This window comes from Kitasatospora sp. NPDC087271 (genome assembly GCF_044744605.1).
Taxonomy (GTDB): Bacteria; Actinomycetota; Actinomycetes; order Streptomycetales; family Streptomycetaceae; genus Kitasatospora.
Window position 1 is genome coordinate 134860 of the sequence record NZ_JBIUYQ010000018.1, and the last position, 41854, is coordinate 176713.

At 73.3% G+C, this 41854-nt stretch carries 37 protein-coding genes (1 of these 37 cut by a window edge); 15 read left to right on the forward strand and 22 right to left on the reverse strand.

Translation table 11 applies throughout. The features are described 5' to 3' along the window. Together ACIO9K_RS27180 and ACIO9K_RS27185 are read right to left on the reverse strand one after the other, a co-directional pair. Window positions 1-183, reverse strand: the 5' portion of a protein-coding gene (locus ACIO9K_RS27180) for a hypothetical protein (protein WP_363620986.1). Its footprint begins 237 nt before the window's first position; only the first 183 of its 420 coding nucleotides appear in the window; it begins with the start codon at window positions 181-183; the stop codon falls past the left edge of the window. A 237-nt stretch (window positions 184-420) separates the two neighbouring features. Continuing rightward, window positions 421-1803, reverse strand: coding sequence for an amino acid permease (locus ACIO9K_RS27185; RefSeq protein WP_363586029.1), 1383 nt, complete (start codon window positions 1801-1803; stop codon window positions 421-423). Between the two features lie 401 nt (window positions 1804-2204). Here ACIO9K_RS27185 and ACIO9K_RS27190 point away from each other — a divergent pair, with 401 nt between their 5' ends. Beyond that, window positions 2205-2429 (forward strand): hypothetical protein, encoded by a 225-nt coding sequence (locus ACIO9K_RS27190; protein WP_363585984.1) that lies wholly within the window; start codon window positions 2205-2207, stop codon window positions 2427-2429. Window positions 2430-2511: 82 nt separating this feature from the next. On the opposite strand, the gene ACIO9K_RS27195 is transcribed toward ACIO9K_RS27190, so the two are convergent. Next, window positions 2512-3462 carry a deoxyribonuclease IV gene (locus tag ACIO9K_RS27195; RefSeq protein WP_400333837.1) on the reverse strand — a complete coding sequence of 317 codons (951 nt, stop codon included), beginning with the start codon at window positions 3460-3462 and terminating at the stop codon, window positions 2512-2514. Between the two features lie 336 nt (window positions 3463-3798). Here ACIO9K_RS27195 and ACIO9K_RS27200 point away from each other — a divergent pair, with 336 nt between their 5' ends. Together ACIO9K_RS27200 and ACIO9K_RS27205 are read left to right on the forward strand one after the other, a co-directional pair. Further along, complete coding sequence (locus ACIO9K_RS27200; RefSeq protein ID WP_363620990.1) at window positions 3799-4872, forward strand: right-handed parallel beta-helix repeat-containing protein; 1074 nt, start codon at window positions 3799-3801, stop codon at window positions 4870-4872. Window positions 4873-4954: 82 nt separating this feature from the next. Next, window positions 4955-5986: a methyltransferase gene (locus ACIO9K_RS27205; protein ID WP_363585987.1), complete on the forward strand. Its 1032-nt coding sequence runs from the start codon at window positions 4955-4957 to the stop codon at window positions 5984-5986. Between the two features lie 69 nt (window positions 5987-6055). Here ACIO9K_RS27205 and ACIO9K_RS27210 read toward each other — a convergent pair whose 3' ends face one another. The 9 genes from ACIO9K_RS27210 to ACIO9K_RS27250 all read right to left on the reverse strand — a co-directional run bounded on the left by ACIO9K_RS27210 (window position 6056) and on the right by ACIO9K_RS27250 (window position 13233). Continuing rightward, window positions 6056-6754, reverse strand: a complete 699-nt coding sequence (locus tag ACIO9K_RS27210; RefSeq protein WP_363620993.1) for a class F sortase — start codon at window positions 6752-6754, stop codon at window positions 6056-6058. A 168-nt stretch (window positions 6755-6922) separates the two neighbouring features. Next, window positions 6923-7516 carry a hypothetical protein gene (locus ACIO9K_RS27215; RefSeq protein ID WP_363585989.1) on the reverse strand — a complete coding sequence of 198 codons (594 nt, stop codon included), beginning with the start codon at window positions 7514-7516 and terminating at the stop codon, window positions 6923-6925. Window positions 7517-8027: 511 nt separating this feature from the next. Further along, the gene (locus tag ACIO9K_RS27220) at window positions 8028-8348 is read right to left on the reverse strand and encodes a TcmI family type II polyketide cyclase (protein WP_400333899.1); all 321 of its coding nucleotides are present in this window, start codon (window positions 8346-8348) and stop codon (window positions 8028-8030) included. Between the two features lie 5 nt (window positions 8349-8353). Next, window positions 8354-8809: an SRPBCC family protein gene (locus ACIO9K_RS27225; RefSeq protein ID WP_363585990.1), complete on the reverse strand. Its 456-nt coding sequence runs from the start codon at window positions 8807-8809 to the stop codon at window positions 8354-8356. Window position 8810: 1 nt separating this feature from the next. Continuing rightward, entirely contained in the window at window positions 8811-9074 is a 264-nt protein-coding gene (locus ACIO9K_RS27230; RefSeq protein WP_350879137.1) for an acyl carrier protein, read from the reverse strand. 34 nt (window positions 9075-9108) lie between these two features. Further along, on the reverse strand, window positions 9109-10350 hold the full coding sequence (locus ACIO9K_RS27235; protein WP_400333844.1) for a beta-ketoacyl synthase N-terminal-like domain-containing protein: 1242 nt from the start codon (window positions 10348-10350) through the stop codon (window positions 9109-9111). Between the two features lie 5 nt (window positions 10351-10355). Then, window positions 10356-11612 (reverse strand): beta-ketoacyl-[acyl-carrier-protein] synthase family protein, encoded by a 1257-nt coding sequence (locus ACIO9K_RS27240; RefSeq protein WP_363620996.1) that lies wholly within the window; start codon window positions 11610-11612, stop codon window positions 10356-10358. Further along, window positions 11609-12034, reverse strand: a complete 426-nt coding sequence (locus tag ACIO9K_RS27245; RefSeq protein WP_350879141.1) for a cupin domain-containing protein — start codon at window positions 12032-12034, stop codon at window positions 11609-11611. The genes ACIO9K_RS27240 and ACIO9K_RS27245 overlap by 4 nt, the downstream gene beginning before the upstream one ends. Window positions 12035-12066: 32 nt before the next feature. Beyond that, window positions 12067-13233, reverse strand: a complete 1167-nt coding sequence (locus ACIO9K_RS27250; protein ID WP_400333849.1) for a SchA/CurD-like domain-containing protein — start codon at window positions 13231-13233, stop codon at window positions 12067-12069. Between the two features lie 302 nt (window positions 13234-13535). Here ACIO9K_RS27250 and ACIO9K_RS27255 point away from each other — a divergent pair, with 302 nt between their 5' ends. Next, on the forward strand, window positions 13536-15161 hold the full coding sequence (locus ACIO9K_RS27255; protein ID WP_363620999.1) for an FAD-dependent monooxygenase: 1626 nt from the start codon (window positions 13536-13538) through the stop codon (window positions 15159-15161). Window positions 15162-15264: 103 nt separating this feature from the next. On the opposite strand, the gene ACIO9K_RS27260 is transcribed toward ACIO9K_RS27255, so the two are convergent. The 3 genes from ACIO9K_RS27260 to ACIO9K_RS27270 all read right to left on the reverse strand — a co-directional run bounded on the left by ACIO9K_RS27260 (window position 15265) and on the right by ACIO9K_RS27270 (window position 16956). Then, window positions 15265-16188, reverse strand: a complete 924-nt coding sequence (locus tag ACIO9K_RS27260) for a serine/threonine dehydratase (protein ID WP_363585996.1) — start codon at window positions 16186-16188, stop codon at window positions 15265-15267. A 139-nt stretch (window positions 16189-16327) separates the two neighbouring features. Continuing rightward, window positions 16328-16654: a hypothetical protein gene (locus ACIO9K_RS27265; RefSeq protein ID WP_363585997.1), complete on the reverse strand. Its 327-nt coding sequence runs from the start codon at window positions 16652-16654 to the stop codon at window positions 16328-16330. Further along, window positions 16651-16956, reverse strand: coding sequence for an SAV_915 family protein (locus ACIO9K_RS27270; protein WP_363585998.1), 306 nt, complete (start codon window positions 16954-16956; stop codon window positions 16651-16653). Before ACIO9K_RS27270 ends, ACIO9K_RS27265 begins: the two co-directional genes overlap by 4 nt. 236 nt (window positions 16957-17192) lie before the next feature. Here ACIO9K_RS27270 and ACIO9K_RS27275 point away from each other — a divergent pair, with 236 nt between their 5' ends. From ACIO9K_RS27275 to ACIO9K_RS27290, 4 genes are all read left to right on the forward strand, one after another. Beyond that, a complete protein-coding gene (locus ACIO9K_RS27275; protein WP_400333854.1) occupies window positions 17193-17621 on the forward strand; it encodes a helix-turn-helix domain-containing protein in 429 nt (142 codons plus the stop codon). A gap of 94 nt (window positions 17622-17715) precedes the next feature. Then, window positions 17716-18072 carry a DUF4180 domain-containing protein gene (locus tag ACIO9K_RS27280; protein ID WP_363586000.1) on the forward strand — a complete coding sequence of 119 codons (357 nt, stop codon included), beginning with the start codon at window positions 17716-17718 and terminating at the stop codon, window positions 18070-18072. A 165-nt stretch (window positions 18073-18237) separates the two neighbouring features. After that, window positions 18238-20460: an NADP-dependent isocitrate dehydrogenase gene (locus ACIO9K_RS27285; protein ID WP_363586001.1), complete on the forward strand. Its 2223-nt coding sequence runs from the start codon at window positions 18238-18240 to the stop codon at window positions 20458-20460. 253 nt (window positions 20461-20713) lie between these two features. Further along, complete coding sequence (locus ACIO9K_RS27290) at window positions 20714-21940, forward strand: RICIN domain-containing protein (protein ID WP_400333858.1); 1227 nt, start codon at window positions 20714-20716, stop codon at window positions 21938-21940. Window positions 21941-21969: 29 nt separating this feature from the next. Here ACIO9K_RS27290 and ACIO9K_RS27295 read toward each other — a convergent pair whose 3' ends face one another. Both ACIO9K_RS27295 and ACIO9K_RS27300 read right to left on the reverse strand, forming a co-directional pair. Then, on the reverse strand, window positions 21970-22602 hold the full coding sequence (locus ACIO9K_RS27295; RefSeq protein ID WP_363621003.1) for a YdcF family protein: 633 nt from the start codon (window positions 22600-22602) through the stop codon (window positions 21970-21972). 73 nt (window positions 22603-22675) lie between these two features. Further along, a complete protein-coding gene (locus tag ACIO9K_RS27300) occupies window positions 22676-23698 on the reverse strand; it encodes a cytochrome c oxidase assembly protein (protein ID WP_400333861.1) in 1023 nt (340 codons plus the stop codon). A 248-nt stretch (window positions 23699-23946) separates the two neighbouring features. Here ACIO9K_RS27300 and ACIO9K_RS27305 point away from each other — a divergent pair, with 248 nt between their 5' ends. Further along, a complete protein-coding gene (locus ACIO9K_RS27305) occupies window positions 23947-24948 on the forward strand; it encodes an NAD-dependent epimerase/dehydratase family protein (protein ID WP_400333864.1) in 1002 nt (333 codons plus the stop codon). An 83-nt stretch (window positions 24949-25031) separates the two neighbouring features. Here ACIO9K_RS27305 and ACIO9K_RS27310 read toward each other — a convergent pair whose 3' ends face one another. Further along, window positions 25032-27143: a phosphocholine-specific phospholipase C gene (locus ACIO9K_RS27310; RefSeq protein WP_400333867.1), complete on the reverse strand. Its 2112-nt coding sequence runs from the start codon at window positions 27141-27143 to the stop codon at window positions 25032-25034. 201 nt (window positions 27144-27344) lie between these two features. On the opposite strand from ACIO9K_RS27310, the gene ACIO9K_RS27315 reads away from it, so the two are divergent. Together ACIO9K_RS27315 and ACIO9K_RS27320 are read left to right on the forward strand one after the other, a co-directional pair. Beyond that, window positions 27345-29525, forward strand: a complete 2181-nt coding sequence (locus ACIO9K_RS27315) for a hypothetical protein (protein WP_400333870.1) — start codon at window positions 27345-27347, stop codon at window positions 29523-29525. Between the two features lie 302 nt (window positions 29526-29827). Next, window positions 29828-31846 (forward strand): transglycosylase domain-containing protein, encoded by a 2019-nt coding sequence (locus tag ACIO9K_RS27320; RefSeq protein WP_400333873.1) that lies wholly within the window; start codon window positions 29828-29830, stop codon window positions 31844-31846. 53 nt (window positions 31847-31899) lie between these two features. Here the strand turns inward: ACIO9K_RS27320 and ACIO9K_RS27325 are convergent, their stop codons facing one another. After that, on the reverse strand, window positions 31900-33156 hold the full coding sequence (locus ACIO9K_RS27325) for a hypothetical protein (protein WP_400333876.1): 1257 nt from the start codon (window positions 33154-33156) through the stop codon (window positions 31900-31902). 204 nt (window positions 33157-33360) lie between these two features. Then, window positions 33361-36705 (reverse strand): cytochrome P450, encoded by a 3345-nt coding sequence (locus tag ACIO9K_RS27330; protein ID WP_363621014.1) that lies wholly within the window; start codon window positions 36703-36705, stop codon window positions 33361-33363. 174 nt (window positions 36706-36879) lie between these two features. Between ACIO9K_RS27330 and ACIO9K_RS27335 the strand changes: the two genes are divergently transcribed. The 3 genes from ACIO9K_RS27335 to ACIO9K_RS27345 all read left to right on the forward strand — a co-directional run bounded on the left by ACIO9K_RS27335 (window position 36880) and on the right by ACIO9K_RS27345 (window position 39683). Further along, entirely contained in the window at window positions 36880-37545 is a 666-nt protein-coding gene (locus ACIO9K_RS27335) for a LuxR C-terminal-related transcriptional regulator (RefSeq protein ID WP_363621015.1), read from the forward strand. A gap of 180 nt (window positions 37546-37725) precedes the next feature. Further along, window positions 37726-39231: an MFS transporter gene (locus tag ACIO9K_RS27340; RefSeq protein ID WP_400333880.1), complete on the forward strand. Its 1506-nt coding sequence runs from the start codon at window positions 37726-37728 to the stop codon at window positions 39229-39231. Next, window positions 39231-39683: a MarR family transcriptional regulator gene (locus ACIO9K_RS27345; RefSeq protein ID WP_363621019.1), complete on the forward strand. Its 453-nt coding sequence runs from the start codon at window positions 39231-39233 to the stop codon at window positions 39681-39683. The genes ACIO9K_RS27340 and ACIO9K_RS27345 overlap by 1 nt, the downstream gene beginning before the upstream one ends. Window positions 39684-39730: 47 nt before the next feature. On the opposite strand, the gene ACIO9K_RS27350 is transcribed toward ACIO9K_RS27345, so the two are convergent. Beyond that, window positions 39731-40843 carry an alkene reductase gene (locus ACIO9K_RS27350; protein WP_400333883.1) on the reverse strand — a complete coding sequence of 371 codons (1113 nt, stop codon included), beginning with the start codon at window positions 40841-40843 and terminating at the stop codon, window positions 39731-39733. Between the two features lie 120 nt (window positions 40844-40963). Here ACIO9K_RS27350 and ACIO9K_RS27355 point away from each other — a divergent pair, with 120 nt between their 5' ends. Further along, on the forward strand, window positions 40964-41365 hold the full coding sequence (locus tag ACIO9K_RS27355; RefSeq protein WP_400333886.1) for a MerR family transcriptional regulator: 402 nt from the start codon (window positions 40964-40966) through the stop codon (window positions 41363-41365). Here the strand turns inward: ACIO9K_RS27355 and ACIO9K_RS27360 are convergent. Beyond that, window positions 41337-41854 (reverse strand): hypothetical protein (locus ACIO9K_RS27360; RefSeq protein ID WP_400333889.1); only part of this gene is annotated, 518 nt, incomplete at its 5' end. The two genes, ACIO9K_RS27355 and ACIO9K_RS27360, sit on opposite strands and share 29 nt — an antisense overlap.

Below are 41854 nucleotides of genomic sequence, written 5' to 3' on the forward strand. Positions count from 1 at the left end.
AGGCAGGTCGATCTGGACCACGTCGCCCGGGTGAACCTGCACGGTCTGGCCGTTGGCGGCGGGGCCGAGGACCACGACGTCGGCCAGGGCCGGCCGCGCCGGGGCCGCCGCGGCGGTGGTGACGGTGCCGGCGGTCAGGGCGAGGACGGCGGCGGGGGCTGTCAACAGCCTCAGGATCTTCATGGCACTCCCGGTACTCGAAGGTTCACGGAAACGGAGGTTCGCGCAGAACGGCGGTGCAGGGTGCGGAGGTTCCGGCCTCCCGTCTATCCGGCGCGGGCGGGCCGGCCGATGGCGCGGAGCCGCCCGGGAGGGAAACCTCCGGCCAAGGATGTCCACATCCGCCGCTCCGGGCAAGGTGCGTGACGATCCGTCAGGAACCCGTCACTCCGAGCCGCCGCGGCCCCGGCCTCCGGGCCGTCAGTCCCGGCGGCGGGCCGCCATCCAGACGTAGACCAGGATCCCGGCGAACAGGAACAGCACGCCCTGGTAGACGGCCGCGTAACCGGCGCCGGCCACCAGCCACAGGGAGAAGCCGAAGGCGCCCAGGCCCAGCACCGCGTCCCGGGCGAGCCGACCCCCGGAGACCTTGTCGGGCATGCCGCGCACCAGCCAGTACAGCTGCGCGGCGGTGGAGAGCAGGTACGGGACGGTCGCGGTGAAGGTGGTGACCAGCACCAGGATGTCGAACGCGCCCTTGGCGCCGGTGGCGAAGTTGAGGATGGTCAGCACCGAGGCCAGTGCGACGCTGGTCACGACGCCGAACACCGGGACGCCGCGCCGCTCCTTGGCGAAGGCGGCCGGGAACAGCCCGTCCTTGGCGGCCGCGTACGGCGCCTGGGCGGCCAGCAGCGTCCAGCCGTTGAGCGCGCCGGTCATCGAGACGAGTGCGGCGACGGCGATGGCCGTGCCGCCCCACGTGCCGCCGAACATGGCGTCCACGGCGTCCGAGAACGGCGCGGTGGAGTGGATCAGCCGGTCGTGGGCGACGGTGCCGAAGACCGCGAGCGTGCCCAGCAGGTAGACCACCGCCGCACCGGCCGTGCCGAGCACGCTGGCCCGCCCGACGTTGCGCTCCGGATCGCGGACCTGGCCGGCGCTCATCGCGGCCGACTCCACGCCCAGGTAGCTGAAGAGCAGGATGGCCGCGGCCGCCGTCATCCCGCCGGCCCAGCCGTGCCCGGTGGCGTCGAAGGGGCCCAGGTTGCGCGCGTCGAAGAAGCCCAGGCCGCCCACCGCGACCAGCAGTAGCGGGATGAACTTGAGGACGGTGGAGACGAGTTGGACGGCGCCGACGTAGCGGGTGCCGGCCAGGTTCGCCAGCGCGGGCAGCCACTGGAAGGCCATCGCGGCGGCGATGCTGAGCCCGATGGAGTGGCCGACGGGCAGCAGCACGTCGAGGTAGCCGACGGCGGCGACCGCGAGCGCGGCGTTGCTGACCCAGGTGGTGATCCAGTACGACCAGGCCGACAGGAACCCGGCGAAGTCCCCGAAGGCCTCCCGGGCGTAGACGTACGGCCCGCCGGTGCGCGGGTTGCGGCGCGCGAGCTGCCCGAAGACGAGCGCGAGTGCGATCGCGCCCACGGTCAGGACGACGAAGGAGACCAGGCTGACCGTCCCGTAGGGGGCCACGGCGGCGGGGATCATGAAGATGCCGCCGCCGATGATGTTGCCCATCACCAGGGCGGTGGCGGTCGGCAGGCCGAAGCGGCCGCCCTTGCGGGGCGTCGCGGTGACCGCTTCCGGGGTCTCCGGCGGGCTCGGTCGGGTCGCCTGCCGGGGTGCGGCCGGGCTGGTCTGCATGAGGGTGGTGCGCCTTTCGTGGTCCTGCGCGTGCTCGGTGGAGCCACCGTTCATGCTCGAACCGGGTGGCGTCCTGTACCAAATCGATGGGATTTGTTCAGTCGGCCTGGCATGTCACCGCAAGACTTGCGGTCCCGCGCCGGTCGGACGGGCACTCGTCCTGCGCCGGTCCGGACCGGCCGTTCGGTGTGCGGCCGGGTGTCCGAGGGCGTTCACCCGGGGGAGGGAAGTCGTCACCCGAATGCCTCAGCCGGTTTGCGGCGTGCCGCGGCGCGTGCGCGTTCGTGTGCAAACGTTGGCCCGGCGCTTCCCCCGGTGGGGCGCCGTCCGCCCCGTCCGGTGGCCGCACCGGCCGTTCCGGGAGGCGGATCGAGGACCAGAATCGAACCAGAGGACATCAGATGTCGCTTCGTGGGAAGATCCGCAAGCTCGCCGTGATCGCGGCCGTGGCGGGCGCCGCTGCCTTCGCGGCGCCGGCGCCGGCGATGGCGGCCTGGCACGGGTCGCACTCGTCGACCGGGCAGAGCCTGGAGTCGGGTTCGGCTGGTGTCGGCCTGTTCGGCCCGCACGCCAACTGGCTGAACGTCCACGAGCACACCGAGGACGACTGCATCGGCGACTGCTGACCGACCGGTGAGCCCGGGGGCCGCTGTGGGCCCCCGGGCTCACGGCTGTCCGAGCGGCGGCCCGAGCGGCGGCCCGAGCAGGTCAGGCCGGCCGGGCGGGGGCGGCGGCCCGCTGGCGCAGTTCCTTCAGTACGGCGATGTCCATCGCGTGCCCGGTGCCGTCCCCGCCGTGCTTGCGGTCCGGGGTCTCCACCAGCAGCGGGACACCGGCCGTCTCCGGGTGCTCGAACAGCTCGCGGAACGGTTCCGCGCCGATCATCCCGGCGCCGATGTTGGCGTGCCGGTCCTTGCGCGCGCCGACGACGTCCTCGGAGTCGTTGGCGTGGATCAGCCGCAGCCGGCCCGGCCCGGCCGCCGACGCCAGGGCGTCCAGCGCGGCCGTCACCCCGCCGGGTACGGCCAGGTCGTGCCCGGCGGCGAAGGCGTGGCAGGTGTCCAGGCAGACGCCGACCTTCGGGTGCCCGTCCAGCGCCTCGACGTACTCGGCGAGCTCCTCCAGCCGGGAGCAGAGCGAGCTGCCCTGGCCCGCCGTCGGCTCCAGCAGCAGCCAGGGCGCGTCCTCGCCGAGGGCGTCCAGTTCGTCCAGCAGCGGCCGCACGTCGGCCCGGACCTGTGCCATCGCCTCGGCCCGCCGGGAGCCGCCGCCGGGCGCCGTGCCGACCGCCGACCCGGTGTGCAGGACGACGCCCAGCGCGCCGATCGCGTGGCCGCGGCGCAGCGAGTGCCGCAGCGAGTCGGCCGAGCGCTCGCGGGTGGCCGGGTTGTCCGAGCCGAAGTTGATCAGGTACGGGGCGTGCACCCAGGCGGGGAGTGCCTGCTCGGCGCAGGCCGCCCGGAACTCCTCGTCCTGCGCGGGGTTGCCCGGCGGGGTGGCCCAGCCGCGCGGGTTGGCCACGAACACCTGCACGGTCTCGGCGCCGACCCGGCGCGCGTACGCCAGCCCCGTTCCGGCCAGCCCGCGGGCGGCCACCGGGACGTGGGCGCCGACCGGGTTGCGGAGGGTGCCGAAGGGCGCTGCGGGTGCGGTGGTCATGGCCCCGAGGATGTCACGCCGCCGGCCGGCGGTGGCACGCGGCCCGGCCGGCGGTGCCGGGGCGGTCCGAGGGCGTGCCGTGCGGCGCGGCCCGGAGCGCGCCGCGCCGTACGCGCCACGCCGGGCCGTCCCACCACCGGCCGACGCCCCGTCAGTCCCGCAGCCCAGCCCTGGTGGCGGGCCCACCCGGCGGCCCATAGCGTCGAGTCGGCCGCACCCACCGGCCGTCACCGCCCACGCACACCGCGTAAGAACAGACACCGCGTACCTAGCGCGCCGCCCGGCAGGCTCCGGCCGCACACCGGCGAGCGCGCCGGAAAGAACAGGTCACCACTCATGCCCACGCGACGGGTCCACCACTTCGCCGCGGCCACCGCCGCCGCCACCGCCCTGACCACCGTCCTCGCCGGCCTGGCCGCCGTGCCCGCGGCCCACGCCGCCGACGGCCTGCACGTCGTCCAGCCGGGCGAATCGATTCAGCAGGCCGTCGACGCCGCCCTTCCCGGCGACACCGTCCAACTGCTCGCCGGCACCTACCCCGGCAGCGTCCGCATCACCACCCCGGGCCTCACCCTGCGCGGCGCCGGCGCGGACAGCGTGATCACCCCCGGGGACGGTACCGAGAACGCCTGCGCCACCGCCGGACACGGCCTGTGCGTCGACGGCACCGAGGCGGCCCCGCTGCCGGACGTCACCATCGAGACCCTCGCCGTCACCGGCTTCCGCAAGAACGGCATCGACGCCAGCGGCACCACCGGCCTGACCGTGCGCGACACCTACGTCCACGACAACGCCCAGCAGGGCATTAGCCAGGAGATCTCCACCCGGGCCCGGATCGTCGGCAACCGCGCGACCCACAACGGCCAGTCCGGTGTCTTCCTCGCCAACTACGCCTACCGCGAGGGCGGCGCGCCCGACACCGGGGGCACCGTCGTGGAGGGCAACGAGCTGACCGAGAACCGGGTCGGCGTCACCGTCCGCCGACTGCGCGGGCTGGCCGTCCAGGACAACGAGCTCCGCGGCAACTGCGCCGGGGTCTTCGTGGTCGGCGACGAGGGCGTGCCCCGGGCCGGGGACCTCGACGTGCGCCGCAACGAGGTCGTCGCCAACAACATGTTCTGCCCGGCCAACCCGCGGCTGGGCGCCATCCAGGGCGCGGGCATCGTGCTCACCGGGGTCGAGGACGCCCGGGTCACCGACAACGAGGTCCACGACAACGTCGGCAGCTCGGACTTCTCCGGCGGGATCGTCCTCTTCAAGAGCGTCGTCGGCGTCGCCAACGCCCGCAACACCGTCGCCGACAACCACCTGAGCGGCAACAGCCCGGCCGACATCGCCGACCGCGACACCGGCGAGAACGCGTTCGCCCGAAACACCTGCGCGCGGTCCGAGCCGTTCGGCCGCTGCTGAGCCGCGGCACCCACTCCCGGTACGACCCGCCCCCGGCACGCGCCCCCGGCACCCCCGCCCCCGTCGACAAGGAAGACCTCCCATGACGATCGCACCGCCCCCGACTCCCCAGGCCGCGATGCGCCTGCGCGAGCTCGTCTTCGGCGCCGCCTGCGCCGCCGCCGTCCGCGCGGCCGCCCGGCTCGGTGTCGCCGACGTGCTCGGCGACACCCCGACCAGCCTCACCGATCTCGCCGCCGCCCTCGACACCGAGCCCTTGCCGCTGCGCCGCCTGCTGCGCGCGCTCACCTGCTACGGCATCTTCTCCGAGACCTCCGACGACCGCTTCGAGCACACCGAGATGTCCCGCCTGCTGCGCGAGGACGCCCCCAACTCGCTGCGCTACATCTCCCTCTGGTGCACCGAGCCGTGGACCTGGGAGGCCTGGCCCAAGCTGGACGAGGCGGTCCGCTCCGGCCGCAACGTCTTCCCCGAGCTGTTCGGCAAGGAGTTCTTCGACTACCTGCACAGCGACGCGGGCGACTCCGCGAAGGTCTTCGACAAGGCGATGACCACCTCCAGCCGGCAGTCCGCCCACGACCTCGCCGAGTACCTGGACCTCACCGGCGTCGACTCGGTGGCGGACATCGGCGGCGGCCAGGGGCACGTGCTGGCCAGCCTGCTGGAGAAGCACCCGGCGCTGCACGGCACCCTGCTCGACCTGCCCAAGGTGGTCGCCGGCGCCGAACCCCGGCTCCAGGACGGCGGCGCCTTCTCGGCCCGCGCCCGGCTGGTGCCCGGTGACTGCCGGGTGGAGATCCCGGTCCGCGCCGACCTCTACATCATCAAGAACATCCTGGAGTGGGACGACGAGAGCACCCGCCGCACCCTCGCCAACGTGGTCGCCGCGGCCCGGCCCGGCGCCCGCGTCGTGGTGGTGGAGAACCTGGTCGACGACAGCCCGTCGATGCGCTTCACCACCGCGATGGACCTGATGCTGCTGCTCAACGTCGGCGGCGCCAAGCACTCCAAGGAGAGCATGGTGCGGCTGATGGAGGACGCCGGACTGGACGTCGCGGACGTCCACCCGGTCAACCCCTACCTGCACGCCTTCGAGGCCACCGTGCGCGGCTGAGCACCGGCCCCCACGCGAACGACCGCCGTCCCCCCGGGAGTTGGGGGCGGCGGTCGTTCGCGTTGCCGGTCAGGCCGGGTGCGAGGAGTCCAGGTGCGCGAAGACCACCACGTTGTCCGTGTAGTCCTTCTGGCCCTTGTCGTACGCACCGCCGCAGGTGATCAGCCGCAGCTGGGCGTCGGGCGTCTGGCCGTACACCTTGTCGTCCGGGAAGGCGTTCTTGGGGAAGGCCTCCACCGAGTCCACCGAGAACACCGCGACCGTGCCGTCCGCGCGCTCCACCTCGATCTGCTGGTCCGGTTGCATCTGGCTCAGCATCACGAACACCGCCGGGCCCGTGGTGGTGTCCACGTGCCCGGCGACCACCGAGCTGCCGAGCTCGCCCGGGGAGACGCCGTCCCGGTACCAGCCGACCAGGTTGTCGTCGTCCGGCGGCGGCGCGGTGAGCTGGCCCTCCGGATCGAGCGTCAGCTCGGTGAACGGGGCGTCGACGCCGATCTGCGGGATCCGCAGCCGGGTCGGATTGGCGCGGCCCAGCGACGGTGGCGCGGGGGCCGGGTCCTCGGCGGCCTCCGCAGGGGCCTCCGCGGGGGCCTCTGCGGGGGTGGTGGCCGGTGCGGACGGGCGGGGGGTGGCCGGCGCGACGATCGCCGGGGGACGGGTCATGCGGGACGCCGAGTTGGCTCTCGGCGTGGTGTCGACCGAGTTGTACATCAGCAGCAGGCCGACCGCCGCCGCACCGATGCCGGTGCGCAGCAGTCGGGACATTCCAGGGACGGGACCGCCCATCGCTCCTCTTTCTCCATTCCCATGCGCAGCCGGGCCGGTGGCGGCCCGAAAAAGTCCGAAAGGTCCAGAAGGTCCAAAACGACCCGCCGCCCCCGTGCGCGCCGCCCTGGTGGGGAGGCGCGTGGGGGCGGCGTCAGATGCCGGACGTCAGATGGTGGCGCCGGTGTTGCGGCGGTTGCGGCGCAGCGCGTACGCGCCGGCCCCGAGGCCGCCGATCAGCAGGACGGCACCGGAGGCGAGGCCGCCACCGGACAGCGTGGTGCCGGTCTCGGCCACGGCCAGGCCGCCACCGCCGGCGTGCACGCCGCCGTGCGGGCCCTTGCGGCCGTGCTCGCCACCGCGGCCGTGCTCGCCGCCCCGGCCCTCGCCGCCCTTGTCGCCGCCGCGGCCCTCGCCGCCCTTGTCGCCGCCGCGGCCGTGCTCGTCGCCACGGCCTTCGCCACGGCCGTGCTCGTCGCCGCGACCCTCGCCACGGCCGTGCTCGTCGCCACGGCCTTCGCCACGGCCGTGCTCGTCGCCACGGCCTTCGCCACGGCCGTGCTCGTCGCCGCGACCCTCGCCACGGCCGTGCTCGTCGCCACGGTCGTCGCCACGGCCGTGCTCGTCGCCGCGGTCGGACTGGTCCTGCGAGGTGAGGCTCTTCGCCTGGTCGGCGGAGCCGTCGGCGAAGGCCATGGGGGTGCCGACGGTGAGAACGGCGGCGACAGCCGCCCCGGCGAGCAGAGTGCGTGCAGAACGCATGAGGTTGATCCTTCCGATACACAGGCCCGCGATCGCCGGCACGGCGCCGGACAAGGGAATTCGTGGGAACTGCGTCTGATTCACCGTCAACCACCGCGACGTCCGCCGCCACCGGAGAGTGGCGACTTGGGTACGGACTGTGCTCGATTCGAGTGGAGTCCCGGCCCGGTTCACCCGGGTGCCCCAGTGAGACGGGTGAAAAGGATTCGCGGCGGTCCGGGCCGAGCCGGTCCTGTGCTGACGGCGTGTCGGGCCCGTTCAGAAGGCACTGACGCCGCGTCGGGCGGGCTCGGATGGTGCTGACGCGACGTCGGGCAGGCCCGGGATGGCACTGACGCCGCGTCGGGCGGCCCGGATGGTGCTGACGTGCCGTCCGGCGGGCGTGGGTGGCACTGACGCCGCGTCGGGCCGGCTCGGGCGGCGCTGACGCCACGTCCGGTCGAGCCGGACGCGCACGTGGGCCCGCCCCCGGCGGATGGCCGGGGGCGGGCCCAGGACGAGCGGGACGGGGTCAGCGGTCCCAGCGGTAGAACTCGTACGCCATGGCGTCCTTCGGCTCGCGCCAGGTGGCCGGGTCGTAGGCCTGGACGAAGGCGGTCAACTGGTCACTGACGGACCGGAACTCCGGGTGGCCGATGACCTTGGCGACGGCCGGGCCCGGCGGGCGTTCGGCCTCGATGAGGTGCAGGTAGACGTCGCCGAACTGGAACAGGCTGCGGCCGGTGACGCCGATCAGGTGCGGCAGTTCGCCCTGGTCGGACGTGGCGAACACCTCGGCGATGTCCGGTGCGGCCTCGGGCTTCATCCGGGCGACGATCAGGGCGCGGTGCATTCCGGTCACCGCTCCGCCGCCCGCTTCTCGACCTTCTCGCGGATCAGCTCCAGCTGGATCCGGGAGTTGCGGTTGATGTGGTTGACCATGCCGTGGTCGTCGACCGGGGCGGTGGGCTTCATCGCGAAGTCCTGGATCCAGCGCATCCTCGTCCCGGCCGGGACCTCGGCGTACTCCCAGCGGATGTCCATAAACTCGAACGGGCCGGGCTCGACCCGGCGGGCGCGCACCGCGAGCGAGGACTTGTCGGTGGTGCGCTCGGAGACCCAGCTCCACACCTGGCCGTTCTCGTCCGGGTGCATGGTGAGCCGGAAGCGGACGCTGTCGCCGTCGCGCTCCAGCACGTCCACCGAGGCGTACTCGCTGAAGAGGTCCGGCCAGTTCTCCAGGTCGTTGGTGATCTCCCAGACCAGGTCGAGGGGCGCGGCGATGACGATCTCGTTGTCGGTGTGTCCGGGCATCTCAGGCACCAGCTTTCGGGGAGAGGAGGGAGGTGTTGACGAGCTGCAGGAACTCGGCCGGGGTCTTGGCGGACTCGGCGCCCGAGGTGACCTTGAGGCCGTGCCGGTTCTCCAGTTCGCCGACGACGCCGAGCAGGCCGAGCGAGTCGACGCCGAACTCGTCGAACTGCGCGCCCGGGCGCTCCAGGTGCAGCGGGTCGACGGTGACGCCGGCCCGGGCCTGGATCAGGGCGGCCAGCTCGTGATAGCTGAGGGTGTTGCTCACGGGATGTCCCTTCGGTGGAGTTGCGGGTGCGGATTCAGGGCCGGTCTCCGCACCGGAGCACCAGTGCGGAGTTGGAACCCATCAGCCCGCGGCTGAGCACCAGTGCGGTGCGCAGTTCGGCCGGACGGGCGCGGCCGGTCACCAGGGCGAGGTCGTGGCTGACCTCGGTGACGTTCGGGGTGGGCGGCAGCACGCCGTCCTCCATGGCCAGGACGGCGGCCGCCACGTCCAGCATCGGCGCGCCGCAGTAGGCCCGTCCGGTGCCGGACTTGGGGGCGGTGACCGGGACGCGTTCGGCCGCCGGACCGAGCGCGTCGGCCAGTGCGAGCGCCTCGGCCCGGTCGGCGGCCGGAACGCCGAGCGCGTCCGCGAAGACCACGTCGATCTCCTCGGGCGCGATCCTGGCCTCGTCCAGGGCGATGCGGATCGCGGCGGCCAGCCCCTCGCGGGACTCCTCCCAGCGGGAGGCCCCGGTGAAGGTGGAGCCGTGTCCGGCCAGGTGGGCCCGGACGGCGGCGCCGCGCCGCCGGGCCGCCTGCTCGTCCTCCAGCAGCAGCATCGCGCCGCCCTCGGCGGGGGCGAAGCCGCAGGCCTGCGCGGTGAACGGCAGATAGGCCCGGTCGGGCTGCCCGGCGAGGCTGACCTCCGGGTAGCCGAGCTGGCAGACCATCGAGTACGGCGCCAGCGGTGCCTCGGCGGCGCCCGCCACCACCGCGTCGGTGCCGCGCTCGATCGTGCGGGCCGCGTGCGCGAGCGCGTCCAGGCCGCCGGCCTCGTCGCTGGCGACCACCCCGCACGGACCCTTGTAGCCGCCGCGGATCGAGATCTGGCCGGTGCTGGCGGCGTAGAACCAGGCGATGGACTGGTACGGGCCGACGAACTGCGGCCCCTTGCCCCAGAGCTGCTGGAGCTCGCGCTGGCCGAACTCGCCGCCGCCGGAGCCGGCCGCGGTCACCACCCCGACCGCGAAGGGATGCTCGGGGTCGGGGCGGAATCCGGCGTCCGCCACCGCCAGGTCGGCGGCGGCCATCGCGTAGTGCGTGAACCGGTCGGTCTGCACCAGGTACCGGCTGTCGATCGCGGCCCGCGGGTCGAAGTCCCGCACCTGGCCGGCGACGCGCAGCGGCAGCCCGTCGCAGCCCTCGCGGGTGATCCGGTCGAGGACGCTCACGCCCTGCCTGGTGGCCTTCCAGAAGGCGTCGGCCCCAACGCCGTTCGGCGCCACCACGCCGAGGCCGGTGACCACCGCCCGGCGGCCCTGCTGACGTGACGTCATGACACTCACCCCGTTCTGTTGAGCACGACGGCGGACTGGAATCCGCCGAATCCGCTGCCGACCGAGAGGATGTGGCTCAGCGGCAGCTCGCGCGCGGTGCGCGGCACGTAGTCGAGGTCGCACTCCGGGTCCGGAGTCTCGTAGTTGGCGGTCGGCGGCACCACGCCGTGGGCCAGCGCCAGGGTGCAGGCGACCACCTCGATGGCGCCGATCGCGCCGAGCGAGTGCCCGACCATCGACTTGATGGAGCTCATCGGCGTCCGGTAGGCGTGGGCGCCGAGCGAGCGCTTGACGGCGGCGGTCTCGTGCCGGTCGTTCTGCTTGGTGCCCGAACCGTGCGCGTTGACGTAGCCGACGTCGGTGCGGTCCACCCGGGCGTGGGCGAGCGCGTCGTCGATCGCCCGGGACATCTCCAGCCCCTCCTGGGTGAGGCCGGTCATGTGGTAGGCGTTGCCGAAGGTGGCGAAGCCGCCGATCTCGCCGTAGATCCGGGCGCCGCGGCGGCGGGCGTGTTCCAGTTCCTCCAGCACCAGGACGGCGCCGCCCTCGCCGAGGACGAAGCCGTCCCGGTGGGCGTCGAAGGGCCGGGAGGCGTGCTCCGGGTCGTCGTTGCGCTCGCTGGTGGCCTTGATGGCGTCGAAGCAGGCGACGGTGATCGGCGAGATCGGCGAGTCGGAGGCGCCGGCGATGCAGATGTCGGCGCGCCCCTCCTCGACGGCCTGGAAGCCGTAGCCGATCGCGTCGAGGCCGGAGGTGCAGCCGGTGGAGACGGTCTGCACCGGGCCGTGCGCGCCTGTGCGCTCGGCGACCGTGGAGGCCAGCGTGCTGGGCGCGAAGGCCCGGTGCAGCTGCGGATCGGCCCGCTGGTGGTCGACGTCCCAGCGGGCGCCGCCGGAGCTGACCAGGGCGTAGTCGTGCTCCAGCCGGGTGGTGCCGCCGACGGCGGTGCCGAGCGAGACGGCGATCCGCCACGGGTCCTCGGCGGCCAGGTCCAGGCCCGCGTCGGCGATCGCCTCGTCCGCCGCGACCATCGCGAACTGCACGTAGCGGTCCGCTCGCTGGACGTCCGCCGGGCCCAGCCCGTGGGCCGCCGGGTCGAAGTCGACCTCGGCGGCGATCCGGGAGCGGAACCCGGTGGGGTCGAAGAGCGTGATGCCCCGGGTGGCGGTGCGGCCGGCGGTGAGGAGCTCCCAGAACGCCGGGACCCCGACCCCGCCGGGCGCGACGACGCCGATCCCGGTGACGGCGACGCGCCGGGTCACGAGGCCACCTTGGCGTGTTCCGGCGGCCCGGCGGCGCCGGTCTCCTCGGTGTCCACGTGGCCGAGTTCGGGGCGGGGGGCGAGCGGGCCGAGGTGGAACACCATCCGGGCCTCGGTGTCGCCGACGTTGCGGAAGCGGTGGCGCATGTTGATCGGGATCATCAGGCCCTGGTTGGGCCTGATCGGACGGCTCTCGCCGTCCAGGTCCACCTCCAGGTCGCCGCTGACCACGAACACGAACTCCTCGGAGTACGGGTGGTAGTGCTCGCCGATCCGCTCGCCGGGCTGGACGATCGCCAGCCCCATGAACCCGCTGGTCGCCCCGCAGGTGGTCGGGGTGAGCATGGCGCGCAGGTCGCCGCCGCGCCGACGGTTCTCCGGTGCCTCGTCGACGTGCACGATCCGTGGGTACTGCGTGGTCATGGTGTTTTCCTCCGAGAGATGCGGCTGGTTCTTCAGTTGTCCTGCGAGCTGCGGTCGGTGACCGGGTTCATGGCGCGGGCCGCGAGGGCGGCGGCGAGTCCGGTGGAGGTGCGCAGGTCGCCCTGCGGGCCGAGGTCGAGCAGTCGGCCGAGTGCGGCGGCCTCCTGGTCGCCCGCCACGCCGAAGGCGGCCGCCGGGTCGGCCTCGGCCGGCACCCGCAGGTCGACCAGGCGCACCACCACGTCCGCCCGGTGGAACACGGTGCTGGCCGCGACCGGGCCGGTCGGGTCGGCGGTGGCGAGGTTGTCGTAGTCGGCGAGCAGCTCGGCGACGGCCTGCCCCTCGCCCGGGCGGACGGGGTACAGCACGGCGTGCCGGTGCAGCCGGGCGGAGGTCGGGGAGCTGGCGATCGCCTGGTGCTTCGCCGGCAGCGCGGCCCGGGCGAAGAAGGCGCGCGCGGCCTGCGGGTCACCCAGCTGGCGGGCCTCCTCCAGGTACGGGTTGATCGCCTCCTCGACGGCCCGCACCTCCGGCTGCATCGCCACGTGGCGCAGCGCGTCGCCGAGGTTGCCGACCACCTCGACGGCCCGGACCACCCGGTTGCCGTGCATGAACAGCGAGGTGCGGTGCAGCCGGGTGTGCTCGTCCACCTCGGCGCGGGGCGAGGCGTAGCCGGACAGGATCCGGGCCACCTCGTGCTCGCTGCCGGGCTTGACCGTGAAGGTGAGCGCGTGCCGGACCACGCCGTCCGGGCCGGGCTCGGCCTTCGGCGGGCCGACGTGCCCGGCGGGCTCGGTGCGCGGCAGGCCGGGCGGCACCTCCAGGGGGGCCCGGGTGCCGGTGGAGCCGGCCGCCGAGGTCTCGCGCAGGATGCCGTAGCGCAGCGAGCGGAAGTTGTCGCTGACGCAGCCGTGCATCGGCTTGACCATCTCTCGGTGGGCGGGGCTGTCCACCCACTCCAGGAAGGTGTCCTGGTCCTCCCACTCGCTGGTGATCAGCCACTGGCGGGGGTCGTTGATCGACTGGCACAGCTGGTCGCTGACATGGCCGGGCACCGAGGCGACCTGGTGGCGCAGCTGCTCGTAGACGTCGAGGAAGCGCTGCTGGGCGCCGTCCTGGATCTCCAGCATCAGTACCACCCGGAGCCGGGTGTCGGAGTCGGCCTGCTGCTTCCGCTGCGGTTCGGACAGAGTTGTCATGATCCACTTTCTGCTCTGGGCCGCACGTTGCGGGCCGCGGTGGGCCGCGTCCGGGGGGTGCTCCCGGCTTGGGAGGGCGGTGCGACGGCGATCGGCCCGGTCGGTCGGCGCCAGGCCTGAAGTCGATCGTGAGCGGCGTACCGGGGTGCCGCGATATTTGCGGGCCATCCGGGGGAAGAGGCGGCACAAGCACCCTCGGGCGGGGGATGGAAGAGCGGGGCCCCCGGCCGTGCGGCCCCCTCGACGGCGGCCCCGATCCCAGGCGCCGGTCCGCTGAATCCCCTGACAGGGTGGAGCAATTGATGAATCCGAAGGTTGACGACCGGGTGCCGGTCCTGATCGTGGGAGGGTCGCTGGTCGGGCTGTCGGCCTCGCTCTTCCTCGGCCGACTGGGTGTCAGGCACCTGCTGGTCGAGAAGCACGCCGACACCTCGCATCACCCGCGTGGCCGAGGCAACAACGTCCGCACGATGGAGCTGTACCGGGTGGCCGGGATCGAGCCGGCGATCCGCGAGGCGGCGTCGGTCCTCGCCCCGAACCACGGCATCCTCCAGGCGCCCTCGCTGACCGGCACCGAGCAGGAGTGGCTGTTCCGGGAGATCGACCCCGGCGGGCGGCTCGCCCGGTTCAGCCCCAGCTCGTGGTGCCTGTGCAGCCAGAACGACCTGGAGCCGGTGCTGCTGCGCGCCACCCGCGACCTCGGCGGCGACGTCCGCTTCAACACCGAGCTGGTCTCCTTCGAGCAGGACGCCGAGGGCGTCACCTCGGTGCTGCGCAGCCGGGAGACCGGCGAGGAGCGCCGGGTGCGCTCGGACTACCTGATCGCCGCGGACGGCCCGCGCAGCCCGGCCCGCGAGCGCCTGGGCATCGGCCAGAGCGGCCAGGGCGAGCTGTTCCACAACGTCAGCATCACCTTCCGCGCCAAGCGGCTGGCCGACGTGGTCGGGGACCGGCACTTCATCGCCTGCTACCTGACCAACCCGGAGGCGGACGGCGCGCTGCTGCCGGTGGACAACCAGGAGGAGTGGGTCTTCCACGCGCCCTGGCACCCCGAGCACGGTGAGCCGCTGGAGGCGTTCACCGACGAGCGCTGCGAGCGGCACATCCGCACCGCCGTCGGCCTGCCGGAGCTCGACGTCGAGGTGACCGGCCGGGCGCCCTGGCACGCCGCCGAGCGGGTGGCCGAGCGGTACGGCGCCGGGCGGGTCTTCCTCGCCGGGGACTCCGCGCACGAGATGTCGCCGACCGGCGCGTTCGGCTCCAACACCGGCATCCAGGACGCGCACAACCTGGCCTGGAAGCTCGCCGCGGTGCTCTGCGGGTGGGCCGGGCCGGAGCTGCTGGAGACGTACGGGCAGGAGCGCCGCCCGGTCGCGCAGGTGACCAGCGAGCGCGCCTCGGCCCGCTCGGCCGAGCACAGCCACCCCGGGTACGCGGTGGTGCCGGGTGCCGGGCGGCAGACCGGGGTGCTCGGGGTGGCGCTCGGCTACCGCTACCCGGTGGGCGCGGTGATCGGGACGGACCCGGCGGGCGCGGTCGTCCCCGAGAAGTTCGAGTCGGCCGGGGAGCCGGGCAGCCGGGCCCCGCACCAGTGGCTGCTGCGGGCGGGCGTGCGCCTGTCCACGCTGGACCTGTACGAGCAGGCGATGGTGCTGCTCACCGGCCCCGAGGGCGCGGCCTGGCAGGCCGGGGCGCGGCGGGCGGCCGACCGGCTGGCCGTCCCGTTGGACGCCTACCGGATCGGCGGCGGCGCCGAGGACGACCTGGCGCCGGAGCCGGGCGCGGACTTCGCGGAGCTGCACGGGATCGGCCCGGCGGGCGCCGTGCTGGTCCGGCCGGACGGCTTCGTCGCCTGGCGCTCGACGGGCGCGGCGGACGACCCGGAGGCGGAGGTCGCCGGGGCCCTGCGGGCGGTGCTGAGCCTGTAGCGCCCGGCCGACAACGGGACCTGCCCGCCGGTTTCCCAACCGGCGGGCAGGTCTTCGTGCTTGACGACGGATCCGGCCGGAGCCGCCGTCCGGGGGCCGTCGGTCAGGGGGTGGCGAGGTCGGACGGGTCGGTGTTGGCGCCGCACAGGAGGACGGCGACCCGCTCGCCCTCCGCGTGGTCGAGGGCCGCCAGGGCGGTGGAGGCCGCGTACTCGACGGCGATGCGGCGGTCCTCCCAGAGCCGGCGGCGGGCACGCACGATGGCCTCGTCGTCGACCAGGACGGACCGGACGCCCTCGTGGCGGGCGGCGTGGACGGCGAGGGCGGTGGCGCGGCGGGCGCCGAGGGCGTCCTGGGCCACGGAGGACACCGGGACGTCGACGGGGTGGCCGGCGGCGAGGGCGGCGTGCAGGGCCCGGCTGCCCTCCGGCTCCACCGCGACCACCCGGACGCCGTGCTCGCGGGCCGCGACGGCCACCCCGGCGAACAGCCCGCCGCCGCCGACCGACACCACCACCGTGTCCAGCCCGGGGACCCGGGCGCGGATCTCCTCCAGCACGGTGCCCGCGCCGGCGGCGATCAGCGGGTGGTCGTAGGCGTGCGAGGCCAGCGCCCCGCTGCCCGCCGCGAACTCCTCGCAGGCCGCCAGTGCCTCCGCGTACTCCCGGCCGACCAGCCGCACGTCGGCGCCGTACGAGCGCAGCCGCGCCAGCTTCACCGGGGAGGCCGTCTCGGGCAGGAACACCGTGGCGCGCACGCCGAGCTCGCGCGCGGCCCAGGCGCAGGCCAGCCCGGCGTTGCCGCCCGAGGCGATGGTGACCCCGGCCTCCGGCAGGGTGCCCGCCTCGGCGTGCGCGAGCAGGAAGTTCTGCGCACCGCGCGCCTTGAAGCTGCCGGTGTGCTGGAGGAACTCCAGCGCCAGCCAGGTCCGCCCGCGGTCGTCCCCGGGGGCGACCGCGACCGGCCGCACCCTCCCGGCGATCCGCTCGCCGGCGGCCTTGACCTCGTCGTACGTCAATCGGTCCATCGTGCCTGCTCCTCAAGCCGGGTGCGTCGCCTCTGGGCTTGACGGTACGTCGCGGGCGCGGGACGAGGAAATGATCACGGTCGGACGGCACCGGGGCGGGGCCCTGGCGCCGGCCGACCGGGGCGCGAGGAGGAGGCCGCTAGGGGACCGGGCGGAGGGTGACGGGTCTGGGGGTGAGGGCGCGCAGCACCAGGTCGATCCTGACCTTGGCGGCCCCGGCGCGCTGGAGGGCGGTGGCGACCGCCCGCAGTTCCTCGGGGCCGGTGCAGGCGAGGCGGAGCTCCAGGTCGGCGTCGCCGGCGAGGGAGAGCCCGCCCTGGACGGCCGGGTGCTCGGCGGCCAGCCGGTCGAAGTCGAGCGGGACCGGCCCGTAGCTGACCCGGGCGAGCGCATGCAGCGCCCGGGCCGGCTCAGGTGGTTCCGGTTCGGGGTCCGGGTCCTCGGGGACCAGCTGGAGGGCGGTCACCGGTGCTGGAGCTGTGCGGTCGGGACGGGGGCGAGCGGGGCGGCGGGTGCGGTGACGGGCGGGGCGACCAGGCGCGGGTCGAGGACGAGGGTGTCGATGCCGAGCGGGGCGGTGAGCGCGCGCAGGGCGGGTTCACCGAGTTCGGTGAAGGCCTGGTCCGGCCCGAAGAGGGCGGCGAGCGACTCGGGGCTGGAGAAGCCGACGGCGCAGCGGCGGCCGTCGCGCAGGCGGAAGAGGCGGAGGGCGGTGGTGGTGCCGGTACCGGAGACGGTGACCGGAACGTGCCAGACGACGCGGGCCATGCGAGTGCTCCCGGGTGGGGTGGTGGTGCCTGCCGGAACTGCTGCTTCGACGCTAGGCCGGGTTCCGCCGGGCGTCGCCGGTCCTGACGCGGCGTTGACCGAATGGGTGGGTGCGTTGACGCACCCCTGACGGTCGGTTCACCCGAGTGGACTAAACCACTCCCTATCATTACGTAAACATCCCTATCGGATGGTATGTTTCCTGCGGATGAGGGTGTTCGAGAGGATGGTCGCAGGTGGCGCAGTACTACTCGGTGGAACAGGTGGCCGAACTTCTCGGCCTGCACGTGCGCACCGTCCGCGGTTACATCCGCGACGGCCGGCTCGCCGCGGCCAGGATCGGCAAGCAGTACCGGATCGCCCGTGCGGACCTGGAGGCCTTCACCGGCGCCCCGGCCGCCCCGCCCGCGCCCGGCGCCGGCGCGCGGCGGGCCGAGGTGTCCGCCGTCGTCCGGATCGAGAACGTCGACCGGGCCGCCGCCGACCGGCTGTCCACCGCCGTTATGGCCGCGATCGCCGGCCCGCGCGAGGGCGGCCGGCCGCTGCACGTCGAGACCGTCCACGACGAGGAGCGGGAGACCCTGCGGCTCGTCGTCCTCGGCGATCCGGCCGATACCGCCGCGCTGCTCGGCATCGTCCACACGATGACCGCGTCCATGCACTGACGCCGGCCGCGTCGGATGGCGTCGGTCACACCGAATCCGCATCGGGATCCGCATCGGGTCCATATCGGATCCACATCGACCAGGGAGAACGGCAATGTCCGAGCAGTACGGCACGACGGTCCTGCGGCTGCCCGCCGAGGGCGCGCCGATCCGCGAGGAGCAGGACGCCATGGACGTGATCGGCGACGCGTTCGGCCGCGGTGCCTCCTGGGTGGTCGTCCCCGTCGCCCGGCTGCACCCGGACTTCTTCACGCTGCGCACCCGGGTCGCCGGCGGCATCGTGCAGAAGTTCGTCAACTACCGCGTCGGCCTCGTGGTCCTCGGCGACATCGCCGACCACGTCGCGGCGAGCGACCCGCTGCGCGACTTCGTCCGGGAGAGCAACCGCGGCCGGCAGCTCTGGTTCCTCGCCGACGAGACGGAGCTGGCGGCCCGGTTCACCGAGGTCTGAGCGTTCTCCGCTTGCCCCGCACCCGCCCCGGGACCACGGTGGAGCTGACCGTCGGCGCGCCCCCGGGGCGCCCGGCGCGCGCTCCGGGGCGGGGGGAGGTGGAGCTAGGGGGTCGTGACGAGATATCTTGACGTCAAGACGTTGGAGACGTGAAGCGGAGTACCGATGACTGACTCGACCATCATCTATACGCACACCGACGAGGCTCCGGCCCTGGCGACCTACTCGTTCCTGCCGGTTGTCCAGGCATACGCCTCGACGGCGGGTGTGCGCGTGGAGACCCGCGACATCTCCCTGGCCGGGCGGATCATCGCGAGCTTCCCGGAGCGTCTCGCCGAGGGCCAGCGGATCGAGGACGCCCTCGCCGAGCTGGGCGACCTCGCCAAGACCCCGGGCGCCAACATCATCAAGCTGCCGAACATCTCGGCGTCCATCCCGCAGCTGAAGGCCGCCGTCGCCGAGCTGCAGGCACAGGGCTACGCGCTCCCGGACTACCCGGACGACCCGCAGACCGACGAGGACAAGGACGTCCGCGCCCGTTACGACAAGGTCAAGGGCAGCGCCGTCAACCCCGTCCTGCGCGAGGGCAACTCGGACCGCCGCGCCCCGGGCTCGGTGAAGAACTACGCCAAGACCCACCCGCACCGCATGGGCGCCTGGTCGGCCGACTCCGAGACCAACGTCGCCACCATGGGCCAGAACGACTTCCGCTCCACCGAGAAGTCCGCCGTGATCGCCGCCGACGGCGCGCTGCGGATCGAGCTGGTCGCCGAGGACGGCAGCGCCACCGTGCTGCGCGAGCGCGTCCCGGTGCTGGCCGGCGAGGTCGTCGACGCCTCGGTGATGCGCGTCGCCGCCCTGCGCGAGTTCCTGACCGCCCAGGTCGAGCGCGCCAAGGCCGAGGGCGTGCTGTTCTCGGTCCACCTCAAGGCCACCATGATGAAGGTCTCCGACCCGATCATCTTCGGCCACGTGGTCCGCGCCTTCTTCCCGAAGACCTTCGCCAAGTACGGCGAGGTGCTGGTCGCCGCCGGTCTGGACCCGAACAACGGCCTCGGCGGCATCCTCAACGGCCTGGACGGCGTGCCGCACCTGGGCGCGGAGATCAAGGCCTCGTTCGAGGCCGAGCTCGCCGAGGGCCCGGCCCTGGCGATGGTCGACTCGGACAAGGGCATCACCAACCTGCACGTCCCGAGCGACGTCATCGTCGACGCCTCGATGCCGGCCATGATCCGCACCTCCGGCCACATGTGGGGCCCGGACGGCCAGGAGGCCGACACCCTCGCCGTGCTGCCCGACAGCAGCTACTCCGGCGTGTACCAGGCCGTCATCGACGACTGCCGCGCCCACGGCGCCCTGGACCCGGCCACCATCGGCTCCGTGCCGAACGTCGGTCTGATGGCCCAGAAGGCCGAGGAGTACGGCAGCCACGACAAGACCTTCGAGATCGCCGCGGCCGGCACCGTCCGCCTCGTCGACGCCGAGGGCAACGTGGTGCTGGAGCAGGCCGTCCAGCCGGGCGACATCTTCCGCGCCTGCCAGACCAAGGACCTGCCGATCCAGGACTGGGTCAAGCTGGCCGTCACCCGCGCCCGCGCCACCGGCGACCCGGCGGTGTTCTGGCTGGACGAGAACCGCGCCCACGACGCCGTCCTGATCGAGAAGGTCAAGAAGTACCTGCCGGAGCACGACACCACCGGCCTGCAGATCGAGATCAAGTCCCCGGTCGAGGCCACCACGTTCTCGCTGGAGCGCATCCGCCGCGGCGAGAACACCATCTCGGTGACCGGCAACGTGCTGCGCGACTACCTGACCGACCTGTTCCCGATCCTGGAGCTGGGCACCAGCGCCAAGATGCTGTCGGTCGTCCCGCTGATGGCGGGCGGCGGCCTGTTCGAGACCGGCGCCGGCGGCTCCGCCCCGAAGCACGTCCAGCAGCTGGTCAAGGAGAACTACCTGCGCTGGGACAGCCTCGGCGAGTTCTTCGCCCTGGCCGCCAGCTTCGAGCACCTGGCCACCAGCACCGGCAACGCCCGCGCCCAGGTGCTGGCCGACACCCTGGACCGCGCCACCGGCACCTTCCTCAACGAGGACAAGTCGCCGAGCCGCCGCCTCGGCGGCATCGACAACCGCGGCAGCCACTTCTACCTGGCCCTGTACTGGGCCCAGGAGCTGGCCCAGCAGACCGCCGACGCCGAGCTGGCCCAGGCGTTCGAGGGCCTGGCCAAGGCGCTCGGCGAGCAGGAGACGACCATCGTCGACGAGCTGATCGCCGTGCAGGGCTCGCCGGTCGACCTCGGCGGCTACTACCAGCCGGACCCGGCCAAGGCCGCGGCGGTGATGCGCCCGTCCAAGACCTTCAACGAGGCGCTCGCCAACCTCGCCTGATCCCAGGGGAGTCGAAGCACCGGGAGGCTCCCGGGTCCGGTACCGGACCCGGGAGCCTCCGGGCTTTCCGGGCTTTCCGGGCGGCCTCCGCGGCCGCCGCGGGGCCAGCGCGGAGGAAGATCATCAACGGTTCGTCAGAGTGCCGTCAAGATCGCGGGTGGTGCCGGTGAGCGGCCCTAGCATCCGGAGGACCGCTCTCCGCTGCGGATCCGCAGACGGACGCCACCTCGCCGAACGATCGGGGCACTTCAGCATGCGCGCTTCCTCCCGCCGGACGACCAGGGTCACCCAACGGGCCGTCGCCGGCACCCTGTTGGCGGCCCTGGCCTCGACCGGCCTGATGGCCGTGCCGCAGCAGGCCTCGGCGGCGACCGACTGCCCGGGCATCGAGCCGGGCGTCGGCGGGCCCGCCAACATCGGCAACGGCAACTGCTACAGCGCGCTGATCAGTTCCATCGGCGCCATGATCGGGGGCTTCCGCAGCGCGGCCCTCACCGCGCAGGCCGACAACGCGGCGTTCACCCAGGGGATGGCCGGCCAACTGAGCGCCGCCGCACCGGGGTTCAACGTGATGGTGTTCAAGTACGACGGCACCGACCTGTACGACACCCTCTGGTTCCGCAACGTCTACGAGGCGGACATGCGCGGGGTGCTGATCGACCAGACCGTCAAGCTGGAGCACCACGACAGCGAGGGCGGCCCGACCGGCTACGACGACTTCCGGATCTGGGTCTTCGCGGGCGAGTCGACCTTCACCAACAAGGGCGACGGCGGCTACGGGAACTGGGCCTTCGTCGGCAGCGACTCGGACCGGACCGTGACCACCTCCCGGTCCTGCGTGCTGATCCGGTGCTACGACAGCAAGCGGATCATCCACTTCCCGGCCCGCGAGATCCCGGCCGACATCGCGGGGACCCCCGGCACCCCGGGCGTCCCCGTCACCCCCGGCATCCCCGGCACGGTGCCGGGTGTCAGCACGGGTGGTACCGCCACCCCGGGTGTCCCGGCCAAGCCCGGTACGGTGCCGGGCGTCAGCACCGGTGGTACCGCCACTCCCGGCGTGCCCGCGCACCAGGGCGGCGGTGGCGGCGGTGACGCCGTGACCGGGCTGCTGTACCCCACGGTGAAGACCGGCCGGGGCCCGGTGGCCACCGGGGCTGCCTCCGGCCCCTCGATCCTCGCCGGCACCAGCGGCCCCAAGAACACCGGCTGGCAGTTCACCGCACTGGGCAACGGCCGCTACAAGATCACCAGCGCCGTGTCCGGCCTCGCGCTGACCGAGAACACCAAGGGCTACGTCGCCGACGCCAAGCCGTGGACCGGCGCCGACGAGCAGAAGTGGCAGCTCGTCGCGCAGGGCGACGGCCAGTACCAGATCCGGATCACCGACCAGGACTGCCTGACCTACGACGAGGACGCCAAGGCCCTGGGCGTCTGGACCTGCAACAGCGGCTGGAACCAGCAGTGGAGGCTCCAGTAGCAGCCGCCGGGCCCGGGGCATAGGTCCGCCTAGCCGAGGAGGGCCCCGGTGCCCGCGAGGAGCAGGAGGGCGGCGGCGTTGGCGCGCGGGTAGGCGAGTGCCGTGCCGACCGCCTCCCGCAGCAGTGCGTACGGGCCGTGGGCGAGCAGTCCGTCCGCGGCGACCACCCGGCCGGGGGCGCCGGCCCGGCGGGCGGCGAGCGCGGTGCGGGCGGTGTGGAAGCCGCTGGTGACGACCGTGCACCGGTAGCCGGGCCGTTCGGCGGCCATCAGCGCCGCGCTGAAACGCAGGTTCTCGACGGTGTTCACGGCCCGTTCCTCGCGCCGGATCCGGTCGGCCGGGACGCCCCGGGCGGTCAGGTAGCGGGCCATCGCGGCGGCCTCGGTGCACTCCTCGTGCGGGCCCTTCCCGCCGGTGACCAGAAGCAGCGGCGTGTGCCCGGCGGCCTCCTCGGCGGCGAAACGTTCCAGCGCGGCGTCCAACCGGGCCGCCAGCGGCGGGGCGGGCTCGCAGCCGTCCAGGGCGGCGCCGAGGACGACCAGGTAGTCCGCCCCGACGGGGGCGGGGCGGCGCCCCTGCCGCAGCGCGCAGCCGAGGAAGCCGAGCAGCCAGAGCAGGACGTACCCGCCGAGCAGGACGGCGACGATCAGCAGAGCGTGCATACCGTCCGAACGTATACGGCGGAACCCCCGTTCCACCGGGGACGGGGGTTCCGTGGTGCAGGCGGCGGTGGGCTCAGCCGGCGTCGGCCGCCGGGGTGACGGGGGTGACGGGGGTGACAGCGGCGGCCGGGGCGGCCGGGGCCGCCGGGCGCGGGCCGCGCTTGTGCAGTGAGGCCAGATAGGCGTTGTACGCCTCCAGCTCGGCGTCGCCGCTGCGCTCCTCGGCGCGGTCGGAGCGGCGGGCCTGCCGCTGTTCGGAGCGCATCCACTGGTACACCAGCGCGATCAGCACGATCGCGGTCGGGATCTCGCCGAACGCCCAGGTGATGCCGCCGGCCAGCTTCTGGTCCTCCAGGAGGTCGGTGCCCGGTGGCGCGCCCTCCACGGTGAAGGTGGTGACCAGCGGGTGGCTGGCCATCATCACGGCCACGCCGAAGAAGGCGTGGAACGGCATGCCCATGAACAGCTCGATGATCCGCATCACATGGCCGGGGCGGTGCGGGCCCGGGTCCACGCCCATGATCGGCCAGAAGAAGGCCAGACCGGTGAGGAGGAAGTGCACCATCATGAAGATGTGCCCGGCGCGGTACTGCATCAGGAAGTCGAACAACGGGGTGAAGTAGACCCCGTACAGGCTCGCGATGAACATCGGGATGGTGAAGGCCGGGTGCGAGATCACCCGGACGTACCGGCTGTGCAGCAGCGCCACCAGCAGTTCGCGCGGCCCGCGCGGGCGCCCCTTGCCGGCCGGCCGCAGCGCGCGCAGCGCCAGCGTGATCGGCGCGCCCAGCAGCAGCAGGATCGGCGTCAGCATGGACAGCACCATGTGCTGGATCATGTGCGCGCTGAACAGCACCATGCCGTAGTCGTTCAGCCCGGTGCAGGTGACCAGGATCAAGCTGCCGACACCGGCCGCCCAGCCGACCATCCGGCCGATCGGCCAGCGGTCGCCGCGCCGGTGGAGCCGGACCACGCCAGCCGCGTACAGCGCCAGGGCGGCCAGGCCTCCCAGCAGGAACACCCAGTCGGGGGACCAGGTCCAGACGTTGGACAAGGTGAACGGGCCTAGCTGGGTCATCCCGCCGTGGTGGTGCATGCCTGACATTCCGTCGCCCATCGGGGGGCCCTGCTTTCCGTCCTCGTGGCCCCTGGAGGGGGTCCGGTTCGCCCGTTTTGCTTGGCCTACAGCCTAGGTGGGCCTTACCTCGGGCCGTGCCCCGCCCCCTCCGTACGGGTGGCCGCCGGGCGGGTGGCGGCTGGATAGACTGACCGGCCGGTCGACGGCGACACGCCGGGACGGCGACACGGGACACGCCGGGACGGCGGGACGGCGAGGGGTGCGGCATGGCGGCGGGACGGCGGCACCCGGAGCGCACCACGGTCGCGCTGACCGGGGCGACCGGCTTCATAGGCTCCGCGGTGCTGGCCGCCCTGACCGCCCGCGGCGCGCGGGTGCGCGCGCTGGCCCGCGAAGTGCCGGCCGGGCGCGGCCCGGCCGCCTGGGTGCCGGGAGATCTCGCCGACGGGGCGGCGCTGGCCGCGCTCTGCGAGGGTGCCGACGTCCTGCTCCACCTGGCCTCCCGGGTCTCCGGCGGCGCCGAGGAGTGCGCGGCGGTGAACGTGCGCGGCACCGAGGCGGTGACGGCCGCCGCGACCGGGGCCGGGGTGCGCCGGATCGTCCACCTGTCGACGACCGCGGTGTACGGCGAGGGGCCGCACTCCGGCATCGGGGTCGACGAGGTGCCGGCCGCCCCGGTCTCCGAGGCCAGCCGGACCAGGCTGCTCGGCGAACGCGTCGCGCTGGCGGCCGGTGCCGTCGTGCTGCGGCCCGGCCTGGTGACCGGGACGGGCGACCGCTGGGTGGTGCCCGCGCTGGCCGAACTGGTCCGCCGGGTGCCGGTGCCCTGGGCGGGCGGGAACGCCAGGCTCTCCGTGGTGGACCGCGCCGACCTGGCCCGGCTGATCACCGCGCTCGCCCTGGACGACCACGCCGTCCCGCCCGGCGTCCAGCACGCGAGCCACCCCGACCCGGTCCGGGCCGGCGACCTGCTCGCCGCCCTGGCCGGCCTCGGCCTGCTGCCCGCCCTGCCCGGCGCGGACGGCGCGGACGGCGTGGACGGGCCGGACGGCCCGGAGGCCTCGTGGGACGAATGCCGGCGTCTGCTCGCCGCCACCCCGGGCCGCGTCTCCGAGCGGCAGTTCTCGCTGATCGCCCGCGACCACTGGTACCGGGGGGACGACGTCTGGCGCCTCGCCGCCTGCCCGCCCGGCCCCGGCCCGCTGGCCCGGCTGCCCGCCGCCGCCCCCTGGTACCGCCAGGCGCTGGGGCTCGCCGCACCGGCGTAGGACGAAACGCCGGTGCGGCGGGCCGGTTCAGGCGCTGCGCCGCCGGTCGGGCACCGTGCCGACGGTCAGGGCCGCGCCGTCGGTCAGCGGGGGCCGGGGTCGCTGGTGCCGGGGCGGCCGTTCTCCAGGTGGCCGGCCCAGCGGCGGCGGAAGGTCGGGCCGTCGGTGGCGGCGACCGTGATGTCGTACCAGCGGCTGTCGGGGCGTATGTCGAAGGTGAACTGGGCCGAGGCGCCGCGCCGGAGGCTGCGGCTCTGCTGCGACCCCTTGGCGTAGGCGTTGGCGACGGTCACCGTCCGGGTGACCGGCCCGTTGTTGGTGACCTTGACGCGCACCTTGGACTTCTGCGGGTCGAACAGCGCGACCAGCTCGGTCCGGGCGCTGCCCTCGAACTCGTACACCGACCCGTTCGGGCCGTGGGCGGCGAGGTGGTAGTCGCCGGAGGCGGAGTGCGGCCAGAAGTCGCCGAGGGTGTCGCCGCCCGAGATGGTGTAGCGGCGGGGAGCGGCCTTCGGCGCGGTCCGGTCGTAGACGTAGAGCCAGGCGCCGGCTTCGCCCCGGTTCTCCAGATCCAGCTGGAACCGCCCGGGGGTGTCCGTCTCCTCCTCGTTGACCACCAGGTCGTACGGGAGGGCGCGGGCCGGCCGGACGCCGGGCTCCTGGGTGGGCATCCGCTGGGGCAGCGGCACCTGGTACGGCTTGCCCTGCGAGGCGATCGGCGCGGGCACCGGGATCGAGACCGGCCGCGGGTCGGTGCCGGAGAAGTCGAGCGCCGAGGTGAGGTCGCCGCAGACCGACCGGCGCCAGGCGCTGATGTTGGGCTCCTCGATGCCGAACCGGGCCTCCAGGAACCGCAGGACGGAGGTGTGGTCGAAGGTCTCCGAGCAGACCCAGCCGCCGCGCGACCACGGGGAGATGACCAGCATCGGCACGCGCGGGCCGAGGCCGATCGGCTGGAGGCCGCCCGGGTCGGCGCCGGGGACCAGCGGGCTCATCTCGCCCGGGTGCTTGCCGAGGTCGAGCAGTTCGTCGCGCAGGCTCGCCCTCAGGTCGGCGGAGACGATGCCCTGGCCGCCCGGGCCGCTGACGACCGGCGGCATCGGCGGGACGACGTGGTCGAACAGGCCGTCGTTCTCGTCGTAGTTGATGAGGAAGACCGTCCTGCCCCAGACCTCGGGGTTGGAGGTGAGCGCGTCCAGCACGAGGTTGATGTAGTACGCGCCGTCGGTGGGCGTTGCGGACGGGTGCTCGCTGTACTTGTACGGCGGGACGATCCAGGAGACCTGCGGCAGCCGGCCCTGCTGGACGTCGGCGCGGAACTCCTTCAGCGTGTGGTCGGTGGCGCCCTTGTCGACCAGGGGGCCCGACGCGCCCTCGGCGACCTGGTACCGCTCGAAGAACATCAGCGAGTTGTCGGTGTAGTTGTCCGTGGGGGTGCCCGGCTCGCCGGAGCCGCCCTGGTACAGCTTCCAGCTGACGCCGGCCTTCTCCAGGCGCTCGGGGTAGGTGGTCCAGGTGTAGCCGTTGGTGTTGTTGCGCTCCTCCAGGCCGGGGCCGTTGGGCTTGCGGCCGTACACGTTGCGCGGGTCGCTGGTGCCGGTCCACAGGTAGATGCGGTTGGGCGCGGTGTCGGCGTGGACGGAGCAGAAGTACGAGTCGCAGAGGGTGAAGGCGTCGGCCAGGGCGAAGTGGTACGCCAGGTCCTGGCGCTTGAGGTGGCCCATCGTCATGACGTCCTGCTTCTGGTTCACCCACTGGTCGTGGCGCCCCTCGTTCCAGGCGAGGTGGCCGCTGCTCCAGCCGTGGTCGGTGCCGGCCTGGTACTCGGTGGTGTTCCGGGGGTCGATGTACCAGGGCAGCACCTCCTGCTCGGAGGCGGGCAGGCCGCGGTCGTGGTAGCGGTCGGTCTTCACGGCGGCGGCGGGCTGGTGCCAGTTCGGCCGGCCGTCGGGCAGCAGCGTGGGGCGCGGGTCGTCGAACCCGCGCACGCCGCGCAGGGTGCCGAAGTAGTGGTCGAAGGAACGGTTCTCCTGCATCAGGACGACGACGTGTTCGACGTCCTCGATCGAGCGGGTCCGGCCGATCGCGGGCAGTGCCAGGGCCTTGCTGACCGCGGGCGGGAACGCGCCGAGGCCTGCGGCGGCTGCGGACGCGCCGCTCAGCTGGAGGAATCGGCGCCGGTCGATGGAGGCCACGTGGTGTCCTTCCTTCTCGGGGTAAGGGGGGGTGCCAAGAAGGTTCGAACATAGGTGCCGCAGCCGGGCCGTACGAGGTCCTCCAGCGAACGCCGCATGAGTTTTCAGCCAATTCCTGTCTAGCCAACTTCCCGGGACCTACCGGTGGCGGGCCCGGAAACCCGCATGCGTCGCCCCGCGCCGTTCTGCGAGCATGACCGCATGGTCCACCGTCTCGAACCCATCGTCGTCCGGCACACCCACCACCTCCCCGCCTCCTCCTGGCCGGGCGGTCCGGCGGGGCAAGGCGCCGTCGCGGCGCGGCAGTTCGACGCCGCACTGATGTCCGTGGGTTTCAAGCTCTCGGCGGGCCTGCTGGAGCACCTGTCGGGGCTGCCCGGGGCGACGGTCGTCGACACCGCCGCCCGCACCCTGGGCACCGTCCGGGAGCTGGTGGGCGACCACGTCGGGCACAACGCCTACTTCATCGACTTCCCGCTCAACGTGCCGGACACCTTCGAGTTCTGGACGCACTGCATCGCCGGGGCGCTCGCCGACGACGCGTCACGGGACGGCGCGCTCGCCCAACTGCGCACCGGCGTGGTCGACCTGCTGACCCTCCCGGCCTACGGCAGCTACCAGCACAGCTACGCCGAACTGCTCGCCGCCCACGACGAGCTGATCGCCGCCGCGGGCGACCGCATGACGGTCCTGCACCTGGGCGGCGCCCTGGAGGAGGAGGTGACGGCCCTCTACCTGACCCTGGCCGGCAGCACCACCCCGCTGGGCGAGGAGGGCCTGCGCGACCTCGGCGTGCTCGCCGGGCACTGCGCCGCCGGTCCGCAGCCCGAGGCGATCCCGGTCCGGGAGAACCGCGCCGTCGTCAACCTCGCCCGCCTCCGGGCCGGTGCCGACCTCCTCCTGGACACCGTCACCGACGTGCTCCGGCTGGCCTGCGCGCTGTCCGACGGCGACGTGACCCTGGCGGAACCGACCCGGTTCCGGGCGCTGCCACGGCCGGCCCGTCGCGCCCTGCTGGCCGGCCTCGACGCGGTCGTCGCCGCCAGCCCCGCCAAGCTCGCCGACGTCACCGCGCACCGCGAGGCGTTCAAGCGCCTCGGTGAGCGCCTCCACCCGCACGAGTACCCGCGCTGGCCGCACGCCGCCGAGGTGTTCGCCGTCGCCCGCGGCGAGTTGGCGGCCCGCTCCCTCACCAGCCGCGTCGAGGAACTCCTCGGCGCCGACGACGTCACCGGCGCGGTACGGCTGCTGGCCGCCGCCCCGGGCATGCTGTTCCGGTCCCTGGACCGGCTGCTGCGCGCGGGCCGCACCCCGGAGGAGCGCGACACCGTCGTGGCCGCCGTCGAGCAGGCCGCCCCGCAGGTCTCCGGTCGGGTCCTGCTGTCGGTCCGCGAACACCTCCACAACCGCACCGGGGAAGCGGACGGGCGCCGCCTCTTCGTCAACCGCCTCGGCCGCGCCTGGGTCACCGGCGACACCCGCCCGCCCCTGCCGGCAGCCGAACGCGACCGCCTGCTCGCCGCCCTGGACGCCGAGACGAGCCGCCGCCTCCCCGACCCCGGGCACCTGCTGATCGACCCCGACGTGCTCGACGTCGCACTCCCGCTCAGCGGCAGGGCCACCGCCGCCGGACTCGGCGTGCTGCCCCGCGGCTCCCTCACCCCGGTCGACGGCGAACTGCTGCGCTTCTTCGTCTACTGGAAGCAGACCAGCCACAGCACCGACTTCGACCTGTCCGCCCTGCTGCTCGACGACTCCTACGAGACGCTCGGCTGGCTCTCCTACACCTCGCTCACCCAGCTCGAGGGCGAGCACTCCGGCGACGTCACCGACGCCACCGACGGCGGCTCCGAGTTCATCAACCTGCGCCTGGGCGCCGTACGCGGCAGTTCCATCGTCCCGCAGGTCAACATCTTCTCCGGCGAGGGCTTCGAGGAGGTCGAGGAGTCCTTCTTCGGCTTCATGCTGCGCGATGCCGAACAGCAGGGCCGCCCCTTCGAACCGCGCACCGTCCGCATGAAGTCGGACCTGCGCGGCCCGGGCCGGGTCGCCCTGCCACTGGCCTTCCTGCGCGGGGACGACGGCCGCTGGCACGCCAAGTGGCTGCACCTGTACCTGAAGGGCAACCCGAACTCCAACCGGGTCGAGGGGAACCGGGTGTCGGTCGCCACGCTGCTGCGCGGCATCGTCGAGCGCGACCACCTGACGGTCCGCCACCTGACCGGGCTGATGGGCGAGCGCGCCACCGCCACCACGCTGTGGGACGGCGCGGCGCTCCCGGCCGGCCCGGTCACGTACATCGGCCTGGAGCGCCCGGAGGGCCTGCACCCGGACTCCGTCGTCATCACCCCGGAAAACCTGCGCGACCTGATCCCCGCCTGACTGCTACCGTTGGCCCCGGCGAGGCCATGAACGGGCTTCCTTCTCACTCCACCTGACATAGCCCGTTCGCTTTCCTCGCCCTCGACCACCCGCCGGGGTGCCACAAGGCACCCCGGCGTCGTCGTTTCCCGTGGTCCACCTCCTCGGCCGGCGCTGTGAAACCCCAGGCCGGGCAGGTCTGCGCCGCCCCGCCGGTCCGCGCGGTATGACCGTGATCACATCAATTCCGTTGTGCCGTGGTCCGACCCTCATCGCGTCTGAGTTCGGGGGTCTGTGCCCACGAGCGAATCGGAGACCGGACTGTGCGTGCTCACCAAGGTGGCGGGGCCGAGAAGGAGAAGCCCGGAGGGGAGAAGCCCGAAGGGCGGCGGTGGATCGACTACCCGCGCAGAGGGCGGCGCGGAGTCCGTCGCTGGCTCCCGTCCTGGCGGCAGCTGCTCCTGGTGGCCGGGTCCGGGTCGGCGGTGCTGACGGGTTGGCTGATCTGGTTCTACGTCACCACCCAGGTCCCGGAGGACCTGAACGCCTTCGCCACCCAGCAGAACAACGTGTACTTCTGGGCGGACGGCACCGAGATGGCGCGGATCGGTGAGACCAACCGGCAGGAGGTGCCGCTCGACCGGGTGCCGGAGTCGGTGCAGTGGGCCGTGCTGGCCGCCGAGAACGAGACCTTCTACTCGGACCCGGGGATCTCCTTCACGGGCATCGGCCGCGCGGTCTACCAGATGGCCACGGGCGGTGAGACCCAGGGCGGCTCGACCATCACCCAGCAGTACGTCAAGAACAGCTACCTGAACCAGCGTCAGGACGTCTCGCGCAAGCTCAGCGAGATCGTCATCGCGATCAAACTGGACCGGCGGATGAGCAAATCGGACATCCTGGCCGGCTATCTGAACACCAGTTGGTTCGGGCGCGGCAGCTACGGCATCGAACGGGCCGCGGCGGCGTACTACGGCAAGGACGTCTCGCAGCTCAACCCGAGCGAAGGGGCCTTCCTCGCCGCCCTGTTGAAGGGGGCCGGACAGTTCGATCCGGGGATCAGCGCGAACAACCACCGGCGGGCCGAGGAGCGGTGGTCCTGGATCCTGGACCGGATGGTGAAGGTCGGCAAGCTCTCCGCCGCCGAGCGCGCCAGGTACACGGTGTTCCCCGAACCCAGGACCCAGCCGAAGGCGGCGGGGCTGAGCGGCCAGGTCGGGTACCTGGTGGACATGGCCAGGACCTACGTGGAGGGCCACAGCGACATCACGCAGGCCCAGTTCGACCTCGGCGGCCACCAGATCTTCACCACCTTCGAGAAGCCGAAGGTCACCGCGCTGGCCACCGCGGTGCGGGACGCCACCAAGGGGATCGACCCCGACAGCCGCGAGGCCGACCGGTTACTGAAGGTCGGCGCCGCCTCGGTGGCCCCGGACGGGAGGATCGTCGCGCTCTACGGCGGAACCGACTACCTGAAACAGGGCTTCGACAACGCCAACACCTCCACGGTGCCGGTCGGTTCGGCCTTCACCCCGCTGGTCTACGCCTCGGGCCTGAGCGAGGGCGTCCAGCGCCAGCGGGGCGGCAGCCGCACCCCGGTGACGCCCACCACCACCTACGACGGCGACGACGGCGTGAACGTGATGACCCCGGAGGGGCCGTACTGGGGGCGCAACGGGCGGATAGCGAAGACCGCCAACGACGGCAAGCGGAGCTGGGGGACGGTCACCCTGAGGAGCGCGGTGGAGCAGTCCGTCAACGGGCCGATGATGCAGCTCGCCATGGACGTCGGCCTGGACCGGGTGCAGAAGACCGCCGCCGACCTGGGCCTGCTCCCGGGCAGCATGGGGGAGTTGGTGCCGGCCTTCGGTGTCGGGAACTCCACGCCGAGCGCGATCAGGACCGCCGACGCCTACGCCGCCTTCGCCGCGGGAGGCAGCCACACGGACCCGTACTCCGTCCTGAGGATCACCCGGAACGGCGAGCCGCTCGCGCTGCGCCTGCCGACCGCCGTACAGGCGCTGACCCCGCAGGTCGCGGGGGAGGTGGACGCGGCGCTGAAGAGCGCGGTCCGCACCGGGAGCGCCAAGGCGGCGGCGGAGGCCGGGCCCGACCTGGCGGGGAAGCCGGGGACGACCCCGGACCGTACGGCGGGGTGGTTCGTCGGCTACGACGCGCGGATGTCCACGGCCGTCACGGTCTTCCGGGCGGACCTGAAGGACATGAAGCTGCTCTCACTGGAGGGGCTGGGCGGCGCCGCCCCGGACACCCCGGACTCCGCGCTGCCCACCCGGATCTGGACCTCGTACATGAAGGCGGCGGGTGGCCCGGGAGGCCGGTAGGGCCGGGCGGCCGCGGGGCGCGGTGTCACGGCCCCGCGGCCGCCCGGGCCGGGTCACTTGACCAGACGGGACCAGTCGGCCGGCTGCCCGGGGTCCAGCGCGCGCAACTGGTCGAGGACCTTGGGGTCCTGGGCGTCAAGCCAGTCGGCGACCTGGCGGAAGGACACGCAGCGGACGCCCTCCCGGGTGCAGACGCTCTTCATCACGTCCTCGATGGCCTGCATGTAGATGCCGCCGTTCCAGCTCTCGAAGTGGTTCCCGATGAAGAGCGGCGCCCGGCTGCCGTTGTAGACCCGTTCGAAGCCGTTGAGGTAGCCGTTCCGGGTCTCCTTCTCCCACGCGTCGTACTTCTTCGGATCGCCCTTGGTGGTGTCCCCGGACTGGTTGGCGAGGAAGTTGTAGTCCATCGAGAGGACCTGGGTCGATTTGCCCGGGTAGGGCAGCAGTTGGAGCGGGAAGTTCCAGATGCCGTCCTTCTTGCCGGGCCAGACCTGGAACTCGCCCGGTGAGCTGGCGTCGTACCGGAAGCCGGCCGCCTTCTCGGCCGCGAGCAGGTTCTTCTGGCCCTGCAGGCAGGGGGCGCGGCCGCCGACCGCCTCCTTGGTGTAGTCGAAGGGCAGCGGCGGGAGGTTCTTGAAGCCGGTGTTGGTCTTCCAGTTGGTGACGAAGGAGATCGCCTGGTCGAGCTCGCTCTTCCACTCCTCGGTGCTCCAGTCGTCGCCGCCCTTGGAGTCGCAGAAGTGCCCGTTGAAGTGGGTGCCGATCTCGTTCCCGTCCTGCCAGGCCAGGCGCAGCTGTTCCAGGGTGTCCTTGATGTGGGCGTCGGTGGCGAAGTCGATGGCGGAGGCGCCGGCGTCGTGCTGCGGCGGGTGGTAGAGCGTGCGTTTGGACTTGGGCAGGGTGTAGATGCCGCTCAGGAAGAACGTCATCTGGGCGTTGTTCTCCGTGCCCAGCTTGCGGAAGCGCGAGAACTGTTCGTCGTCGCCCTCCAGCGCGCCGTCCCAGGAGAACACCACGAACTGCGGCGGTTTCTCGCCGGGCTTCAGCTTCTCGGGCCGGGGTTGTTTGGGCTGCGGCCCGGTGTCGGAGGTGGAGCCGTCGCCGAGCACCTTGACCTGGCCGTCCCAGCTCGGCGTGGCGCTGGGGGTCGGGGTGGCGGCGAGGCTGCCGGGGCCGTCGGAGGGTGTGCCGCTCGGGTCGGGTGTGCTCTCCGGGGCGGCGTCGGCGGTGGCCGGTCTGCCCTTCGAGTCGGGGCCTCCCGTGCCCAGGCCGAGGGCCACGACGACCCCCGTTGCCAGCAGGACAGCCACGCCACGAGCAGGACGCACCGTTCCTCCGCTTCTCCGACCTACCGTCAGGTATTGGTCGGATAGTCATACGTATGGTGCGAACATCAGAACACCTTGATCGACAATGTGTCGAGGCTTGCATGGAAGGGGAGTTGGGAGACATGTGTGCGACGGGAGGCCGGTCGCACCCCGGGCGGGTGCGGCCGGCCTCCCGGTCGGGCGGGCTCAGCGGCCCGCGTAGACGTCCTCGACGTAGCGGCGCTCGTCGATCAGGCCCTGGAGCCAGGCCTGGGCCTGGCCCTCGTCGGCGCCGGGGGTCCGGCTCAGGTACAGCTCGCGGAAGGCGGCGCGGACGCCCGGGGCCATCCGGGCGCCGTCGCCGCACACGTAGACCTCGGCGCCGGCGGTGAGCAGGCTCCAGACCTCCGCGCCCTCGGCGGCGATGCGGTCCTGGACGAAGCGCCGGCCGTCGACGGGCTGTTCGCTGAAGACCGGGCGCATCGAGACGGCGCCGGCCTGCTCGGCGGCGAGCAGTTCGTCGCGGTGCAGGTAGTCGGCGTCGGGCGCGTCGCAGCCGAAGTAGAGCAGGGCCGGGGCGAGTTCGGTGTCCCTGGCGGTGGCCTCGGCGGCGGCGGTGGCCTCGTCAGTGGCGGTGTCCTCGCCGGTGGCGGCGGCGAGCAGGGCGCGGCGGTCGGCGACCGCGCCGCGGAACGGCGCCAGGCCGGTGCCGGCCGCGATCATGATCACCGGGGCGCGGTGGCCGATCCGGAACGTCTCGCGGCACGGCTGGAGGCGCGCCAGCACGGTGTCCCCGACGGCCACCCGGTCGAGGTAGCCGGAGCCGACGCCCCGGAAGGAGCCCCGGCCGGAGCGGGCCGGGGCGTCGAGCACGGAGACCATCAGGTCCACGTGGCGCGGGGCGCTGGTCGGCGACGTGGAGATGGAGTACATCCGGGGCCGGATCGGCGGCAGCAGTTCCAGCAGCACCGGCCAGGTCAGGACCTCCCGCAGGGCCGGGTGGTCCTCGACCAGGTCCAGCAGCGTCCGGGGGTCGTCCTCGGGCAGCGCCCGCAGCGCGGCCCGCTCGGGCGGGCAGGGGTTGAGGTCGGCCAGCGTCGCGCGCTGGGCGGCGCTCGGTCGGTCCTGCAACTCGACGTGGTGGGTGAGCAGTTCGCGAACCGTCAGCGGCCGGTCCACGGCCAGGATGGTGCGCCGGTTCGCCACGATGGCGAGCAGGGTGTCCGGGTCGGCGCCGAACACCTTGGCGGCGCGCTCGACCAGGGCCGGGTCGTTGGCCGGCAGCACCGAGACGTGGTCCGCGGTGCGGTAGTCGACGCCCTCCGGCAGGGCCAGCCGGACCAGGCGCTTGACCCGGGGGTAGGCGGGGTCGGTGAGGCTGCCGACCGCCGTGACGGTCAGCCCGATCACGCGGCGCTTCGCGGCCAGGGCGTCCAGCGGACCGCCGGCCAGCTCCGTCACGGTGTACGTCTCCAGGGGGGCGGCCTCGGCGGAAACGGGAGCGGGCGCGGTGCCGGAGCCGGGGGCGACGACGGGGGCGGCGGCGTCGCCGTACCGTTCCAGCAGGGCCCGGCTCAGCGCCGTGGTGAACTCCGCCACCTTCCCGGCCAGATCGCCGGAGGCGTCGGCCGCACCCCGGGCGAGCAGCCGGGTGCCGCCCAGGGCGGCGAGGCCCTCGTCGATCAGCGTCGGCACGCGCTGGTACGTGGCGGCGTACGTCCGGTCGCCGATGCCGAGCACCGCGTACCGGACGTCCTTCGCGAACCCGGCGGCGCCCTCGGCGGCTTCGCCGCCCTCGGCCTGTTCGGCCTGTTCGGTCGCCACCCGGAGCCGGCGGACGAACTCCGCCGCGTCGTCCGTCGGCTGGCCGTTGTACGAGGCGGCGGTGATCACCACCGGCCGGTCGGTGGGCAGCCCGTCCGCGTAGGCGTCCAGCGGGGCGACGGCGGTGTCGCAGCCGAGTGCGGCCGCCACGTCGGCCAGCTGCCGGGTGAACTCGCGGCAGGCGCCGTAGTTGGAGCCGTGCAGGAGCAGCAGGCCGGTGCCCTGGCGGACCCGCCCGGGCAGGTCGGCGGCGCGGACCGGCGCGTCGACCACCGCCGGGGGCGTGGGCGTGCGCGGGGCGAGGGCGAGGGTGAAGTCGTCGGGCTTGATGGTGAGCGTCTGCTTGATGGTCAGCCGGTAGTCGGCGTGGTCGATCAGCCGGTAGCGGTGGACCAGCATGCCGAGCAGCATGGTCGCCTCGTGCAGCGCGAACTGCCGGCCGATGCAGGCGCGTTCGCCGGTGCCGAAGGGCTTGAAGGCGTGCGGTGAGCGGGCCGCCTCCGGCTCGGGGTCGAAGCGGGAGGGGTCGAACAGCTCGGGGTTGTCGCCCCAGACGGGGTCGCGGTGCAGCATCATCGTGGCCACCAGGACCGGCTCCCCGGCGCGGACCGGGATCCGGCCGCCGAGCAGGGTGTCCGCGCGGGGCTCCCGGCTGAACGCGGGGGCCGTCGGCCACAGCCGTAGCGCTTCGTTGAGCACCTGCCGGGTGTACCGGAGCCGGCCGATGTCCTCGTACGAGGGCTCCGGGTCGGCCTGGTCGCCCCAGAGCGCGTCCACCTCGCGCTGGACCTCGCGGAGCACGCCGGGGTGCTTGACGAGGTAGTACAGGGCGAAGGAGAGCGCGCCCGAGGTGGTCTCGTGGCCGGCGATCAGGAAGGTGATCACCTGGTTGCGGATGTTCTCGGCGTCCAGTCTGCCGCCGTCGGCGGGGTGCACGGCGTCGAGCATCAGGCCGAGCAGGTCCTCGGCCGGGCCCTGCTCGGGGCTGCCGGCGCGGGCGGCGATCACCTCGTCCACCACCGAGGCCAGGTACCGGGCGTCGCCCTGGGCGGCCTCGTCGCGCTCGCTGTGGTCGAGTTCCGGGTCGCGCAGGAGCTTGTTCATCGCCCAGTCCAGGGAGCGGACCATCGCCTCGACGAAGGGGTGCGGCTCCTCCCGGTCGAAGGAGCCGAAGTCGAAGCCGAAACCGGCCAGCCCGATGGTGTCCAGGGTCATCCGGGTCATGTCGCCGGGCACGTCCACGACCAGTCCGGCGGCCGACCGGCCGTCCCAGGACTCGATCAGGCGGCGGGCCACCCGCAGCATCACCGGGTGGTAGGTGCGCATCGAGCCGAGCGCGAAGGCGGGCATCAGGATGTCGTGCGCCCTGGCCCAGTTCGGCTCCGCGTTGTACGCCGTGAACAGGCCGTCCCCGGTGAACGCGCGGACGTTCTCCAGGGCCGGTCCGATCGACTTGGTGAACCGCTCCTCGTCGGCCAGCTCCTCGACCAGGTCCAGGCCGGTGACGATCAGGCTGTCCCGCCCGTGCAGTCGCTGGACGAAGGCCGGGGCGTGCCGCCGGGCCAGCTCCATGGTGCGCAGCACGGGGGCGGCGATCGGCGGCGCCGACGAGATGTCGACCAGCGGCACCCCGGCGGTGCTCTGCCGGGGCACCAGGGTCTCGGGCGGGAGCCCGGCCCCGGCCGGATTCGCAGCCTCGGCTGCCGCCGGGGTCATCGTCTCGGTCATGGGTTGTCGCCTTCCGTGGCAGGAGAAACCTCGTCGTCCTCCACTCTCGCCCGAGCGGGGCGGGAACCCGGGCCCGGGGACTACATGTTTGTGCAGTAGCGGCGGTCGCGGAAGACTTGTCAACGGACCGTCAGGTCTGCAGCACGCGGGAGCCGTACACGGGAGGGGCCGGGCATGAGACTGACCGACTGCGAGTCGACCGCGGAGAGCTGGCAGGACCTCGCCGTCATCTGGCGCAACCGGACGCTGCGCTTGCTCGACCACGTGCCGGTGGCGCTGGCGGTGTGCGAGTTCAGCGGCCGGATCATGATCGTCAACCGGGCGATGGCCGCCGAATTCGGCCTGCTGCCCGGGCAGTTGCGCAACCGGAAGATCCTGGAGTTCTTCACCCTCCGGGACAGTGCCACCATCCCGGCGCTCGCCGAGGCCGTCCGCCTGCACCGGCGCTCGCAGTACCCGGCGCCGGTCTCCTGGTCGGCCGCCGACGGCACCGAGCGGAGCGGCGAGATGACCGTCGCCCTGGTCGGCGACACCCCGGAGGAGGCCCCGAACCTGTTGCTCTCGCTGCCCGTCCGTACCGGGCCGGCCGCCCCGCCGGCCGCCCCCCGCCCCGAGGTGAGCCCGATCGAGGCCCGGATCCTCGCCGCCGCCGCCCGCGGCGCCACCACCGCCCAGATCGGCCGGGAGATCGGCCTCACCCCGGACGGCGTCAACTACCACCTCGCCCGGCTCACCCGCCGCTGGCAGCTGCCCAACCGCACCGCGCTGGTCGCCCGCGCCTACGCCACCGGCGTCCTGGCCGCCGGCGCCTGGCCGCCGGAGCCGGCCCCCCGCCCGTGACGGGGCGGGCGGGGGGCGGCTCGCGGGCCGGGCCGGGCTGCGCGGGGCCGGGGCTGCGCGGGCCGGGGCTGTTCGGGGCTGGGCTGTTCGGGGCTGGGCTGTTCGGGGCTGGGCTGTTCGGCGATTTAGTTATATGCTCACAATGATTTCAACAATACAAATACTTGTGGAGCTCCCACCATGCCGGACGCCGCCCTACGACGGCCCTGGCTCGTGCTCGCCATCTGCTGCATGAGCCTGCTGATCGTCAGCCTCGACAACACGATCCTGAACGTCGCCCTGCCCGCCATCCAGCGCGACCTGCACACCTCGGTGTCCGGGCTGCAATGGACGGTCGATGCCTACACGCTGGTGCTGGCCAGCCTGTTGATGCTCTCCGGCTCCACCGCCGACCGGGTGGGCCGCCGCCGGGTCTTCCAGATCGGGCTGGTGGTCTTCACCGGGGCCTCGCTGCTGTGCAGCCTGGCCCCCGGGCTCGGCTGGCTCGTCGTCGCACGGATGCTCCAGGCGGTCGGCGGATCGATGCTGAACCCCGTCGCCATGTCGATCATCAGCAACACCTTCACCGACTCCCGGCAGCGCGCCCGCGCCATCGGCGTGTGGAGCGGCGTCGTGGGCATCAGCATGGCCGCCGGGCCGATCGTCGGCGGCGCCCTGGTCGAGTCGGCCGGCTGGCGGGCCGTCTTCTGGATCAACGTGCCGATCGGCCTGGCCGCGCTGTTCCTGACCCGCAGGTACGTGCCGGAATCGCGGGCGCCGCGGCCCCGCCGGGTGGACCCGTTCGGCCAGGTGCTCGTCATCGTCCTGCTCACCACGCTCACGTACGCGATCATCGAGTCGCCGGAGCGCGGCTGGACCTCGCCGCTCGTCGTCGGCTGCGCGGCGGCGGCGCTGGGCGCGCTGCTGGGCCTGCTGTGGTACGAGCCCAGGCGCACCGACCCGCTCATCGAGCTGCGCTTCTTCCGCTCCGCGCCGTTCGCGGGCGCCACCGTGATCGCGGTCGCCGCCTTCGCCTCCCTGGGCGGGTTCCTGTTCGTCAGCTCCCTGTACCTGCAGAACGTGCGCGGGCTCACCCCGCTGCACGCCGGACTGTTCATGCTGCCGATGGCGGTGATGGCGCTGCTGACCGCACCGGTGTCCGGCCGCATGGTCGCCTCCCGGGGGCCGCGCGTCCCCCTGCTCCTCGCCGGGGCGGCCCTGTGCGCGAGCGCCGTGCTCCAGGCGCTCACCTACTCCGACCACCTTCCGACGGCCGTGCTGGTCGTCGCGTACCTGCTCTTCGGCACCGGCTTCGGTCTGGTCAACGCGCCCATCACCAACACCGCCGTTTCGGGCATGCCCCGTTCGCAGGCCGGCGTCGCGGCCGCGGTGGCCTCCACCAGCCGGCAGATCGGCCAGTCCCTCGGCGTGGCCGTCGTCGGCGCCCTGATGGCGGGCGGCGCGTACGCGCACACGGCGGCCTTCACCGACGCCGGGCGGACGGCGTGGTGGATCATCGCCGGCTGCGGCGCCGCCGTGCTGGTCACGGGTACGCTCACTTCCGGCCGCTGGGCCCGGGAGACGGCCCTGCGCACGGCGGAGCGGCTCGCCGCCGAGGAGACGCCGGAGACGCCGGAGACGCCGGAGACGCCGGGGACGAGGGAGACGAAGGAGACGAAGGAGACGAAGGAGACGGTGAACACCTGATGGACCGCCCGCACACCGGTGAGCACCACGAGGGGGACGAGGCCGCCACCAGGACGGCGACCAGGGTCTGGCAGGGGCTGAACGCGCTCGTCCTGGAGCGCTACGACCGCCGCAAGACCGTCGCCGAAGCCCTCGGCATGAGCTTCAGCCGGGTCAGGGCGCTGCGCCGCCTCGGCGCCGACCCGATCACCCTGCGGGACCTGGCCGAGCGGCTGGGCAGCGACCCGCCCTACACCACCGTCATCGTCGACGACCTGGTGCGGCGCGGCCTCGCCGAACGCGTCACCAATCCCGCCGATCGCCGGTCCAAGCTGGTCCATCTGACCGAGGAGGGCCAGGCGAAGGCCGCCCTCGCCGTCAGGATCCTCACCACCCCGCCCGACGACCTGCTCGCCCTGCCCCCGGAGGACATCCAGGCGCTCGACCGCGTCCTGGCGAAGCTCCTGGACTGAACCTCCCGGGGCGGGGCGCCGCCGCGGCGGCCTCGGGCGGGTGGCGGCTACGGCCGCTGGTCGACCGTGTGCTGGTAGGCCGAGTAGGTCAGGTAACCCCGGTCCCCGCCCTGGTAGTAGGTGGCTTCGTCGGCCGGGGCGATCGGGGCGCCGGTGCGCAGCCGTTCGACGAGGTCGGGATTGGCGAGGTAGGCGCGGCCGAAGCTGATCAGCTCGGCGCCGAGGCCGAGCCAGTGGTCCGCCGCCTCGCGGTCGACCTGCTTCGGGCCCAGCGGAAGCACCGGATTCATGATGAGCGTGCCCGGCCAGGCGCGGCGCAGGGCGAGCAGGGACGGCTCGTCCGTCGTCGCCTCCAGGTGGACGTAGGCGAGTCCGAGGCCGGCGAGTTCGCCGAGCAGGGCGGTGTAGAGCTCCAGGACGTCCTCCTCCGCCACGCCCCAGAAGGTGCCGCCGGGGGAGAGGCGGATCCCGGTCCTGGCGGCGCCGACGGCCTCGACGGTGGCGGTGGCGGCTTCGACGGCGAAACGGATCCGGTTGCGCACCGGGCCGCCGTAGCGGTCGGTGCGCCGGTTGGCGTTGGAGGAGAGGAACTGCGAGATCAGGTAGCCGTTCGCGCCGTGCAGTTCCACCCCGTCGAAGCCCGCGTCGACGGCGCGGCGGGCGGCCTCGGCGTAGGAGCGGGCGTGTTCGGGGACCTCGCCGGTCTCCAGGGCCCGGGGGACCGGAGCGGGCTGCGGACCGGTCGGGGTGAACACGTCGCCGGTGGCGGGGACGGCCGAGGGGCCGACCGGTCGCAGCCCCGTGGTGTCCGGGTGCGAGACCCGGCCGCCGTGCATCAGTTGGGCGAAGATCCGGCCGCCGTTGGCGTGCACGGCAGCGGTCACCTGGCGCCACGAGGCCGTCTGCTCGTCGGTGTACAGGCCGGGCGTGCCCGGGTTCGACTGGCCGATCAGGCTCGGCTGGACGCCTCCGGTCACGATCAGCCCGGCGGTGGCCCGCTGGGCGTAGTAGGTGGCCATCGAAGCGGTGGCCAGGCCGTCGGCGGTGGCGCGCCCCCGGGTCATCGGTGCCATCACCACCCGGTTGGGCAGCGCGAGTTCGCCGAGCCGGTAGCCGGTGAGCAGGGCGCTCGACGTGGCGGACGTGGCGGACGTCGTCATGCGGAAGTCCTTCGTTCGAAGTCACGGACCCGGTGCCCGGGCCCGTCCTCCGTTACGCTAAAACCTGACATTGACGTCAGAGGCAAGCCCTGTGACGGGGATCACGACCCGGAGGTGCCCGTGCGGATCGGAGAGCTCGCCGAACGCGCCGGAGTGAGCGTCAGATCCCTGCGCTACTACGAGGGGCAGGGCCTGCTGGCCAGCACCCGCAGCGCCAGCGGGCAGCGCCACTACGCCGACGGCGCGGTGGCGCGGGTGCTGTTCATCCAGCGCCTCTACGCGGCGGGGCTGTCCAGCCGCGCCATCGCCGAACTGCTGCCGTGCGTGGACGCGCCCAGCGAGGAGCACTCGGTGGCCGCGCTGGAGCGGATGGGGCAGGAGCGGGCGAAGCTCGACGCGCACATCGCGGACATGGCCAGGACCCGTGACGCGCTCGACGAACTGATGGACACAGCCCGCGCAGCACTAGACCCGGACTTCGCGGGTCGTTGTTTCAGGTCTGTGGCCAGCGGGTTTGTGTGATGTCGGTGTCGAGGAGGTCGAGGAGGTGGAGTTGGACGCCACGGTTGATCTGGACGGTTGGCGGGTCGGTGACGTTGCCGATCCGCAGGGTGAGTTCGCCGAGGTGGTAGAGGATCATCCGGCCGGTGGGCCGGACCCGTCGGTTGTCCGGATAGAGGCCGGCCATGGTCTCTTCCGGGCCCAGAGCGCGTCTGACCTGCCGCTCGATCAGGCAGAAGACGAGCAGGGCCAGGCAGATCACCTGGATCAGCGCGGCGACACGCCGGTTGTGCTGGACGAAGACCGGCGCGACCGCGAGGGGGCCCTTGAAGTCGTGATAACGCCGTTCGACCGAGCCCTGGCCCTTGTAATGGATCAGCACCTGGGCCGCGCCGGCCTTCTCGGCCGGGATGCTGGTCAGCAGCGCCCACCAGCCGTCCACCGCGGCCTCGGCGTCCAGGACGTCCTGGTCGAAGTGCCACTGAAAGGCGGGAGGTTCGCCTTCGCCTC

Excerpts from the sequence above, each read along its gene's own strand:
- ACIO9K_RS27185 (WP_363586029.1), bottom strand. The coding sequence starts at position 1,803 with ATGCAGACCAGCCCGGCCGCACCCCGGCAGGCGACCCGACCGAGCCCG.
- ACIO9K_RS27190 (WP_363585984.1), top strand. The coding sequence starts at position 2,205 with ATGTCGCTTCGTGGGAAGATCCGCAAGCTCGCCGTGATCGCGGCCGTG.
- ACIO9K_RS27195 (WP_400333837.1), bottom strand. The coding sequence starts at position 3,462 with ATGACCACCGCACCCGCAGCGCCCTTCGGCACCCTCCGCAACCCGGTC.
- ACIO9K_RS27200 (WP_363620990.1), top strand. The coding sequence starts at position 3,799 with ATGCCCACGCGACGGGTCCACCACTTCGCCGCGGCCACCGCCGCCGCC.
- ACIO9K_RS27205 (WP_363585987.1), top strand. The coding sequence starts at position 4,955 with ATGACGATCGCACCGCCCCCGACTCCCCAGGCCGCGATGCGCCTGCGC.
- ACIO9K_RS27210 (WP_363620993.1), bottom strand. The coding sequence starts at position 6,754 with ATGTCCCGACTGCTGCGCACCGGCATCGGTGCGGCGGCGGTCGGCCTG.
- ACIO9K_RS27215 (WP_363585989.1), bottom strand. The coding sequence starts at position 7,516 with ATGCGTTCTGCACGCACTCTGCTCGCCGGGGCGGCTGTCGCCGCCGTT.
- ACIO9K_RS27220 (WP_400333899.1), bottom strand. The coding sequence starts at position 8,348 with ATGCACCGCGCCCTGATCGTCGCCCGGATGAAGCCCGAGGCCGCACCG.
- ACIO9K_RS27225 (WP_363585990.1), bottom strand. The coding sequence starts at position 8,809 with ATGCCCGGACACACCGACAACGAGATCGTCATCGCCGCGCCCCTCGAC.
- ACIO9K_RS27235 (WP_400333844.1), bottom strand. The coding sequence starts at position 10,350 with ATGACGTCACGTCAGCAGGGCCGCCGGGCGGTGGTCACCGGCCTCGGC.
- ACIO9K_RS27245 (WP_350879141.1), bottom strand. The coding sequence starts at position 12,034 with ATGACCACGCAGTACCCACGGATCGTGCACGTCGACGAGGCACCGGAG.
- ACIO9K_RS27250 (WP_400333849.1), bottom strand. The coding sequence starts at position 13,233 with ATGACAACTCTGTCCGAACCGCAGCGGAAGCAGCAGGCCGACTCCGAC.
- ACIO9K_RS27255 (WP_363620999.1), top strand. The coding sequence starts at position 13,536 with ATGAATCCGAAGGTTGACGACCGGGTGCCGGTCCTGATCGTGGGAGGG.
- ACIO9K_RS27260 (WP_363585996.1), bottom strand. The coding sequence starts at position 16,188 with ATGGACCGATTGACGTACGACGAGGTCAAGGCCGCCGGCGAGCGGATC.
- ACIO9K_RS27270 (WP_363585998.1), bottom strand. The coding sequence starts at position 16,956 with ATGGCCCGCGTCGTCTGGCACGTTCCGGTCACCGTCTCCGGTACCGGC.
- ACIO9K_RS27280 (WP_363586000.1), top strand. The coding sequence starts at position 17,716 with ATGTCCGAGCAGTACGGCACGACGGTCCTGCGGCTGCCCGCCGAGGGC.
- ACIO9K_RS27285 (WP_363586001.1), top strand. The coding sequence starts at position 18,238 with ATGACTGACTCGACCATCATCTATACGCACACCGACGAGGCTCCGGCC.
- ACIO9K_RS27290 (WP_400333858.1), top strand. The coding sequence starts at position 20,714 with ATGCGCGCTTCCTCCCGCCGGACGACCAGGGTCACCCAACGGGCCGTC.
- ACIO9K_RS27295 (WP_363621003.1), bottom strand. The coding sequence starts at position 22,602 with ATGCACGCTCTGCTGATCGTCGCCGTCCTGCTCGGCGGGTACGTCCTG.
- ACIO9K_RS27300 (WP_400333861.1), bottom strand. The coding sequence starts at position 23,698 with ATGCACCACCACGGCGGGATGACCCAGCTAGGCCCGTTCACCTTGTCC.
- ACIO9K_RS27305 (WP_400333864.1), top strand. The coding sequence starts at position 23,947 with ATGGCGGCGGGACGGCGGCACCCGGAGCGCACCACGGTCGCGCTGACC.
- ACIO9K_RS27315 (WP_400333870.1), top strand. The coding sequence starts at position 27,345 with ATGGTCCACCGTCTCGAACCCATCGTCGTCCGGCACACCCACCACCTC.
- ACIO9K_RS27330 (WP_363621014.1), bottom strand. The coding sequence starts at position 36,705 with ATGACCGAGACGATGACCCCGGCGGCAGCCGAGGCTGCGAATCCGGCC.
- ACIO9K_RS27335 (WP_363621015.1), top strand. The coding sequence starts at position 36,880 with ATGAGACTGACCGACTGCGAGTCGACCGCGGAGAGCTGGCAGGACCTC.
- ACIO9K_RS27340 (WP_400333880.1), top strand. The coding sequence starts at position 37,726 with ATGCCGGACGCCGCCCTACGACGGCCCTGGCTCGTGCTCGCCATCTGC.
- ACIO9K_RS27345 (WP_363621019.1), top strand. The coding sequence starts at position 39,231 with ATGGACCGCCCGCACACCGGTGAGCACCACGAGGGGGACGAGGCCGCC.
- ACIO9K_RS27350 (WP_400333883.1), bottom strand. The coding sequence starts at position 40,843 with ATGACGACGTCCGCCACGTCCGCCACGTCGAGCGCCCTGCTCACCGGC.